The following is a 43,264-nucleotide window of genomic DNA, read 5'->3' as shown; positions in this document are numbered from 1 at the left end:
GCCTACTGGCGCTCAGCGCCTGCAGTGACGGCGATAATGAAGAAGCGGCTAGCGCTCAACAAACTCCGCCGCCCATGGAAGTGGTCGCTGCCAAGGCACAGTCCGTCGCGGCCTGGCACACCTACACCACGCGCCTGGAATCACCCCAGCGTGTTCAGCTGCGCCCGCGTGTCAGCGGTGAAGTGGAAGAAGTGCTGTTCACTGAAGGCAGTCAGGTCACTGCTGGCACACCCTTGGTACGTCTCGACAAACGTCCTTTCGAGGCCGAGGTCAAGCGTCTTGAAGCCGAGGTCGCACGTGGCCAGGCGCTGCTGACCAACGCGCGCAGTGAATCCGGTCGCGCCGCCAGCCTGGTCAAGCGCAACCTGATCTCTCGCGAAGAAGCCGACTCCCGCAGCTCCAATGCCGCTGGCCTCAGCGCCCAACTCAAGGCAGCTCAGGCTCAACTGGCCCGCGCACGCCTGGATCTTGATTACGCGCTGATTCGTGCTCCCATCGACGGCCGCCTGTCAGATGCGCGCATCACGCGCGGCAATATCGTCGAAGCTGGGCAGAGCATATTGACCACGCTGGTAGAAACTCGCCAGCTGGATGCCTATGTCGACATCAGCGAGCTGACCTGGAATCGTGACTTCGCCGACGTTGCTGCCGGTGATCATCTGCCGGTAGAACTGCAGCTGGCCGGTCAGGATGACTTCCCCTTTCGCGGTGAGCTCGACTTCATCGACAACAGCGTGGATATCGACACCGGCACCCTGCGTGTCGGGGCAACCTTCAATGCCGATAGCCCTGCGCTACGACCGGGGGCCTTTGCCCGTCTGCGCATCGCCTCACCTGAAATTCATGAGGCGGTGCTGATTCCAGAACGTGCCATCGGGACTGACCTGGATCGCGAATTCGTGCTGGTGGTGGGCGAGGACAACACCTTGACCTACCGTGGCATCACCACTGGCCCACGCTTTGGCCCACTGCGTGCGGTCATTGGGGGACTAGCGGCGGGCGATCGTGTATTGGCGAGCGGCCCTGCCAAGGCAGGCCCGGGCATGCCGATCACACCCAAGCTCGTCGAGATGCAAGATGACGGTGAGCTCAAGGCACTCGCTGAGCGTATTTCACGCCTCAAGATGAGCGAAACAAATAAAATCAGCCAGAGCAACGATCAGGACGCTGCTCCACTGGCCGAGGCTGACCGCCAAGCTGCTGGAGGCCGTACGTGAACATCTCCAGCTTTTTCATCAAGCGGCCGGTCTTTGCCGCGGTACTGTCAATTCTGATCGTGATCTCGGGAATGCTGTCGCTGTTTCAGCTGCCGATCTCCGAGTATCCCGAAGTCGTACCACCGACCGTAGTGGTGCGCGCCAACTATCCGGGTGCCAACCCGGAAGTCATCGGTAGCACCGTGGCTACGCCATTGGAGCAGGAAATTACCGGCGTCGAGAGCATGCTGTACATGGACTCCCAGGCGACCGCCGACGGCAATCTGACGTTGACCGTGACCTTCGCGCTGGGCACCGATCTCGATAAGGCACAGGTACAGGTGCAAAACCGTGTGGCACGTGCCACGCCTCGCCTGCCTCAGGAAGTTCAGCAGCTCGGCATCACCACCGAGAAGGCCTCACCCAATCTGACGATGGTGGTTCACCTGACATCGCCGGATGGTCGCTATGACCAGCTGTGGCTCTCCAACTACGCGCGTCTCAACATCAAGGACAATCTCGCCCGTCTCGATGGTGTCGGCGATGCCCGCCTGTTCGGTGCTGGCGAATACGCCATGCGCGTGTGGCTGGACCCTGACGCCGTCGCCGCTCGCGGCCTGTCTGCCGGTGACGTAATCAGCTCGCTACGCGCCCAGAACCAGCAGGTCGCCGCCGGTTCACTCGGTGCGCAGCCTTCTCCGAATGCCAACCAGTTCCAGCGTCTGCTCAATGTGCGTGGTCGTCTGGAAAGCGTCGATGAGTTCCAGGATATCGTCATCCGCGTCGATGATAATGGCCGCATCACCCGCCTCGGCGACGTGGCACGTGTCGAACTCGGGGCTGATAGCTACTCGCTGCGTGCTCAGCTCGATGGCAAGGATGCTGTCGCCTTGCCGATATTCCAGCGCCCCGGCTCCAACGCCATCGCGTTATCCGATTCCGTACGCGCCCGCATGAGTGAGCTGTCCGAGAACTTCCCCGAAGGCGTCAGCTACGACATCGTCTATGATCCGACCGTGTTCGTGCGTGGCTCCATCGAGGCGGTCATCGATACGCTGTTTGAGGCCATTCTGCTGGTCGTGATCGTGGTGATTCTGTTCCTGCAGACCTGGCGTGCCTCGATCATCCCGCTGATCGCCGTACCGGTCTCGCTGATCGGGACCTTTGCAGTCATGCAGCTGATGGGCGTGTCCATCAACACCCTGTCACTGTTCGGGTTGGTATTGGCCATCGGCATCGTGGTCGATGATGCCATCGTGGTGGTCGAGAACGTCGAGCGAAACATCGAGTTGGGCCATGCCCCCATCGAGGCGACCCAGATCGCCATGCGCGAGGTGACCGGCCCGATCATCGCCATCGCCCTGGTGTTGACGGCGGTGTTCGTGCCGACCGCCTTCATCAGCGGCCTTAGCGGCCAGTTCTACAAGCAGTTCGCACTGACCATCACCATCTCGACGATCATCTCGGCCTTCAACTCACTGACGCTGTCACCGGCACTGGCCGCCCTGTTGCTCAAGCCGCACGGCAGCAAACCTGACTGGTTGACGCGCGCCATCGATGGCCTGTTCGGGCGCTGGCTGTTTGCTCCGTTCAACCGTGCCTTCAATGCCATGTCCAACGGCTACACTGGTCTGATCAAGAAACTGCTGCGCTTCGGCCTCGTGGTTGGCCTGCTCTACGTCGTGCTGCTCGGCGCGACCGGCAAGCTGTTCGATAGCGTGCCTGGCGGCTTCATTCCGGGGCAAGACAAGCAATATCTGGTTGCCATGGCCCAATTACCGGACGCCGCCAGCCTCGACCGCACCAGTGAAGTCGTCGACGAGATGCAGAAACTGGCACTGGAAACACCAGGCGTCGCACACACTGTCGCCTTCCCGGGCCTATCGGTGAACGGCTTCGTCAACACGTCCAACTCGGGCATTGTCTTCACGCCACTGGACAGCTTCGAAGACCGCCAATCACCGGAGCTTTCAGCACAGGCCATCGCCGCCGAGCTGAACCGCAAGTTCTCGGGCATCGATGAAGCTTTCGTGGCCGTGTTCCCACCGCCGCCGATTCTGGGGCTAGGTACCACCGGTGGCTTCAAGCTGCAGCTGGAAGACCGTGGCAACAAGGGCTTCGAAGCGCTGTTTGGTGCCGTGCAGACCATTACTGCCAAAGGCAACGCCGACCCGAGCCTGAGTAGCGTCTACTCCAGCTTCCGTATCCAGGTGCCGCAGTTCGACATTGATATCGACCGCGAGCAGGCGATGATCATGGGCATCCCATTGGAACGCGCCTTCGAGACGCTGCAGGTCTACATGGGTTCGCTGTACGTGAATGATTTCAACCGCTTCGGGCGAACCTATCAGGTGCGTGCTCAGGCCGAGCCGACCGCTCGCCTCGACCCGGACGATATCCGCAATCTCAAGGTACGTAGTGAAAACGGTCGCATGATCCCGTTGGGTAGTTTCGTCAAGGTGACGCCGACCACCGGGCCGGACCGCGTGATGCACTACAACACCTATATCAGTGCGGACATCAATGGCTCACCGGCACCGGGCATCTCGACCGATCAGGCCAAGACCGCGATGGAGAAGGTGCTGGCCAGTAACCTGCCACAGGGCATCGGCTACGAATGGACAGAAGTGACCTACCAGCAGGTGTTGGCCGGCAATACCATGATCTATATCTTCCCGCTGGTGGTGCTACTGGTATTCCTGGTACTGGCGGCGCAGTACGAAAGCTGGTCTTTGCCGCTGGCAATCATCCTGATCGTGCCGATGACGTTGCTATCAGCACTCGCAGGCGTCTGGCTGACGGGGGGCGACAACAATATCTTCACGCGGATCGGATTGATTGTGCTGGTAGCATTGGCCTGCAAGAACGCCATCCTGCTGGTCGAGTTCGCCCGTGAGCAGCAGCATGAAGGTCAGAGTCGCCTGGATGCCGTACTGACAGCATGTCGTCTGCGCCTACGCCCCATCCTGATGACCTCGGTCGCCTTTACCGCCGGTGTGATTCCGCTGGTACTCGCCTCTGGCGCAGGCAGTGAAATGCGTCAAGCAATGGGTGTGGCGGTATTCTCCGGCATGATCGGCGTCACTTTCTTCGGACTGTTGTTGACGCCACTGTTCTATGTCGGCATCCGAAAGATGGTCGAGAAGCGTACAGAGAGTCAGGGCAATATTGACGATGAAGTCACGACCGACACCAAGGTGATGACTAAGTAGCAGATCATTGCCTTCAGACGCGGGCGTCATCGGAGCAACAGGTGCTCTGACATTGACTCCCCACTGGCAACACTGCCATGCCAGTCACGGGATATTTCTCGTGACTGGCACTCGGCATAATGCCAATCATTCTTTCCCCAACACTCGGGAGCAGGTGCCATGTACGCCGATGCCTTCAACGATCTGGCCCTTGAGGCTGAACTTGAGAACTTCGCTCATCGCTGGTTCTCCCTGCTCAATCGCCTGGCGCCCTCCGTGGAACTGGCTGAACTACTCAGTGATGACGCCTGCATTCAGCTGCTGGACGAATCACTGTCCAGCAGCGACTTCCTGGCCAACTGGGAACAGCGTCGTGGCGACCTGCTGGTCAACAGTCACGGCCTGGGATGGGTGCGAGCGCAGCGCGATAGTCTGAACTGCGCGACGCTACGCATGGGCGGTGAGCATCGTGCCGTACTGCGTGATGGCAGCCTGTTGCACACGCACTTCGATGCCGAATGGGTGCTCGACCTGAGCTGGGGCGAACCACGCATTCAACGTATCCAGTTGCTGGATGTGCGCACGATATAGGTCATCTGTCGCTGATGACTCGCCATGTTCGACGCTAGACGAAAAATGCCCTGTCACGATGAAGTGACAGGGCATTTTTTGTTGAGAGTGCTCGCATCAAGGCACTCACATTGAAGACATGCGTGCGGTCGCTATTCGTAAAGCCCCGCCAGCATTGCGGGCGTATCGACGTCACGATGAATGCCGGCATCACAGACAGCCACCTCATGCAGGCAGTCACGGTGACAGGCAATCACCTCTCGCGCCCCATCTCCACATTCAAGCATGGCCAGTTCAGGCCAGAAGCGCCGCCCGAACACTACCGGATGGCCAGGAGCACCCTCAAATACCGGTCGCACGATGCACTCTTCACTCGCGTGAGCCCGCAATGTCTGTACCGTCGTTACCGCCACCGCCGGCATATCCGCCAGCCATACCGTTGCCGATTGTATATGCTCCAGTGAGTCATTTTCTGCCAACTGCCGAAAGGCATCTCCCAAACTTGCGCCCAATCCCAGTGCAGCATGTGGCGCACGCCAGATGCTCGACCCATGAGTACGGGCAAAGCGCTCTCCCAACAATGCCTTCACATCATCGTCTTCGCGCAGTACCAATCGCCACGGCATCTCGAGAGACATGACGCGCGCCAGCGTCGCCGCGAGCAGGCTCGTATCGCTTGAGTCCGAGCCACGCGGCAAGCGCGCGAGGCGCTTGTCACTGCCGAAACGCCGGCTCTGACCGGCCGCCATCACTAGAATCAGCGCTGTCGCCTGAGTCTCTCGTGCATCACTCACAGCGCGTGACGCTCACGGCCACGGCGTATGCGCACGATATCGGCCATCACCGCCAGCGCGATCTCGGCCGGTGTCTTGCTCCCCAGGTTAAGTCCGATTGGCATCACGATACGACCGATCTCTTCATCGCTGAGTCCGCCACTGCGCGACAGGCGTCCCGCACGTGCCTGCGAGGTACGCTGCGAGCCCATCACGCCAATGTAGAAGGCTGGCTGGCGTACCGCCTCGATCATCGCCAGATCATCGATACGCGGATCATGCGTCAATGCCACCACTGCTGTCGCGGCATGGCAGCCCCCCGCCGCAATGAAGCGCGAGGGTAGCTCGCGGCGCAGAGTGACACCGGCAATCGGCGTGTTGCGTGCATCCCAGCTCGCCAGCATTTCCTCACGCGGCTCGCAGATGATGACCTCGAAACCGAGGCTGACGGCAAAGGCGGCACAGGCTTCCGCCACTGGCGACAGACCCGCCAGCAAGAGACGCGCCACCGGCCCGACGCGTAGCTGATAGCCCGTCGTCTTGCCATCACTGTCGGTCTGACGCTCTACCCGCTCACCCAGCCCGCTATCCTCTTCCAGCACGCGTCGCGACGCTTCACCCAGCGTGATATGGCGCAGGCGCGGCGAGCGACCTTCAAGTGCTGCACGCAGCGCTTTGAGATGCATGATGTCTTCGTCACATGACGTGAAGCGCTCGATCAGCACCTCCAGTAGCCCACCACACGGCAGCTCGATACCCGCCCCCTGATGACCACCCTCGCCATAGCGGATGACTTGCGCTGCCGTGGTGAATTCACCGGCCATGAGACGCACCAGAAAGTCGTCCTCGACACAGCCACCGGACAACGAACCACGGTGTAGACCGTCACTTCGCGCCACGAGCCAAGCCCCCGGCTCACGTGGCGAAGAACCAAACGTCGAGAGTACCGTGCACAACCAGACTGGCTCATCGAAAGCGCCTGAAACAGGCTTTTCCAACCAGTCAATCGCCTGACAGATCACTTCAAGATCAAGATGTTGCATCGGGAATCTCTCATATCAGAAGAATACCCCGTCTCAAAAGACAGAAAACCCGCCAGCCCAAGTGTCTCGGAGTGGCGGGCTATGCCATTGTGGGCATCAGACGCGATTAGATCTCAGTAAGCGCCGCCTTCAACTTGGCAGGCCGCATCGGAAGATCACGCAGACGTACGCCAACCGCATGCTGGATGGCATTGGCGAGTGCCGGTGCCACCACGGTGGTGCCCGGCTCACCGAGACCGACCGGCATCTCGGTGCTGTCGATGAATTCAAGATCCATCTTCGGCACCTGGTGCATGCGCAACGGCTGGTAGGCACCCAGATTCTGGGCCACGGGGCCGCCATCACGATATTCGGTGCCTTCATGCAACGCCATCGAAACGCCCCACAACAGCGAGCCTTCCAGCTGTGCCATGGCGCCATCAGGATGCGCCAGCGTACCGGCATCGACGACACTGGTCAGCTTCTCGATCTTGACCTCGCCAGTGGCGCGATCGACCTTGACCCGTGCCACGCAAGCGACCCAGGTCGGCATGCTGCGTTCCTGACCGAAGCTCAGCGCCACGCCCATGCCGGTATCTTCCGGTAGGCTGTCACGCTCGCTCCAGCCTGATTTTTCCATCACGCGCTTGAGAACAGTGCGCAGACGCTCGGCACCGCCCGTGCTGACCGGCGACTTGCCTGCGTTGCGGCCTTCGGCGTCCAGCAGCGAGAGGCGGAATTCAGCGGGATCCTGCTTGGCCGCCAGTGCCAGCTCATCGATGTGCTGCTCGACCGCCCATAGCGTCCAGCCTGGTGCGACGGAGCGCAGATACCCCGGCACGAAGGCCTCATGAGCGGTCTTGTTCTGCTGCGCCCAGACACGCTGGGTGCCCACGTTGTACCAGTGATCCGCGCCACTGATGGAGAAGGAATCCAGCTTGCCACCGCCTTCCACGGCTTCGGCGAGGAAGCTCGGCATCAACGCGGCAGTCGGCCAGCCTGCCGCAGCAGCGTGCTCGGAGGCCACGACACGGCCATCGGCATCCAGACCGGAACGCACACGCTGCACTGAGGGCGAGCGCACGCAATCGAAACGGCTATCGTCCGGGCGCGTGAAGATCATCTTGACCGGACGCCCCAGCGCCTTGGCCGCCAGTGCCGCCGGCACGGCGTAGTCACCGTGGAGACGACGACCGAAGCCACCGCCCAGATACAGCTGGTGGTGAGTGATCTTGCCATCCTCGACTTCCAGCGCCTTGGCGACGAGGGGAATCAGCAATGACTGCTGCTGGTTGCCGCAGTGGACATGCCACTGCCCCTCCTCCTCATAGGCCAGTGCATTGGCCGGCTCCAGAGTGAAGTGCAGGACGCTTGAGGTGGTGAAGGTGGACTCCACCGTGGTCGCCGCACCTTCGATCAGCGCGGAAGGGTCACCCTGATCCACCATCAGCGAGCCATTGTCACGACTCGGGGTGCTGACCAGTCGCTGGCCTTCTGCCTGGATTGCTGCCTCATCGATGTGATAGCTGTCGCCCTTGCTCCATTCCACCTTGAGCAGGTCGGTGGCACGCATGGCCGCCGAGAAGTTGTCGGCGATGACCGCCAACCACCCCTGACACATGCCGGACGGATCCTTGAGCTCGATGGTCTGGCGGTAGCCGATGACCTTGCTGGCCTCGCTGTCATCCACGGCCGTGACCTTGCAGCCGAAGCGACTCGGCGGCAGCACCGGGCGCGCATGCAGCGTCTTGCCGACACGGGCTTCCACCTCGGCAGGCAGGGTGTAATCGATGCCGTAGACCGCCTGACCATTGGTCTTGGGCGGCACATCCAGCGCATTGCCCTTGGTGCCGAGCACGCGGCGCTCGGAGGCCGGCTTGAGCTCGATGGCCGCAAGCTCATCTTCCGTGAAGCTGCGCTCAAGGCCCGCGGCGACGATCTCGCCATAGCCCAGCGACTGCTCACCGCTGATGACGCGTCCCTGACGCGCCTTGCAGCTCTCGACGGACACGCCCATCTGTCTGGCGCCCGCTTCGATCAACGCGATACGCCCGGCAGCCCCCGCCTGCGACAGCGGCTGGTAGCTGTGATTCACCGACCAGCTGCCGCCGGTGATCATGTAGCCCCACTTGGGATCGCTGTCGACGTAGACGATCTCGACGGAGGCCAGATCGGCCTCGAGTTCCTCGATCACCAGACGCGCCAGGCTGGTGGCGACGTGCTGGCCCATCTCGGCCTTGGTGATATGGATGGTGATGGTGCCGTCAGTGCCGATGGCATACCACATGGTCGGCTCGAAGGCGCCGTCGGAAAGCGTCTCGCTTGCCGACGCCTTGTTGCTGGTCGCGGCGGCCAACGATGCGCCTGACACACCAAAGGCAAGCATGGCAGACCCCGCCACGCTACCGATCAGAAAACCACGGCGAGAAATGCCGCTCTTTTCGTCAGTGTTGGCACGCTGCTGGGCTGCCAGATGATCTTCAAACCTTGCCATGAGAAGACTCCTCGGTGGCGGTGCGAGCGACAGAAACACCAGCACCTGGATCAAAACTGCCGACACCGGCAGTCGCGGCGCTGGCTTCAGTCTGCTGACCACTCATCTGAGCAGTCGCCTCTGCCTGCTGGCCCACCATGTCAGCTGCACGCTTCACGGCACGATGAATGCGTACGTAAGCCATGCAGCGGCAGAGGTTACCGGCCATGGCGGCAGTGATCTGCTCGTCAGTCGGGTTCGGGGTGTGCTTGAGGAAATTGGCCGCCTGCATGATCTGGCCCGATTGGCAGTAACCGCACTGCGGCACCTGCTCTTCGACCCAGGCCTGTTGCAGCGGGTGATCATCATTCTCGGCCAGCCCCTCGATGGTGACGATGTCACCGCCTTCGGCCGCCAGCACTGGCAATACACAGGTACGTGCTGCCGTGCCGTTCAGGTGGACGGTACAGGCGCCACACTGGGCGATGCCGCAACCGAACTTGGTACCGGTCAGGCCGAGATGCTCGCGCAGCACCCACAGCAAAGGGGTTTGCGGATCGACCTCGAGACTGACGGACTTGCCGTTCAGAGTGAAGTTGGCCAAGGGGCTTCTCCTCAGGAGCATGAAACAAAAACGTGAAATCAGGCAGCCACATCGTCCGCGCGACTTTTCGCAGTCAGAGATGTACCCGGGCAGACATGGGAAGCAAAACGGTCATATCTCGATCATGGCATCAGCGAGCATGCAGGCATCAAAGCGCGTATCGAGACTATCGAGCTGCTGAGCATCCGGTGTCAGGAAACCGACAACGCACAGCATGTCCATTCATTCAGGCAACACCTTCGGCAGCAGGATTCTACAGACCCTCGACTGCCGGTAGGGATGCGTGACAGGCAACAGTGTGGTGCCTGCCGAGCAGAATACTCAACGCAAGACGCCACCTCGCTGTTCCGCGAGATGGCGTCTTGCGTCTCAGGCCTCACAGTATAGCGGCTGAGGCGAACGAACATGTAGAAGTCGTACAAGAAACTGCGTAAAAAAACACGGTAAATCGAGGCAATATCCCGCTTACCGTCGAGACTGTCAGTAGGTCAGACACCTCGTCCAGCCGTTTCTGGCCCCAGAATCAAGCGCTAGAAGTTCTGTCCAGCCAATAGTGCATGAAAGCCAGCAGCCAATGCGTCATCACCACGCTGTCTGGCTCGACACTCAACGAGGCTTCTCCCTCGCGTACGCGGTGTTCACCGATACGCTCACGGCGCAGCTGCATCAGATCACGTGAGTAGCCGGGACTGAATTCAGGATGCCCCTGCACGCCCAGACAACTGCCGACTTCCAGCAGGTAATAGGCACAGAAGCTGCTGTCGGCGAGTACCTGGGCGCCTCGGGCAGCTCTGCCACCTGATCCTGATGGCTGACGACCAGATCCAGACCCGGCTGCGGCGGCTGCATCCACGGGCGCTGCTCACGTACGCGATTGAACGACAAGCCAACCCCCCAGCCACGCGCATGCTGCTCCACGCGGCCGCCCAGCGCCTTGGCAATCAGCTGGTGTCCAAAGCAGATCCCCACCAGTGGTCTCTGCGCCGCATGCACCTGCCGTACGAATCCACATAATCCCTCAACCCAGTCGAGGCCATCATTGACCCCGAACTGCGACCCGGTGGTCAGCCAGCCATCACAGGCGGCAACATCATCCGGCAACTCACCCTCCAGACAACGCCACACACTGAGGCGAATCGACGGATCCACTCGCTTGAGCAGCGTCTCGAACATGGCTGGATAGTTGCCGTGACGCTCGATCAATACCGGGTTCACGTCATCGCATTGCAACAAGCCAATATGCATCGACACCTCCATGACAGATATTCAGACAACGGTCTGGAACGCGCATTACAAGCGCCCTTCCACCGCGGCGACGAAGATACGCTGATAATCAGCTGCGCCATAAGGAATCGGATTGGTGCCACCGGACGGGTCTTCAGCGGCCATGCGCGCCACGCGTTCTGCCTGAGCGGTATCGATGTTCAGCGCACTCAAGGTATGCGGAATACCCAGCGATTCACGCAGGTCCAGCACCCAGTCGATGAGCGTCGAGGTACCCGGCTGAGCAAGGCCTAGATAACGCGTCAGACGCACCGACTGCTCTCCGATCGCCGAGGCATTGGCGCGCAAGACGTAGGGCATCAGGATGGCATTGAGCATGCCGTGATGCGCGTCATACAACGCACCCAGCGGATGGGCCAGCGCATGCATGCCGCCCAACCCACGCTGGAAGGCAGTCGCGCCCATCATCGAGGCCGTCAACATCTGCTGGCGTGCTTCAAGATCCTGACCATCAGCGACGGCGCGCGGCAGGAAGTCACGCACCAGACGAATGCCTTCCGCGGCAATGCCTTCAGCCATCGGATGATAGAGCGGAGAACACCAGGCTTCGAGGTTGTGCGAGAGCGCATCCATGCCAGTGGCCGCCGTCACGCTCGCGGGCAAACCCACGGTTAGTGCCGGGTCCAGAATCACGCTCTGCGGCACCATGCCGGGATGGAAGATGATGCGCTTGACCTCGGCCTCGCTGTCGGTGATGACGGAGGCGCGCCCAACTTCAGACCCCGTGCCCGCCGTCGTGGGCACCGCCACCACCGGCACGATGCCGGCAGGGTCTGCGTTGCGCCAGTTGTCACCGACATCTTCCAGCGCCCACAGCGACAGGTCCTTGCGCTGATTGGCCATCAGCGCGACGGCCTTGGCGGCGTCCAACGCAGAGCCGCCCCCGAAGGCGATCACACCATCATGGTCACCGGCGCGAAAGGCATCACACCCGTCGCTTACGTTGGCGCCGTTCGGGTTGGCCTTGATGCCAGAGAAGCACGCCACGCGCAGTCCAGCGGCGCGACAGCTCGTCAGTGCAGCCTCCACCATCGGTAACGCGGCAAGCCCGGGATCAGTGATCAACAGCGGCGCCTTCATGCCCAATGACTGACAGGCCTCAGCCAGCTCATCGATACGACCGACGCCGGTACGGATGGCCGCGGGATAATTCCATTGAGTGGTGTAATGATCCATGTTCAGGCTCTCGTATTGTTGTAGATGCTGCGTCCAGAGTGCTGGATCAGGCGTGTTTCAGGTGGAAGGATTTCGGGCGCGTGAGGACGTCATAACCCAGGCGTGACAGCGAGCATCCCCGCCCGGAATCCTTGACGCCGGTCCAGGCAAGCTCCGGATCCAGATAGTCGCAGCGATTGGTAAACACGGTGCCGGCATCAAGTTGCTCGGCGATACGCTGCCCTGCCTCGAGATCGCGCGTGAAGACCGCAGCGGTCAGCCCGAAGTTACTGTCATTCATCAGGCGTATGGCTTCCTCGTCGGAGTCCACTGCCATGATGCCGACCACAGGCCCGAAGCTTTCCTCGCGCATCACGGCCATGTCGTGAGTGACGTCCACCAGCACCTGAGGTGCCAGATAGGCACTGCCGGGGCGTGACAGGGGATAGTCGGCGGGGTCTATCAGCGCACGCGCGCCCTGTGCGACAGCGTCTTCAATCTGCCCGCGCACGAAATCTGCACCGCTGGCACGCGACAGCGGCCCAAGCGTGGTGGCGGGATCGGTGGGGTCTCCCAGCCGCAGCTGACGGACCCAAGCCACCGCTCGCTCGACGAAGGCGGCGTGGATGTCGCGCGCGACATAAATACGCTCGATGCCACAGCAGCTCTGGCCGGAGTTGAACATCGCGCCATCCATCACGCCGTCTACGGCAGCGTCGATATCCACATCGGCGCGAATATAGGCGGGGTCCTTGCCGCCCAGCTCCAGTCCAGTCGGGATGAAGCGACCCGCCGCAGAGCGCTCCACCATTGCCCCGCCCGCCACCGAGCCGGTAAAAGACACATAGTCGATACGCTTGTCAGCGATCAGCGCCTCGGTATCGGCATGTGACAGGTGAAGATGCTGGAAGACGCCAGCGGGCAGACCGGCAGCATCGCAGGCTTGCTGAATGCGCTCGGCACATAGCGGAGTCTGAGCCGAGTGCTTGAGCAGCACGCAGTTACCGGCCATCAGTGCAGGCACGATGGCATTCACTGCCGTCATGTAAGGGAAATTCCACGGCGCGATGATCAACGCGGTACCCAGCGGTTCACGCGTGATATAGCGGGTAAAGCCGGGCTTGTCGGCAAGCGTCAGTGGCGCAAGCGCCGACTCAGCCAACGCGATCATGGTGCGGGCACGCTCCTCGAAGCCGCCAATCTCGCCAGCGGCCTGGCTGATCGGGCGGCCCATCTGCCAGGTCAGCTCGCTGGCCAGCTCATCACGACGCGCCACGAATGCCTCGACCATCTTCAAGCACAGCGCCGCACGCTCATTCAACGGCGTGGCCTTCCAGGCCACCTGCGCCTCACGACTCTGCATCACGGCCTCCTCAATACTGGCCGGACTCGCCAACTCACGGCTGACGTAGACACTGCCGTCTACCGGCGAAAGGGTCTGCTGAAGACTCATGGCCACTCTCTCTGTTGATCACTGAAGGGGAAACACCGCATACCAGAACTGCTTACCGAAAATGACTATTGAATGAGACAGACCGCTAGATGATCTCGAAGTACCGGTCCATCTCCCAGTCGGTGATGTGCTTGCGGAACTCGCGCTCTTCCCATTCACGGGTGGCGGCGAAGTGCTCAACGAACGCATCGCCGAACATCTCACGCGCCGCATCAGAGGCCTTGAAGCGCTGGGCGGCGTCCCACAGGGTGCGCGGCAGTGCAGCACTTTCCGGATGATCTATCTCGTAGGCGTTGCCGGTGACTTCGCCCTCAAGCTCAAGCTTGTAGCGGATGCCATAGAGACCCGCCGCGACGGCGGCGGCCAATGCCAGATAAGGGTTGGCATCGGCACTACCAAGGCGATATTCGACCCGCTGACTCTTGTCGCCGCCGGGAATCACGCGCAGCGCACAGGTGCGGTTCTCAACACCCCAGGTAGCTTCAGTCGGCGCCCAGAAGCCCGGAATCAAGCGGGTATAGCTGTTGATGGTGGGTGCAAACATGGCCAGAAACTCAGGCATCAGCTTCTGCTGACCGGCCACGAAGTGACGCTGAACGGCGCTCATGCTATGCGGGGCATCGGCCTCGAAGAAGGCGGAGGTATCGTCATCCAGATTGCGCAGCGATAGATGAATATGGCCGCTCTGGCCCGGGTAATCCGGCGACCACTTGGCCATGAAGGTAGCCATCAGCCCGCGTCGCTGCGCCCAGACTTTGGTGAAGGTCTTGAACAGTGCGCCCTTGTCGCCGGCACTACGCGCATCGTCCACGCCAATGGCAGCTTCCAGCACACCAGGCCCCGTCTCGGTATGCAGCCCTTCGATGGGGAAATCCATTGCCTCGGACAGCTCCATCAGCTCGTGATACAGCTCGCTGTGCACGCTAGAGCGCAGCATCGAATAGCCCATCATGTCGGGTGTCAGCGGCTTGAGATTGCGATACCCCTTCTCGCGCACGGATTCTGGCGTTTCCTTGAAGACGAAGAACTCATATTCCAGTGCCCCGAAGGCCTTGTAGCCCATCTCCTCGCCAGCAGTCAGTACGCGATCAAGCAGGCGTCGTGGACAGATTTCGGCGGCCTTGCCCTCAAATTCCGACAGAAACAACAGCATGTCGCCTTCACACGGCACATCACGGCAGGTATGCGGCAGAATGCGCAACGGTGCATCAGGATAGCCGGTGTGCCAACCGGTGAACTTGGTGTTGTCGTAGAGCTCATCCTTGCTATCCCAGCCCAACACGACATCGCAGAAGGCAAAGCCGTCTTCGAGAGAGGACAGGAACTTGTCCTTGTGCATGTACTTGCCAAGCATTACACCGTCGATGTCGAACATGCCGACCTTGACGTGACTCAGACCACGTTGCTCGACGATACGCCGTGCATCCTTGATGCTCTTTACGTCGCGTGCCTTGAGGGTTTTGGTCTTGTGTTTACCGGGTGCCTGCTGCATCGCATTCATGAGTCATCTTCCTGAAGGTATTGATATTGTTGTTGATATGTCATCGCGCCTGTCCGTCGGCACGATTCACCGTCAGCCCAGCTCGCGCTCGGCGCGGGCAATGGCCTCAAACTCTTCTTCGGGTGCCTGTGCGACCAGATGATGACGGCTGTAAAGGCCGAACCAGGCAATCATCGCGAGGTAAAACACACCAGACCACAGTGCCGCTTCCAGGCTGACCACAAAGGTCGAAAGGAAGGCGACAATGGCGAGTACAAAGGCGATACCGGAGGTCAGCGTACCGCCCGGCGTGCGATAAGGGCGTTCGAGGTCAGGCTCGCGGCGGCGCAGCAGAATGTGGGAGAGCGTCATCAAGGCGTAGGAAAGCGTGGCACCGAAGACCGCCATGGTGATCATCAGGTCACCCTCGCCGGTCAGCGACAGCAAGAAGCCGATGATGCCGGGCACGATGAGTGCCATGAACGGCACCTTGCGCGAATTGGTCACCGAGAGACTGCGCGGCAGATAGCCGGCGCGTGACAACGCGAAGACCTGCCGTGAGTAGCCGTAGATGATCGAGAAGAATGAGGCGATGAGGCCAGCCAGACCGACCAGGTTGACGAAGCCAGCCGCCCAGGAAGACTCACCGTAAACGGCCTGCAGCGCGCCCACCAACGGTGCCGCGTGGTCTTTCATGGCCTCGGCGCCGGCAGCACCGGGGGCCAGCAGCAATACACAGGCGGCGAAGATAAGCAGGATGACCATCGCGGTGATGATGCCACGCGGCATGTCACGCGCCGGGTCATCTGCCTCTTCGGCGGCCAGCGGCACGCCTTCCACGGCCAGAAACAGCCACATGGCGAATGGCAGCGCGCTCCAGATCCCCAGGTAGCCTTCCGGCAGGAAGGTCGAGGCACCCGCAGCATCGCTGCTGACGGCAATATCGAATAGACGATCCGCGGAGAAGTGTGGAATCAGGCCGACGATGAAGACGATGATCGCCACCACGGCCAGCGCCGTGATGCACATCATGATCTTGAGCGCCTCACCGGCTCCCCACAGATGGATACCGACGAAGATGGCGTAGAAGGCGGCGTAGACCCAGGGCCCATCCAGCCCGACCAGTTCATTGACATAACCACCGATGAAGACGGCAATGGCAGCGGGCGCAATCGCATATTCCAACAGGATGGCCGCGCCGGTCAGATAACCGCCCCACGGACCCATGGCGCGCCGCGCGAAGCTGTACCCCCCGCCTGCCGAGGGCATCGAGGAGGACATTTCCGCCAGCGACAGCACCATGCAGGTGTACATCAAGCCCATCAGGCAGGTGGCGATCAACATGCCGCCAAACCCGCCAGCCGCCAGTCCGAAATTCCATCCGGCATAGTCGCCGGAAATCACATAGGACACGCCAAGCTCGCCAACAATACCCAGCCAGCCACGCCCTTCTTCAACTTGCGTCGTTCGAGATAGTCATTGCCGACACTGTCGTACTCGACAGCGGCAGTCCCCGTCTTGGCACTCGCCATTGCTGGCCTCCGGTGATCATCTTGTTGTTATTGGATCATCCTGTCGGCGCATCATTGTCTGCATGTCGCCTCGCGTGGCTGATGAGATCAGCCATTACGAATATGCGCAGGGAATCCAGATGGCGCCAGCATGCATCACGGATACGGCAGCCATCAGTATAGGTAAAACCGATAGTGAGCCATGTCGGTGCAATATCTGCCCTCAATGAGCCATCGGCACTGTTGATGCACCTGCAAGCGATGGCGAGCGAATGACGATGTGTTCCATCAGCCAAGGTAGCTCGCGCGCGATCAGCGCCAGGTAGTCACGGCGTAGCACCTCACGCGCTTCTTCAGCGAGTTGCCGCGGCAGATCCCCCAGCTCGTCTCGCCGTGCCACCAGACTGAGATGGCGCTGCATGATGCCGGGCACTGTGGCGACAGTCGGTAATGGCAGCACCGTGAGCCCAAGATGCCGGATGCCTGCCTGATGCAGACACAAGGGAGTGGTAATGGTCCAGCCAGCACCATCGGCGACCATGCGCAGCACCGCAAAGGTGTTATCCAGCGCGAGTCGCTGTGGGAGCTCGCAACCCACCAGCCGTAGATAGCGCTCGATGGCCTGACCGATCAGCGCCTGCGGGGTATAGCGGACGAAATCCAACTGGCGGGCCAGCGTGGCAAGACTGTCGATCTGCGTGTGTGAATCCCAGTGCGGAGGTAACACCAGCACGAAGGGTTCACAGAGAATGTCGTGGCGTTCGAGGCTGTCGTAATCTTCAAGGCGGTCATCAGAGATGATGATGTCGACGTGACGTGTCAGCAGCGAATGGCCATGCATGTGAGACAGGCCAGTGGTGAGGGTGTAGTCAGCAGTGTGACGACGGATGGCTTGCAGCATCGGCTTGCCGACGGCACTTGCCAGCGAATCGACCAGTGCGAGGCGTACCTGATGCAGGCGATTGAAGCTGCCACTGGCCAACTCACTGTGAGTACGGCGCGCCTCCTCTAGCAAGGTGTGCGCTCGATCGAGAAAGAAGCGCCCTGCAGCGGTAGGCTCCAACGGACGCCGATTACGCACGAATAGCAAGGCACCGACGCCTTCTTCCAGCGTCGCCAGCGCCTGACTGACGGAGGACTGCTTGATACCAAGGTACTCCGCTGCTGCCGTTTGACTGCCGCGCTCGAGCGTCTCGACAAAGATTTCCATGCTGCGCAGATCGAATCCAAAACGGCCCGCCATTATCTATCTCCTGTGCAGCGCAGCGAAAGCTCGGCCCGCTATCAGCCCAGCTTTGACCGGACATCAATCAGGTCTCAAAGACACCATAACGGCAGATCAGGTCCGAAAGCCCTAAAGCTTTTAGATATGAGCACCCCTTAATATGCCTTTCAGGCTGCCGTAACGCGTAACAGGTCACAAGCCGACTTCCGAGGTATATCGCTTTTTGATACCGCACGGTTGCGGTGATGCGCATACTTGCACCCAAAGCGACAAGAACAATCAAAACAATAGCAACGACAAGCAGGGAATGGGCATGCAACTGAACTGGAAGGCGGCGATTGCGCTAGCGGCGCTGATACTGGCCATCAATACCGGCGCACGGCAGGCACTCGGATTTCTTTTACCGCCGATGGCGACGACGCTGGAATGGGGCATGGGCAGCCTGTCGCTGGCGCTGGCAGTGCAGAATCTTGTCTTCGGATTGACTGCCCCACTGGCCAGCAGGCTATCTGATCGCTTTGGCACGCTGAGTGTCTTTCTGGTCGGCAGCCTATGCTACACAGCTGGCATGGGGATGACGGCGCTATGGCCGACAACGCTAAGCTGGATGCTCGGGGCCGGGGTGTTGGCAGGCATCGGCATCGGGGCCACCACCTTCCCGCTGGTGCTGGCGGCGGTCTCACGCGTCGTGCCACCGGCACATCGAGGCTGGGACTCGGCATCGCCTCGGCGGGTGGCTCGATGGGTCAGCTGATCTATTCATTGATCACGCCGCTGCTGGTATTGATCGACTGGCAAACCGCGCTACTGGCATTGGCAGCCAGCTGTCTGTTGCTGATTCCGCTGGCATTGCCGCTGCTACGACGCCCTGCTGTCGAGAATGACATACCCGAGGAGGTACCGACGATCACGTGCCCGCTATGGCAAGATCGCCGCTTTCTGGCCTTGGCGGGCGGCTTCTTTGTCTGCGGGGTGCATGTCGCCTTCATCGCCACTCACTTGCCCAATTTCGTGGTCGCCTGTGGCCTGCCACTGAACGTGGCGGGCAACACGCTGGCCATCATCGGGGCACTCAATATCGCCGGCACCATCGCTTTTGGGGCGTGGGGCGGTCGCCGCCATCCGCCGCAACTGCTGATGCTGATCTATCTGTGCCGCGCAGCCCTGGTGATGGCGATGGTGGTGCTACCGCCGACCAGCACCCTGCTGTACACATTCGGGGCGATCATGGGCATGTTGTGGCTGTCCACCGTACCGCTGACCAACCAGGCCGTCGGCCTCTACTTTGGCCAGAAGCGTCAGGCCTTCGTGTTCGGCATGGTGCTGGCTGCGCATCAGGTCGGTGCCTTCCTCGGCGCCTGGGGTGGCGGCGTGGTCTATCAGATGACCGGTAGCTACGATCTGCTGTGGATCACCAGTGCCGTGTTCGGTGTGCTGGCCGCACTCGTCCACTGGCCGGTGCGCCGTGAGCCCAAGCGTGCCTCGCAGCCACAGCTGGCCTGAACAAAGTGGATCAGTCACTCAGGCGCTGAAACGACACAGGCCCTGCCGGTTTCCCGACAGGACCTGTTCTTGTGGCATGTACCTGTTGCGGCTTGTCTATCTAATGCTCACTTGCCGATGGCCCGCTTGCCTACTGCTGGAAGGCGTAGACATTGCCGACCTTGAGCAGACGCGTCAGCTCGTCCAGTGCGGTGAGCGTTTCCTCTGCAAGCTTTGGGTCTGCCAGGTCGGCCGGTGTCAGATGGTCACGGTAATGACGCTTCACCCACTCCCCCAGCTCACCATGCAGACCGTCATTCATGATAACGCGGCCTGACAGCGCGGTGCGTTCAGCCTCACTCAGCACCACTCGCAGACGCAGGCAAGCAGGGCCACCGCCGTTGCGCATGCTCTGCTTGACGTCCTTGACCAGCACTTCGCCGATTGGGTTGGGGCCGGCCAGAATCGCGTTCTGTAGCGCGTTCCACACCGCCTCGTTCTCCTGGCATTCTCCCGGCACCACCAGCGTCATGCTGCCATCGTCGTTGGACAATAGCTGAGAATTGAACAAATAGGATGACACGGCATCTTCAAGGCTGACGGCTTCCAACGGCACACGAATCGGGATCAGTGGCGTGGACAGCTTGGCGCGAATCTCGTCGAGCACCGCTTCTTCATCGCGGAAGGCCAGCTCGTGATAGAACAATACCGGCCCATTGCCCACCGCGATGACATCGTTGTGGAAGACACCGGCATCGATGGCCTCCGGATGTTGCTGAGCGAATACGACCTGATCAGCACTCAAGCCATGCTGACGTGCCACCGCCTGGCTAGCTTCCAACGTCTGACGGGCCGGATACCGCTGTGGCTCAACGCCATCGCCACCGAAGGCCTGACGGCCATAGACGTAGAGATGTACGCCCGGCCCGCCATGCCCATCGCACAGCCGCGTGTGATTGGCCGCGCCTTCATCGGAGAACGCCGGCGTGGCAGGCAGTGCCGGATGATGCGCGAAGTACGTCTCGTCACGGAAGATGGACGTGAGGATGCGCCCCGTCGTCGCGGGCTCCAGATAACGGTGAAAGCTCGACTGCAGGTTGGCTGGCGTGAAGTGCACGCGGGCATCCGACGTGTCTCGCGAAGGCGTGACGGTGGCGGCATTCGCCGTCCACATGCTGGAAGCGGAGCACACCGCGCGCAACAGCTGTGGCGCCTGCTCACTGGCGGCCTTGAGCACCTCGGCATTGCTACCACTGAAGCCCAGCTCACGCAGTGCACCGATATCCGGCCGTTGCTGCGGCAGCAGAACCCCCTGTGCATAACCCAAGTCCGCCAGCGACTTCATCTTGTCGAGGCCCTGCAACGCGGCTTCACGCGGATTGGAGGCCAGGCCGCCGTGGCGCATCGAAGCAACATTACCGTGGGCGAGCCCGGCATAGTTATGCGTCGGGCCGACCAGGCCGTCGAAATTGACCTCGCGATGGTCCGTAATGCCGGAGGGTGAACTGGACATGAGCAACTCCTGACACGACGCAACAGCGTCATGCTGAAAATAGGGGAAACAGGGTGCGGCGCACTTCATTCGATCGACATGCGCCGCCCGCGAGCCAGACGCTACAGTCGAATGCCTGCCGGTAGCGTCGCCGGTAGCACCAGGCTGTCAGCCTCCATCGAGGCCACTGGATAGCTGACGTAATCGGCTGCGTAATAGGCGCTGGGACGGTGGTTGCCACTGTCACCGATGCCACCGAAGGGCGCATCGCCGGAGGCGCCGGTAGTCTGACGATTCCAGTTGACGATGCCAGCACGAATACGCAGCAGGAAGTCATCCCAGTCGGCGCGCTCCCCCCCGATCAGACCCGCCGACAGGCCGTAACGTGTGTCATTGGCCAACGCGATGGCATCATCCCAGTCAGCATAACGGTGAATCTTGAGCAGCGGACCAAAGAACTCCTCATCCTCAAGCGTGAGGCCGGTGACATCGATCAGCGCCGGACTGAGTAGACTGGTGCCTTCCTCGACGCGTTGCATGCGCACGATGACGTTGCCACCCAGCGCCTCGAGATCATCCTGCGCCTTGAGCAGGCCATCAGCGGCCGCCACGCTGGCCAGACCGCTATAGAAAGGTGCATCTTCATCAAACTGGCCCGCCACACGTAGCTCGCGCAGTGCACTCGCCAATGCCTCGATCAGGCGATCACCCACCTCGCCCTGCGGCACCATCAGGCGGCGTGCACAGGTGCAGCGCTGGCCACCGGAAGCAAACGCCGACTGCACAATGGCCAGCACGGCTGCTGTCTGGTCTGGCACATCACGCACCACCAGCGGATTGTTGCCGCCCAGCTCCAGCGCCAGCAGTTTGCCGACCTGTCCGGCGAACTGACGGTGCAGCAACTTGCCGACCTTGGCGCTACCAGTGAACAACAGGCCATCGATACCTTCGGACTGGGACAGTGCCTGACCCACTTCTGCCGCACCTTGCACCAGATTGATCACACCCGCCGGCAAGCCCGCGTCTGCCCAGCATTGCAGGGTCAGATCAGCGGTCGCCGGTGTCAGCTCGGACGGTTTGAACACACAGGTATTGCCCGCCAGCAGTGCTGGCACCATGTGTCCGTTGGGCAGGTGGCCCGGGAAGTTGTAGGGACCAAACACCGCCATCACGCCATGCGGACGATGGCGCAGCACCGCTTGAGTACCCGCGACATCTTTTGAACGCTCACCGGTACGCTCGTGATAGGCCTTCACCGAGATGGCAATCTTGCCGATCATCGCGCCAACTTCGGTGCGCGCCTCCCACAGCGGCTTGCCCGTCTCGCTGGCAATACTCGTCGCCAGGGCTTCACGGTGTTGCTCCAACTGATCACGGAAGCGCTCTACCACGACCAATCGTGCCTCAAAGCTCTGCATTGCCCACGCCGGAAACGCCTGCCGCGCTGCAGCGACGGCATGCTCGACCTGAGCAGTACTCGCCGCGCCAGCTTCCCATAGCGGTGCGTGAGAGACGGGATCGGTCTTGGCAAAGTGTGCCGCTTCACCGTTCAACCATTCACCGCCGATATAGAGCTGTTGACGCACCTTGAGCGTGGCGGAAGTCGGAGTCGTATCGGTCATGGCATGCCTCATGGAGATGGCGCGCCGCAGTCGCGACGCAAACGAAAAGGAATGGAACAGTTGGCGTACTGCCCCGTGATGATGGGGACGAAAATCACCGTGATAGTCACAAGATGCGAAGGCACGCCTTATTAGCCTGCCAGCACGCGCAGCGAATCGCCTGCGCTGACCCCTAGTCGCTCGGCCTCATCACGATAGAGACACACGACAGACTCGCCCTCGTCCGGCCCTTCGCTGACCTGAGTAACAGCATGGCTAATCCAGCTAGCCCGGAAGTCGGCCATTGAGAGAGTGGAGGCCATGATGGAGGGTCGGTCAGTGACGGGAGCATTGCCCTCAATCAGCTCGACGCGGGCCAGCTGACTATCGCGCACGGCACGTACGTCATCGATATAGGCCTCCACTGTCGGGCCACCATCAAAGATGTCGACGTAGCCTTCCCAGCGCAGCCCTTCCTTCTTGAGCATCGCCACTGCCGGTCGAGTGTGCTCGTGTACCTGACCAATAGCGGCACGTGCTGATTCGGACAAGAACGGCGTGTAAATCGGGAACTTGGGCATCAGCTCGCCGATGAAGCTCTTCTGACCCATACCAGTGAGACGGTCGGCCTCATCGAAGTCCATCGGGAAGAAGTGGCTGCCCAGACACTCCCAGAACGGGCTACGCCCTTCGGGAGTGAAGACACCGCGCATCTCGGCCAGTACCTTGTCCGGAAATGCCTCACGGAATTGCGCCATGAACAACCAGCGCACCTTGGAGAGCAGTGCACCGTTGCGGTCACGTCGCCAGTCTTCACGCAGAAACAGTGAGCAGACCTCGGCGTCACCCGTGTGGTCTGAGCACAGGGTCAGGGTGTCCAGGGTGCGATGTAGATTCAGCTGCACCGAAGAGTGTGCCAATGACCCCAATCGATAGTGATAGAACGGCGCATCGGTACCGACACAGGCTTCAACAGCACAACACCCGGCGATACTGCCGTCGCTATCATCTTCCAGTACGAAGAAATAAAGTCGGTCTTCGCTCTGCTCGCGCGACTCGAAAGCAGCCAGCGTGCGTTCTATCTTGGCGATCAGAAACTCATGGTTATCAGGCAGAGAGGTAAAACCGACGCCAGTCTCGCGCGCCAGTACCTTCAGCCCTTCGATATCATGACGGGCAATCGGACGAATACGCATCAAAGCTCTCCTTCGTCGACAGCCGGCAGCGGCATCGGCACTGCCAATACGGCACGCCCTTCTTCCACACCCAGTACTTCGGCTTGCTCCGGGGTCAGCATCAACTGACCCGTCGGCGTCAGTGCATAACGCGCCAACACGCAGCGGAAGCCACCCAGGCGCTGGTTGGCGACCATCGCCGGCACGGCGTCTGGCAGACTTTCAGCGGGACGAATGCGTACCGGATGCCAGCCACAGTTGGCAAAGGTGTGCAGACGCTCACGCTCGGCCAGCAACAAGGGGCCAGCATCAAAGATGTCGACATGGCGTGAGCGCGAGAAGCCCTCAGCCAGCATTTCCTGCATGGCATATTCGTGACGCTGGTTCTCACGCCCGATAGCGGCGCGCGCCTGAGGCGTGAGCAGCGGCAGGTATAGCGGGAACGGCGGCATGACTTCAGCGATGAAACTCTTGGAGCGCACGCCTGCCATCTGATTGATTTCATTGAAATCGCGATCAAAGAAGTGCTGGCCGACGCTGTCCCAGAATGGACTGACCACGTGCTCATCACGCACTTCCAGATAGCCCGGGAACGCGACCGCCAACTCATTGGCGAAACGCTCGGGATACTGAGCAATGAACATCAAGCGCGCACGCCGCAGCAGGCTATCGGCATCTGTCTCGCGATAGCGGGTATCCAACGACAAGGCGCACAGCAGCGTGGCCTCCGAGACTTCATGGGACAGCGCCAGCGTCTGCACTTCATGGCGGACATTGAGCTGCTGAGACGCGTGGATCAGCGTCTCCTGCCGATAGGTATAATAGGCTTCCCGCGCGCCAGCCTCGGCACGCAGGGAGGCAGTCCCTACCACTTCTTGCGTTTCAAGATCTTCCAACACGAAACAGTAGATTTCGTCGCCGGGGAAATCGATCTCGGCACGCAGGCTACGTTGGGAGCGCGTAATGCGCTCCTCAAGGCGATCGCGGTGTGGCGGCAGATTCGTCAGGCGTGGCGTAGCCGTCGCCGCGAGCCGCTCGAGAGCGAGCAGATCGCGGCTTTCGGCAGGACGCACCACCAGCATCGGCGCGCTGCTCATGGCACTGCTCATGCGGACGCAGAGGCGGCGACGAAGCTCGCCACGGCACGATCAAGCTTGTCGAGGCCACTCTGGATCTCGGCTTCGCTGATCACCAGCGACGGTGCCAGACGCAATACGTCAGGCCCGGCCACCAGTACCATCAGGCCTTCTTCCATCGCCAGATTGAGGATGTCCTTGGCGCGACCAGCATAGCCAGGCGCCATCTCGGCACCGATCAAAAGACCCATGCCACGCACTTCCTGGAAGACGCCGTGACGCTGGCCAATGCCTTCCAGGCCATTGCGCAACAATTGGTGACGATAAGCGACGCCTTCAAGGACTTCCGGCGTATCGATGGTTTCCAATGCCGCAAGACCAACGGCACAGGCTAGCGGGTTACCGCCATAGGTCGAGCCATGCGTCCCGATAGCCATCGCCGGCGCGATACGATCGGTAGTGAGCATGACCCCCAGCGGGAAGCCGCCACCGATGCCTTTGGCGGTGGTCAGGATGTCCGGCACCACGCCAAAGTGCTCATAAGCATAGAGATGCCCGGTACGACCGGCACCGCTCTGCACTTCGTCGAAAATCAACAGAGCATTGTGCTGATCACACAGAGCACGCAGTCCTTCGAGGAAGGATTGTTCGCCCGGGATGATGCCACCTTCACCCTGCAGCGGCTCGACGATGATCGCGCAGGTGTCATCGCCCATCAGCTCGCGCACGGAATCGAGATTGTTGAATTCGGCGTGCAGGATGCCGCCCGGGATCGGACCGAAGCCCTGAGAGTACTTGGGCTGTCCGCCGACGCTAACGGTGAAGAAGGTGCGGCCATGGAAGGACTGACGGAAGGAGATGATCTTGTCCTTCTTCTCGCCATGTTCGTTGTAGGCGAAGCGGCGGGCCAGCTTGAGGGCGGCTTCGTTGGCTTCTCCACCGGAGGAGCAGAAGTAGACCTTGTCGGCAAAGGTACGCTCGGTCAGCGCCTTGGCTAGCGCCAGCGCTGGCTCATTGGTATAGACGTTGGACAGGTGCCAGACCTTGTCGGCCTGATCCTTGAGCGCCTTGACCAGCGCCGGATGGCAGTGGCCCAGAGAGGTGACGGCGATGCCACCCGCAAAATCGATGTACTCGCGACCTTCCTGATCCCACAGACGGCTCCCCTCACCGCGCACCGGAATGGCAGCCTGGGGTGCGTAGTTAGGCACCATGGCATGGTCGAAATCGGCACGGGTCAGCTGGGTCATCATCTCTTCCTCATCGCAGGGTCGGACCGAGGCGCTGGTGACACACAGCGATCCCTCGGGCTATGACTATCGAGTATAGGGAGACAACGTGACAATGACTTTCAGGGAAAGGACGACGACTTATGTCAGGTGACGGCTTTTACCTGCAAGACGGCCAATCAGCCGTGCTGAATGAGACGTTCGTCGCGGGGACTGCGACCGAAATGGTTACGGAAGGCAGTGGAGAAATGGGCTGCGCTGGAGAAGCCTGTCGCCAGCGCGATCTCACCGATAGGCTGATCACTCTCACGCAATAGCTGGCGCGAGCGGGCAAGACGCAGATCGAGATAATAGCGACTGGGCACGGATTGTAGGTGCTTCTTGAACAGCCGCTCCAGTTGACGCCGTGAGATACCGAGATGCTCGCCGATCTCGTGCGTGGTCAACGGCTCCTCAATATTGGCCTCCATCAGGGTGACAGCCTCCACCAGAGGCTGCGGCGCGTGCGCAAAGCGGTTTTTGAGCGGCACATGCTGAGGCTCGTCCGCCAGCCGAATACGCTCACAGACAAAGTGCTCAGAGACCTTCTCGGCCAGCTTGCGGCCATGCTGCTGCGCGATCATCGTCATCATCATGTCCATTGCGGCAGTACCACCACCACAGCTCAAGCGGTCTCGATCCAGCTCATAAAGCTGATGGGACACTCGTACCTGAGGGAAGTCACGCCGAAACGACTCAGACCGCTGCCAATGCACGGTAACGCGATAACCGTCGAGCAAACCGGCGCGTGCCAGCTCTCTTGTACCGGTAGAGATACCACCCAATATCACGCCACGCTCGGCCAGGCGCTTCAGCCATGTCAACAAGGCGGGATCAGAAGCCATGCCAAGCTGACTGCTCTCACCAGCCGGCTGACCGCCGCACACGAATAGGGCATCCAGATGACGGGCATCACTGGCCACCAGGCTATCCGGCGCCAATGAGAGCCCCGCGGCCGAGGCAACACCTCGTCCGTCGAGCGCGAAGGTAACGGCACGATAGAGGGTCTGCCCCGCGAGCTGATTGGCCACCTGAAGAGGCTCCAGCGCGCAAGCTTGAGACAGTAATGAGAAACCGGGCAGCAGAACGAAGCCAATCTGGCGTTGCTGCGCCCTGGGAGAAACCAGTGCATCCACAGGCATGGGAATCAGACAGTGTCCGTCAGAGGCTGTTATAGGAAAGATGCCATATTGTGCCATGCCTTACGCACTCTGCGCGTCGCCTGTACATCAAAATCCTCGATGCCGTAACGAAAACGCCACCCCGAAGGGTGGCGTTTCATCCAGCGAATCTCACGTCACATGACGCCTGTTCGCTATCGCTATATGTCCATCACCTTTATCGCTATGCGGCTTACATCTGCACCACATCGAATTCGACATCGGTGGCGACATCGGCATCGTAGTCGACATCGTCACGCGTGAAGCCGAACAACTTGAGGAATTGCTGCTTGTAGCTCGCGTAATCGGTGATGTCGAACAGGTTGTCGCTGGTGACCTTCGGCCACAGCTCCTGACAAGCCTGCTGGACGTCGTCCTTCAGCTCCCAGTCGTCGAGACGCAGACGGCCGGATTCATCGGTCGCGATCTCTCCTTCGCCGTAGAAGCGCTCGGCGTAGAAGCGGTTGAGCTGTTCGATGGTGCCTTCGTGCAGGCCCTTCTCCTTCATGATCTTGTAGACCATGGAGATGTAGAGCGGCATGACCGGAATCGCGGCGCTCGCCTGGGTAACGACAGACTTGAGCACGGCCACGTGGGCACGACCGCCACGGGCGGACAGCGTGTCGTGAATGCTGCCAGCGGCGCGGTCAAGATCTTCCTTGGCACGACCCAGTGCACCGTGCCAGTAGATCGGCCAGGTGATCTCGGTACCGATGTAACTGAAGGCCACGGAGCGAGCGCCTTCGGCCAGCACGCCAGCCTCGTCGAGTGCCTGCATCCACAGCTCCCAATCCTGACCGCCCATCACGGTGACGGTATCGTCGATTTCCTGCTCGGTGGCCGGCTCGACTTCCGCTTCGATGATGACGTCCTTGTTGGTGTCGATGGCCGTGGCGCGGTAGGTCTCGCCAATCGGCTTGAGCACGGAGCGCTTGAGTTCACCGCTGTCCGGCATCTTGCGCACTGGCGAGGCCAGCGAGTAGATGACCAGGTCAACTTCGCCCATGTTGGCCTTGATAAGCTCGATGGCCTTGGCACGTGTCTCATGGGAGAAGGCATCACCATTGATGGCCTGGCTATAGAGGCCTTCTTCCTTGGCGAACTTGTCGAAGGCGGCAGAGTTGTACCAGCCAGCGGTGCCAGCCTTCTTCTCGGTGCCCGGCTTTTCGAAGAAGACACCCAGGGTGTCAGCGCCGTAACCAAACGCTGCCGTGATGCGTGCCGCGAGGCCATAACCACTGGAAGCACCGATCACCAGTACCTTCTTCGGACCGCCGTCGCGCTTGTCACCGACGGTCTTGCGGGTGATGGCGATCTGTTCGGCAACGTTCTGCTCGCAGCCCTTGGGATGAGTGGTGGTGCAGATGAAGCCGCGAACCTTGGGTTTGATGATCACGTAAAAACCTCGTTTGCTGTTGGCCCGGCGTGTACCCGCCGATGCTGATGCCCGCTGCGCGGTGGTGGCAACTCAGCGCTGCCTGCCCACATCGAAGCGTATCGTGAGTCTGGCGTTCGAATCAGGTAAAGCAGGCATCGACGCCAGCTTCTGAGCGCTATTCTAGCGATTGTCGGCCACGCTGTCCGCCCCGGACACCGTATCTGTCTCGGTTCGGGGGGGCAACTGGAGCCATGCAGGGCCACTGCCGTATCATGACGCCCTTCTCTTCATATTCGTCTGACGTCCATTCGTGCCCCTGCATGCTGGACCCCGACTTCAGGATGTCCCGCCATGAACGATCATCTCGCGCCCGATGTCGCCGCTCTGCTCGAACGTCGCCAGGATATCTGGCTGGCGCTGTCACCGCTCTGGCTGGAGAGAGACCCACGTGAAGCCGATTATCAGCACATGGCAGAAGTCGTCGAAGAACAGGGCATCGGCTTTCGTGAACTCGAGCAACTGTACCGATTGGAAATGGCGCCGGTGCTGGTACGTGAGCAAGTTGGCATGACGCCAAACTTCAAGGGCTTCGATGACAGCCGCCTACTCTCACGCCTCCTGCAGCACACTCATCGTCTGAGTCGTGGCCGCCGCCTGTTCTGGCTGCTGTTCTCGGGACTGGCCACCATGCCTAGCCGTCATCGTTACGGCAACCTGCTTGAAATCCTCTATCTGCGTGGCAATACGCCAGAATAACTGTTGTTGAAGCAAACTCCGCAGTGATATGCCGGCTACTGCTTTTTGACGCTCTTACATACAACAGCCGAAACGCACAGCGCCCCGTGGCCTTTATGGCCACGAGGCGCTGTGCGTTTCGCCATATTCGTCACTGAAAATAGCAACGACCTACTTCAAGGACGCTTGTGCAACGGGGCTCTGAGCACACCATCTTCTCGGCGCTTCTGCCAATCGGTCAAACTTGATAGCCCTCGGCTGTCACTGATCCGCTCACCGCCTTCAAGTTGCTTGCTCATCCATAGTGCACTGCCATTGAAGCTGTAGATCGGCAGTAAATCTGTCCGCTCGCTGGCCGGCAAGATAGAGCTATTCAGATTATCGAGTACATCTGGATTGCGTGTATTCGCCGCCTGATAGGTCACGACCATATGAAACTGGTTGAGGCGCAATGCCTTGACGTAATGCAGTCGGAGCGACTGCTCGGGCACACCCAATTGACGCAGCGTCAGGTATTTCGCCATCGCAAAGTCATCGCAATCACCGGCACCAGCTCCCAGAAACTCCTGCGGCGTAGCCAGTAATCCTCCTTGCCCCACACGCTGATGTCATCGGTGAAGCGCAGGCGATTGAAGAAATCATTGACCTCTCTCAACTGACGCCTCACCGGCACACTCTCAAGACGCGTCAGCAACTGCTGCCACTGCTGCACGCGGGTCCAGCCACCAGAGCCATAGACCTCAATGAAGCGTCGAGCATCGAGCGCCTGCGCTAGACCCACTCCTACCAAAAGAGGCAGCAGCAACCCGGCCACCAGCCTCTTCCACCAGCGGCGATGAGTCATGACGAGGCATCCTATGCTACTCAGCTAGACTTTCTTTTCATGACATCAACAGCAGGTGCCACATATCCCTGATAGCCATCTGCGCCCACAGACATGACTCGCGCCTGATCCTCTGCAGACTCCACACGCGTGACAATGACCTTGGACTCAACCTGATGCGCCGTCATGCATAGACTTTGCAGTAGCTCGGTATCGACATCTTCACGCTTGAAGAATGCCTGATCGATCTTGACGTAATCCGGACGTAGTGCAGACAGATAACTCAGCTCCTTCAGCTCACGCGCAAAGCGATCGATACCACCACGTGCACCTAAACGACGTGCTCGCCGGAACAGCGTCATGACGCGCTCTTGATGTCTCAGCGCAATACTCTCAGCCACTTCAATATCGAGACGCTGACAGATGTTTGGATGCACGTTCAGCCAGTTGATCAGCCCCGCAAAACTCGCTTCGTCATCAAAGGTTTCTCGCGTCAGATTGAGTGCTAGACGTGGCACCTGAATCTTGTCGATGTTCATCGCCAGCCATTCCAATGCTCTCAGATCAAAGCGCGCCCCAATACGGAAGTGACGGATAACCGGCAGGAAATCACCAGCCCGATGTAGTTCGTCTCCTTCACGTAGGCGTGCAAACAACTCTCTGTGCAACTCACTGCCATCATTGAGCAATACAGCTGCGCCACGAAATCCAAGCCATTGTTATCACCCAAGGCCTTTTCGATGACTTTACGCCACTCGCCACGTGGACGAGCCTGGCCACCTTCCGGTGCCAACCCTACTTCACTGCCCTGCTCGATAGTCTGCAGTAGCGTGGCATCGGCAATCGTGAACATCTGAGTCCGCTGCATGCCCGGCTCACGGCGAACCGCGCCGATTGCACAACTGATATACGGAATCTCAGCCAATGGGTTGGCGTCCATTAGGCTATCAATGTTGTCAGCCAATTCACCCAGGAAGGCTAGCAGAGTCACTTCATCCACTTCCGGCAACAGCAGCCCAAAATCATAGTTGCCCAAACGGGCCGCTACTATTGGCTCACCCTCGAGCTCACGCTGCTCAAGCGTTTGGGCAATCGCACGAATCAAGGCATCACGTCCTTTATAACCTTGTTCGCGATAGACCTCTTCAAGATACCCAGCGCGAAGCAATACAAAGCTTCCCCCCAGCGGCTCGCTTAACCATTCATCGACGGCACGGTTAAGATAGCCACGATTGCCGAGTCCAGACACAGTATCCTGCTCTGCCTGACGCTGAAGACGCGCCAGCTGAGCGGCTTGCGCCTCAAACTGGGTCTGCAGTCGCTGCCCAAGTCGATTGACCGCTGAGGTAATCCCCTTGAGCTCCTCGACACTTGTTTCTTCCAGCGGTGCATCGAAGCGCTGGGTTTCCATCTCATTGAGACGACCGGATAAACGATCAAGTGGGCGCAGCAAACGTCTCATCACCAATGAGGCGATCAGCAGACAAAGCAGTCCACCCACCAACAGCCACAACCCGAGACGCTTGGCTAGTGCCCAGAGTTGATCGTGCCCTTGAGCAGGCTCTCCCGTCAGACTGATTGTTCCCAGCGATGCCCAACCACCAGGCAGCTCCCGGCTCACCGTTTCTACCGAGATGGGAATCAGCTCACGAAACCATGCAGGCGCGTGACTCTCACGCTCAATATCGAAAGAAATGGGCGCTGGTATCGCAACACTTTCCAGTCGAACATCTCTGACATACCCACCGTCTACCGTGGCACGAATCAATGTTTCTGCGCTGGCTGCATCGCCAAGCTCCACATGTGGCACCAACGCGAGACTCAAGCTCTGGGCAAGGTTCGAGAGTTCGACTCGCTGTCGTTCGGCCAGTGAATCACGGGTGTTGTTGACCTGAATGAAGAAGATACCGAAGGAAAATACCAACAGTAGCAACAACATCAAGGTAAACAGGCGGCGCGAAAGACTCATCTGATTTCCTCATCAGCCGTCAGCATGGCCACGGTGCCACTGAGGGTAGTGACACCGTGGGTCACTCAGCCCTGTTGTTGGACTGGTACGGAAACACTCATTGAATCCAGCAATGCGCCTGTCGCAGACAACAGACGATAGTTGGCTGTTTCTAGATCAAATCGGGCGCGAATCAAATTCTGTTGCGAAGTGAAGAGCTCACTCTCGCTGTCCAGAAGATCCAACAGTGTGCGACGACCGATATCGAATTGCTTGCGATAGCTCTCACGCGTATCCGTCGCTGCACGTACGTAGCTTTCGAGATAATCGATCTGACGTTTGAGGTTCTCGCGGGCATTCCAGGCCAGACGAATTTCATCACGCACGTCACGTACGACACGATCATTATCGTGTTCGACGGTTTCCAGTGCGGCCTGACGACCTCGTATTTCGGACTGATCACGCCCACCACGATAGAGGTTGTAACGCATGACCAGTTCAACACTCCAGTCATCATCGCTGCTATCATCCTGATCATAATTATCCGTCAGCGAACGGTTACCTTCGAGACTGAACTCTGGGTAATAATCACCCTTTTCAGCGTTCACTTCGTGACGCGCGGCATCGATAGACACGCGCGCGGAGGCCAGTAGCGGATTACGCTGATTGGCTTGCACGTAGGCACTGTCAACATCAGCGCTGATCAGGCTGGTATCGATAGTTGGCAGACGCAACTCGGACGGCTGCTCACCGACCAGACGCAAATAAGCAGAACGAGAATCTTCTAGATTGTTCTGTGCCGATAGCACGCTGGCTTCAGCATTCGCCAGACGGCCATCAACCTGACGCACATCACTGCGCGCCCCAAGACCAGAATCAGCACGACGCCCTATATCATTGGAAATGCGCAAGTGGGCATCAAGATTGGCTTGTGCATACTTGAGGATTAGCTCGTCGCGCATCACCTGCAGATAGGCACCCGAAGTATCCAATGCAACATCATTGGCTTCTGCGGCCACCTAAAGGCGCTGATAGTCGGCTTCAGTTTCTGCCTGACGAATCCGCTCCAGCGTAGTATCGCCATCCCATAGCAGTTGGCGAATGGTGACATCAAGGCGGTGATAGTCATGCCAATTATCATCGTCTTCTACATTGTCGCTTTCTGAATCAAACCTGCCATAGCCGAGACGTCCAGTCAGATCAACCGTCGGACGATAGGCACCGCGCTGAGTTTCAGCTTCTTCAAGACGCTGAATATGACGTGAGACTTGAAGACGTGTACGCGGGTTTTCCATTACTGCTTTCGATACAGATTCTTCCAGTGTCAATGCCGACGCATGAACGCTAACGCTAATCCCTGCTATAACGCTGAGCGCCAAGAGTGATTTTTTCATTATGAATTATCCTTGAGTACATCTTGCCCTTGATCAACGTTCACGCAAGGCACCTTGCCTGGCGCGCAAAATTGGTTTCATCAGATATTGCAGTACTGTTTGCTCACCAGTGATGACATCTACACTCGACTGCATGCCCGGGATAATCGTCAGAGGGTCTGCATCGGTTCCAAGGTGGTTAAGCTCCGTCAACACCTTGACTTCATAAAAGCTATTACCCTCTTCATCCTGCACGGTATCAGCACTTATCTGCTCAACCTTACCCTCAAGCCCACCGTAAATAGTGAAATCATAGGCCGATAGCTTGACGACTGCAGGCTGCCCAACCCTCAGGAAACCAATATCTTTAGGGACCACCCGAACTTGAACCAGCAACTGATCTTCGATAGGAACGATTTCCATCAAATCTTCGCCAGGTTCAATGACTCCGCCAATAGTATTGATATTCAAGGTTTTAATGGCGCCCTGAACCGGAGATGTCACTAAAGTACGATCAAGACGGTCCTGAAGACTGGTACGCCCTTCACGCAAACGCCCAAGATCTGCCTGAGTTTTGGCAAGTTCATCCGCCGCGCGCGAACGAAATTCCTGTGCAACCCCGACACGATTGGAAATCGATTCATCCAGTTCGGACTGCTTGCCAGGTACCGCAAGGCGTGCTGATTCCAAGTCTCCACGCAGGTCATTCACTTCACGCTGAATCTTGAGCAGATCGACTTGAGAGACAATCCCTTCACGTACCAATGGCGCTGTCATGCCAAGTTCACGGCGTGACAATTGATAACTACGATCAAGACTATTGATGCGGGATTTCAATTCTCTCAGCTCCTGCTCTTTCTGCAGAATCTGCTCTCGTGCACCATTCAAGCCACTATTCAATTGATTGAGATGCGTGCGATACGCTGTCATGGCACGAGAAACAAGCGCTGGGCTACGCGCTTTGAAATCATCATCGAAGGGTAATGCCGCACTATTAACTGTTACCTGACTCTTCCAGTCAGCAGCCGATGCCTCGACCTCGATAGAAGAAAGCTCAGTATCGTATTGCATGATGGTGGCTTGCAGACCATCCAGTGTCGAGACTCGTTCACGCAAATCAGAGCCTGCACTCGTATCATCGATACGCAGCAGCGGCTCTCCCGGCGAGACGATCTGACCTTCCTTGACGTATATCTCACGCACGATGCCACCCTCAAGGTTTTGCACAACCTGAAGGTGTGTTGATGGCACTACCTTACCGGAGCCACGTGTCACGACCTCCAGGCTGGCCTGACTTGACCAGATGATAAATGCGACGATAAACGCCAACACCATCCAGATCAGGATGCGTGACTTCCACGGGGTGGCAAGCAAGACAGCCGAACTGACATCATCCAGATGGTGAAGGTCGCGCTGTTCAATCGATGCCTTATCAGCCACGTTTCACCTCCTGTGGACGTCCAGCGACACGCCCTTCGTTCAGTGCATTGAGCACCTTGTCCTTGGGTCCATCAGCAACGATGCGTCCGCCTTCCATCACGATTACGCGATCTACCACTTCAAGCATGCTGCTCTTGTGCGTCACTAGTACCACCGTCTGACTGCGTGGCAGTGATTTGAGCATGCGCCGCAGACGATGCTCGGCACGGTTATCCATATGGGAACCCGGCTCATCCAGTAGCAGCAACGGCGGACGCATCAACAGCGCACGTGCCAGCAATACTGTTTGACGCTGTCCACTGGAGAGCATGCGCCCACCCTCACCGACCTGACGGTCCAGACCTTCAGGGTGATGGCGGGTGAACTCGGTAACACCTGCAGCATCAGCTGCGAGATCAATTTGGATCTCACTGGAATGCGGCTGCCCTAGCGTGATGTTGTCGCGAATAGAGCCAAAGAACAGCGCGCTATCCTGTCCCGCATGCCCAATATGGCGGCGCACATCAGCAGGATGCAGCTGATTGAGATCCAGCCCATCGACTCTCACACTTCCCGCTGTAGCGCGATACAGGCCACAGATCAGCCGCTGCAAAGTACTCTTGCCTGCACCGATTCGACCGATGATTGCCACTCGCTCTCCAGGCTCAATAGTCAGCGAGATATCCGTGACAGCCGGGGGAGTATTGGGTGCATAGGCAAAACCGACACGATCAAACTCGATGCGCATCTGTAGCTGCTCGCGATGCACATAGCGTCGATCTTCCGCCTCTTCCGGTAATGACATGATCTGCTCAAGTGCACTCATGGCACTGCGCGTCTGACCAATGCGGGTAATCAGCAATGCTAGCTGCCCCAGCGGCTGTAGAGCACGCCCTGACAACATGACCGCGGCAATCAGCCCGCCGACAGATAAGCGTGCATCGGCAATCAGGTAGACCCCGAAAACAACCAGGGCAACCGTGGTCGCCTGAGTCAACGTCATGCTTAATGAACTAACCGATGTTGTCAGATTGCGACTTTTCACACCCCAATGGGCAATCTGCCCGACTGCACGCTCATAACGTCGCTGGGTTTCTCCCTGAGCATTGGCTAGCTTGAGGCTCTCAAGACCAGACACTGCTTCTACGAGGCGAGCATTACGCTCTGTCGCCAGCCGTGAGCCCTTCTCGATACTGCTTCGCAAAGGTTTCTGTATCGCCAAGCTATAGATCAGCAAGATAGTCAAAGCCGCCAACGGCACCAGTACCAGCGGGCCCGCCACGATCCAGATAACCAGCAGGAAAAGCAGTGCAAAGGGAAGGTCAACTAGAGTGGACAGCGTTGCGGAAGTGAAAAACTCTCGAATAGAGTCAAATTCTTGCAGGTGCTTGACGTAACCACCCACCGATCCGGGGCGCGATTCCATACGTAAATTCATGGTCTTGGCAAACAGCTTGGAAGTCAGCAACACCTCGGACTTCTTGCCGGCGGTATCCATGAAATAGGCACGCGTCTGCCGCATCACGAAATCGAATACCATGATGATCGCCATGCCCGTCGCCATGACCCACAAGGTGTTGAACGCCAGATTGGGCACCACCTTGTCATAGGCATTCATCACGAACAGTGGCGATGCAATGGCAAACATATTGATCAGAACAGAGGCAAGGATCACATCGCGATAGATCGGAGCCGACAGTTTTAGAGTCGACCAGAACCAGTGCCCATCGCTTTGCTTGAGTGTCTCAGGCGCACGCTCATCGAAGCGATGTTCTTGCTTCATATAGACGACGCGACCATCGTGACGCGAAGCCAGTGTTTCGATGTCCACTAGCTCGTCGCCTTCAGCCTCCGGCTGGTGGATACGCGCTTTACCAGCGTCGACGTCAACCTCAAGCAATACAACGGCGCGCCCCTCATTCAGCATCAAGATACACGGCATCAACATATCGCTGATGGCCGTGATCTTTTGACTGACCAGCTTGGCGCTAAGGTTAGCTCGCGCTGCGGCACGATCGATAAGCGCCAAGGGCAAACGCCCTTCCTCCATCGGTAGGCCATCGACAAGCACAGCGGCAGACCTTGGATTCCCGTGGTAACGCGCCATGAAGACCAACGCGTTCAAAAGGGGATCTCCCTCCTTTTCTCCAACGGGGTCTGGTCTCAGTGGCGTGGGCTGATCACTCAACCTGTCCTCCTTAGTGGGGCACTTCGTAGGCAGCTATACGGTAAAGTCTAATGCAGGAAAGGGAGATAGCCTAAGCCATCTCCCCTAGTTCCTCATATTTAGCCGTCAATACTGGTCTTGAGGCTGTTGCTATCAAGCAACGACTGGATGATCTGAGTATCAGTATCTCCACCAGAAGTCAGGTCCACATCACTCAAGTTGATTTCCTGAGTCACATTATCCCCATCCGTACCATCAGCACTGATCGAGATATTGGTACCACCAGCGCCGTCTGACTCGAAGTGCAGGAAGCTGGAAAGGCTATTGGCATCCTCGTCTTCCTGGAGAAGGTCAGACAGATCCAGTACATCGCCCCCAGCAACACTGAAATCAGTGATGGTGTCAGTCGCGGTACCGCCCAAGCTATTGGCATCATCCCCATTCATCCACATGAAGATATCGGCACCATCGCCACCGGTCAGAATATCATTGTCCGTTCCGCCGATGAGGGTGTCATTACCGGCACCACCCTGAAGGTTGTCATTACCAGAACCACCCTCCAAACGATCATCCCCAGAACCGCCAACCAACGTGTCATTCCCAGCAAGCCCACGAAGGGTGTCATTACCGGACAGACCAACAATCTGATCAGAAATACCAGTTCCAGAGAGCGAGTCAGACCCAGTGGTACCGATCAAGACATCCTGTTGATCCAAATCAATGAGGAAGTAGGAACTCTCACTATCCCCATCACCATCCGCTACCGTGAAATCAAAGCGTTCTTGTTCCGTCTGTGTAAGACCTGCCGGGGCGGCGTAATTGAAACTGCCATCCTGGAAGCTGAATTCGAGACTCCCACCCAGGTCGGTTGCTACGGTCAGTTGCAGAGTGCTTGCATCAAAGCTCCAATCCCCAGCTGCTGCCTGTACCTCACCAGATTCAGGATCAAACGAGTAAGTCACACCATCCACGACCAGTTCAGAAAGATAACCACCGTCGGCAAGACCAATTTCGCCATCCAGTACCGAGGAGCCAGCAACACCACCCTGCACACTCTGCGTCACTGTATTAGCAATGTATTCATCAATCTGCGCGAATCCATCGAAGACCACACCACCAATGTTTTCGCCAGTCACCCCGTCATAAGCGATAGGATCCAGGTTATCCGTGCTGGCAGTGCCAAGGCCAATTGCATAAGACTTGACGCCATTTTCCGACAGGAAACTCGTCCAGATAGCCTCTTCAGCCCCTCCTATCCCTGTATCAGGATTATTTATAGAAAGAGCAGAATTACTAAAAGCATTAGTTAGTGTATTGGTATTCCCATCAGAGCCATAAGGCGTGCCATCCGAGACGAAGTAAGACACGTACTGACCATTCGTCAGCGCGCCTGGCTGATTGAAGTTATCCATCATTTGCGCCAAGGCTGCATCATAGTTAGTGACGCCGCCTTGCCTATTACGCAGCGTCTCAAGCGCTGACAATGCTTCGTCTGCCGTCGCCCAACCTTCCAGGCGCACTGCTGTGGTCGAGAAGGCCACCAAATTGACTCTTACTTCACCGTATTGATCATATGCCTCTATCAATGTCTTCAGTGAGTCAATAGCACTGTCCAGTCGCGTCTCACCTGTCGTGGTATCGATCGTGGCCATTGATCCAGAGATATCAAGTACCAAGGATAGGTTGGTATCCACGAAAGCAAGGCTATAACTCGTCGGATCTACTGCCAGAGGTGCATCATCTTCGATGCCGATGGTCAGCGTAGCGGTCGAGCTAGCACCTTCGGCATCCGTCGCAAGCACGCCGAAGTCCAGCGACAGAACATCCTCACCATTTTCTGAGTGATCAACCGCCTGACTCAGCGTGAAGGTGTAGGCACCACTATCATCGATAGTCACCGTCGCGACTTCATTGCCATCGGAATCGGTTGCCGTCAGTAACTGAGTGCCATTACCGCTCCAGGTCACGGCACTGCCGCCAGAAATAATCGTCGTGGCCGGCTCTGTCAACACCAGTGACACGCTGTCACTGTCGACATCCGTGACTGTGACCGTGCCAGTGACTGTCGTGGAATCTGTAGTATCGGTAAAGCCATCAGCCGCAGCACTATCCGCGATGCCACCCAGTAGCCCTTCCTCGCTGACTCGTCCCGAAGCATCGGTAACGACAGGTGCGTCATTCGTTCCCACGATGGTGATGACGACATCCTGGGTATCGGTAGCACCGTCTGTATCCGTGACGGTGACGGTGTAGGTCAGAGTCAGCGATTCACCTGCCGAGAGATAATCGAAGCTGTCGTCCACCGAGCTGCCATCAAATGTCCAGTTGAGCGTCCCTTCGTCACTACCGCCCGCAATGATCGAACCAGCATCCACACCCAGCAGGGAGAGCAGATCGTCATTGCTGAGAGCATCGGTATTACCCACGCTGGAAACACTGGTCACACTCGGCGTCACGGTATTACTGAGATCCACATCGGAGACAGTCAAGGTACCGCTGGCAGTCAGTGCTGAATTGGTTTCCGTCAGACTGGCAGATGCGCTATCGCCACTGCTGACGGTAATGTCAGGAGCATCGTTGCGGCCGTTGATGGTGATGGTCAGCGTGGTGCTGGAGGTATCACCGTCAGCATCCGTGATCACGTAGGTATAGACGTCCGTGACCGACTCGCCCAACGCCAGGAACTGCACGTCGTCGAATGCGGACTGATAGCTGTAGGAACCATCCGCTTCAAGGGTCAGTTCACCATATTCACCCGTCACCACGGCTGCCGAGCCAACACTCACCGCAGCGGTATCTGTGCCGGAACTGACAGAGGTCACGCTCACGGCATCAGCACCCAGGGTGTCCGCCGTCGCAGATGAGCCGTCCACCACGTTGCCGGTAACGGCAGCACTGCGATTCTCGTTCATGCTGCGGGTATCGGCGTTGGCCGTCGGCGCGGTATCCAGGACAGTGACATCCAGGCTATCGGCACTGCTCTGACCGGCAAGGTCAGTCACCACGACCGCGAAGCTGTCGATGACGTCGCCTTCGGAATGATCCGCCGCAGTACCATCCTCAACGTAGCTGTAGGAGACGGTCCCAGTCTCGGCATTGTAGCCACTGACCGTCAGCGTGCCTTCATCATTGGAAATCACCACCGGTGTGGTGCTTGCCTCGGTGATATCGATACCCGCGATGGTCACGGCGGCAATGCCTGCCGCAGCGGCGACCGCGAAGGAATCCGTCACGGCCGTCCCTGTTGCCTCAGTCACTTTCTTGTCTTCAAGCGTGATGACCGGCACAGCATCATCAGTACCCGTGATGACAATATCCACGGTCGTCGTGGAACCATCACTGAGCTGCACGACGTACTGCTCAGTAATGGTGTCGTCTGATGTCAGGCCCTGCACAGCGGCGGTATCGTTATCCAGCGTATAGGTCCAGTTGCCATCCGCATCGACTGCGAAGGAACCGTAGATACTGCTGTCATCGGTAGCAGCCGTGAACGTCGGCGCATCATTATCGATATCAGTCGCTGTCAGAGTACCGCTGGCTTCCGTCACACCATCTTCGACAACAGCACCATCATCGGCACTGATGACGGAGGAATCATCAATCGCCTGGACATCCTGGAAGCTGAGGATGGCTTCATCCTCAAGATCGCCGTCGGTGATGACATAAGTCGTATCAGGTACCGGACCGTTGTAGTTCTCACCCGGCGTGAAGGTAAAGCTACCGTCAGAGTTGATCACCAAGGTGCCAACTTCATCCAGGTCGGCAACATCGCCAGCATCATAAGTCCTGCCGTCAATAGTAAAGCTGACAACCGTCAGGTCATCACCATCAACATCGGTATCATTGGACAGGACATTGCCACTGACTGGCGTGTCTTCCTCGACAAGGAACGCGCCATCGTCATAGGCGACCGGCTTGTCGTTCGTCCCCTGCACATTGATCGTGATGACAGCAGTATCACTGTCACCATCCGCATCGGTGATGGTGTACTCGAACTCTTCCTTGGCAACTTCGCCAGTGTCCAATGCCTGAGCCTTCTCGTCATCCAAGGCATAACTGAATGAGCCATCGCTCTCGATAGTCAGACTGCCGTAGGCACCATCAACCGTGACACTGCCGTTATTGTCCGCCAGGGAAATCCCATCAAGCTGAGTGATGGTTACGCCATCGGCACCAAGCTCATCCTGACCACCGCCCAACACGCTGGATATCACGTTGGTATTCAGGATCGCCCCACCGTCCGCCGCCGTATCACCCTCGGTAATGGTGTAGGTGTCGTCGTAGGCCGTTGGTGCTGTATCCAGAATCGTGACATCGAAACTATCCGTCGCCGTCGCACCGGTAACATCCGTCACCACGACCGTGAAGCTGTCGATCACGCTGTCATCACCGGCAGAGTGATCTGCCGCCGTACCGTCTTCCACATAACTGTAAGAGACAGTGCCGGTATCGGCGTCGTAGCCAGTGATGGTCAGGGTACCTTCACCACTGACAATATTGACCGGCGTAGTGCTGGCATTGGTGATGTCCTGGCCATCCACCGTCACCGTGTCGATGCCTGTATCAGCATCGACAGTGAAGGTATCCGTGATGGTCGTGCCACTCCCCTCGATGACCGACTGATCATCCAGAGTGCTGATGGTCGGCTCACCATCGTCAGCACCGGTAATGGTGATATCGACGGTGGTGCTGGTGCCATCAGACAGCTGCACGACGTACTGCTCGGTGATGGTCTGACCTTCGGTCAGCCCCTGTACTTCAGCACTGTCATTGTCGAGCGTGTAGGTCCAGCTGCCATCGGTGTTGACGTCGAAGCTGCCGTAGACACTGCTGTCATCGGTGGCGGCGACAAAGGTCGGCGCGTCGCCGTCTACATCCGTCGCTTCCAATGTGCCGGTGGCCGTCAGTACGTTGTCTTCACTCACGGCGCCAGTATCTGCGGTGAGTACCGGCAGATCGTCAGACCCCGTGATATTGATGGTCAGCGTGGTGGTTGAAGTATCTCCATCGCTGTCTTCCAGCACATAGGTGAAGACATCTTCTGCCTGCGCACCATCAGCCAGTGACTGAGTCTTGGTGGTATCCAGGACATAGGTGTAGCTACCGTCGCTGTTGAGCGTCAGCGTGCCGTAGTCGCCCGTAACGGTGGCGCTGCCTCCGTCCGCAATCCCTTTATCGTCCAGCTTGCATACCATGAATGGCGTATCGGCGCCCAGCGTATCGGCGGTGTCATTGGCGCCGTCGATCACATTGCCCGTCAGCTCACCAGATGCATCTTCATCAATGGTGCGCTCATCCGGATTGGCCGTCGGCGCAGTATCCAGAATCTTGACGTCGAGACTATCCGTGGCCGTCGCACCGGTAATATCCGTCACCACCACCGTGAAGCTGTCGACCACGCTGTCATCGCCAGCAGAGTGATCTGCCGCAGTACCGTCTTCTACATAGCTGTAAGAGACAGTGCCCGTGTCAGCGTCGTAGCCGGTCACGGTCAGGGTACCTTCACCACTGACGATCACGACCGGAGTAGTACTTGAACCGGTGATGTCCTGACCATCCACCGTCACTGCAGCGATACCCGTATCGGCCTCGACAGTAAAGGTGTCAGTAATGGTCGCACCCGTCGCTTCGGTCACTTCCTTGTCTTCCAGCGTGACAGCCGGAGCAGCGTCGTCAGCACCGGTAATGACGATATCGACCGTGGTGCTGGTGCCATCAGACAGCTGCACGACGTACTGCTCGGTGACAGTCTGACCTGCGGTCAGCCCCTGCACTTCGGCAGTGTCATTGTCGAGCGTGTAGGACCAGCTGCCGTCCGCGTTGACGTCGAAGCTGCCGTAGACACTGCTGTCATCAGTCTCGGCGATGAAGGTCGGTGCAACACCGTCCACGTCAGTGGCTTCCAGCGTACCGCTGGCACTCAGAACGTTGTCTTCGCTCACAGCGCCAGTATCTGCGGTGAGTATCGGCAGATCGTCAGATCCCGTGATGTTGATGGTCAGTGTGGTGCTGGAGCTATCACCATCGGCATCGGTCAGGGTGTAGCTGAAGACGTCTTCCGCCTGCGCACCATCAGCCAGCGACTGAGGTCGGATTGGTGGTGTCGAGCACATAGCTGTAGCTGCCATCACTGTTGAGTGTCAGCGTGCCGTAGCTGCCGGTAACGACTGCCGCGGCATCGGCCGTGACGGTGCTGCCATCGACGGCAGTGACCGTGGTGGCGTCAGCCC

Annotated in this window: 31 protein-coding genes and 2 pseudogenes; 5 read left to right on the top strand and 28 right to left on the bottom strand. The window is 58.7% G+C overall.

Translation table 11 applies throughout. The features are described from left to right. The 3 genes from BF12_RS0106800 to BF12_RS0106790 form a co-directional block, all read left to right on the top strand. Nucleotides 1-1,217: efflux RND transporter periplasmic adaptor subunit (locus tag BF12_RS0106800; RefSeq protein WP_024951626.1), on the top strand; the 1,217-nt coding region annotated here is incomplete at its 5' end. Next, entirely contained in the window at nt 1,214-4,408 is a 3,195-nt protein-coding gene (locus tag BF12_RS0106795; protein ID WP_024951625.1) for an efflux RND transporter permease subunit, read from the top strand. The genes BF12_RS0106800 and BF12_RS0106795, both read left to right, overlap by 4 nt. A 159-nt stretch (nt 4,409-4,567) precedes the next feature. Then, nucleotides 4,568-4,978: a hypothetical protein gene (locus tag BF12_RS0106790; protein ID WP_024951624.1), complete on the top strand. Its 411-nt coding sequence runs from the start codon at nt 4,568-4,570 to the stop codon at nt 4,976-4,978. Between the two features lie 131 nt (nt 4,979-5,109). Here the strand turns inward: BF12_RS0106790 and BF12_RS0106785 are convergent, their stop codons facing one another. The 11 genes and pseudogenes from BF12_RS0106785 to BF12_RS0106735 form a co-directional block, all read right to left on the bottom strand. Next, a complete protein-coding gene (locus tag BF12_RS0106785; protein WP_024951623.1) occupies nt 5,110-5,751 on the bottom strand; it encodes a nucleotidyltransferase family protein in 642 nt (213 codons plus the stop codon). Next, nucleotides 5,748-6,773: an XdhC family protein gene (locus tag BF12_RS0106780; RefSeq protein ID WP_024951622.1), complete on the bottom strand. Its 1,026-nt coding sequence runs from the start codon at nt 6,771-6,773 to the stop codon at nt 5,748-5,750. The genes BF12_RS0106785 and BF12_RS0106780 overlap by 4 nt, the downstream gene beginning before the upstream one ends. Before the next feature lie 106 nt (nt 6,774-6,879). Continuing rightward, on the bottom strand, nt 6,880-9,246 hold the full coding sequence (locus tag BF12_RS0106775) for a xanthine dehydrogenase family protein molybdopterin-binding subunit (RefSeq protein ID WP_024951621.1): 2,367 nt from the start codon (nt 9,244-9,246) through the stop codon (nt 6,880-6,882). Then, on the bottom strand, nt 9,233-9,829 hold the full coding sequence (locus BF12_RS19050; protein WP_024951620.1) for a (2Fe-2S)-binding protein: 597 nt from the start codon (nt 9,827-9,829) through the stop codon (nt 9,233-9,235). Before BF12_RS19050 ends, BF12_RS0106775 begins: the two co-directional genes overlap by 14 nt. A gap of 523 nt (nt 9,830-10,352) precedes the next feature. Further along, nucleotides 10,353-10,496, bottom strand: coding sequence for a hypothetical protein (locus BF12_RS22725; protein WP_248623633.1), 144 nt, complete (start codon nt 10,494-10,496; stop codon nt 10,353-10,355). Then, complete coding sequence (locus BF12_RS19045) at nt 10,496-11,074, bottom strand: glutamine amidotransferase-related protein (protein ID WP_248623632.1); 579 nt, start codon at nt 11,072-11,074, stop codon at nt 10,496-10,498. The genes BF12_RS22725 and BF12_RS19045 overlap by 1 nt, the downstream gene beginning before the upstream one ends. A gap of 45 nt (nt 11,075-11,119) precedes the next feature. Further along, complete coding sequence (locus BF12_RS0106755) at nt 11,120-12,289, bottom strand: iron-containing alcohol dehydrogenase (protein WP_024951619.1); 1,170 nt, start codon at nt 12,287-12,289, stop codon at nt 11,120-11,122. A 46-nt stretch (nt 12,290-12,335) separates the two neighbouring features. Then, the gene (locus BF12_RS0106750) at nt 12,336-13,721 is read right to left on the bottom strand and encodes an aldehyde dehydrogenase family protein (protein ID WP_024951618.1); all 1,386 of its coding nucleotides are present in this window, start codon (nt 13,719-13,721) and stop codon (nt 12,336-12,338) included. Between the two features lie 85 nt (nt 13,722-13,806). Then, entirely contained in the window at nt 13,807-15,222 is a 1,416-nt protein-coding gene (locus tag BF12_RS0106745; protein ID WP_024951617.1) for a glutamine synthetase family protein, read from the bottom strand. A 72-nt stretch (nt 15,223-15,294) separates the two neighbouring features. Beyond that, a pseudogene (gene eat, locus BF12_RS19040) lies at nt 15,295-16,733 on the bottom strand (ethanolamine permease). A 202-nt stretch (nt 16,734-16,935) separates the two neighbouring features. Then, nucleotides 16,936-17,955, bottom strand: coding sequence for a LysR family transcriptional regulator (locus BF12_RS0106735; RefSeq protein ID WP_024951616.1), 1,020 nt, complete (start codon nt 17,953-17,955; stop codon nt 16,936-16,938). Nucleotides 17,956-18,244: 289 nt separating this feature from the next. On the opposite strand from BF12_RS0106735, the pseudogene BF12_RS21095 reads away from it, so the two are divergent. Beyond that, nucleotides 18,245-19,440: pseudogene (locus BF12_RS21095) on the top strand (MFS transporter). Nucleotides 19,441-19,570: 130 nt separating this feature from the next. Here the strand turns inward: BF12_RS21095 and astB are convergent. The 7 genes from astB to fabV all read right to left on the bottom strand — a co-directional run bounded on the left by astB (nt 19,571) and on the right by fabV (nt 28,587). Then, nucleotides 19,571-20,932 (bottom strand): N-succinylarginine dihydrolase, encoded by a 1,362-nt coding sequence (astB, locus tag BF12_RS0106725; RefSeq protein ID WP_024951615.1) that lies wholly within the window; start codon nt 20,930-20,932, stop codon nt 19,571-19,573. 101 nt (nt 20,933-21,033) lie between these two features. Continuing rightward, a complete protein-coding gene (astD, locus tag BF12_RS0106720; RefSeq protein WP_024951614.1) occupies nt 21,034-22,533 on the bottom strand; it encodes a succinylglutamate-semialdehyde dehydrogenase in 1,500 nt (499 codons plus the stop codon). A gap of 131 nt (nt 22,534-22,664) precedes the next feature. Then, nucleotides 22,665-23,708 (bottom strand): arginine N-succinyltransferase, encoded by a 1,044-nt coding sequence (gene astA / locus BF12_RS0106715; RefSeq protein WP_024951613.1) that lies wholly within the window; start codon nt 23,706-23,708, stop codon nt 22,665-22,667. Beyond that, nucleotides 23,708-24,769: an arginine N-succinyltransferase gene (locus BF12_RS0106710; RefSeq protein WP_024951612.1), complete on the bottom strand. Its 1,062-nt coding sequence runs from the start codon at nt 24,767-24,769 to the stop codon at nt 23,708-23,710. The genes astA and BF12_RS0106710 overlap by 1 nt, the downstream gene beginning before the upstream one ends. Before the next feature lie 23 nt (nt 24,770-24,792). Further along, nucleotides 24,793-26,013: an aspartate aminotransferase family protein gene (locus BF12_RS0106705; protein WP_422615154.1), complete on the bottom strand. Its 1,221-nt coding sequence runs from the start codon at nt 26,011-26,013 to the stop codon at nt 24,793-24,795. Between the two features lie 158 nt (nt 26,014-26,171). Further along, nucleotides 26,172-27,173: a GlxA family transcriptional regulator gene (locus tag BF12_RS0106700; protein WP_024951610.1), complete on the bottom strand. Its 1,002-nt coding sequence runs from the start codon at nt 27,171-27,173 to the stop codon at nt 26,172-26,174. A 211-nt stretch (nt 27,174-27,384) separates the two neighbouring features. Beyond that, nucleotides 27,385-28,587 (bottom strand): enoyl-ACP reductase FabV, encoded by a 1,203-nt coding sequence (fabV, locus tag BF12_RS0106695; RefSeq protein ID WP_024951609.1) that lies wholly within the window; start codon nt 28,585-28,587, stop codon nt 27,385-27,387. A gap of 333 nt (nt 28,588-28,920) precedes the next feature. Between fabV and BF12_RS0106690 the strand changes: the two genes are divergently transcribed. Next, a complete protein-coding gene (locus BF12_RS0106690) occupies nt 28,921-29,325 on the top strand; it encodes a DUF7079 family protein (protein ID WP_024951608.1) in 405 nt (134 codons plus the stop codon). 155 nt (nt 29,326-29,480) lie between these two features. Here the strand turns inward: BF12_RS0106690 and BF12_RS22325 are convergent, their stop codons facing one another. From BF12_RS22325 to BF12_RS23550, 10 genes are all read right to left on the bottom strand, one after another. Further along, nucleotides 29,481-29,828: a hypothetical protein gene (locus BF12_RS22325; protein WP_211242404.1), complete on the bottom strand. Its 348-nt coding sequence runs from the start codon at nt 29,826-29,828 to the stop codon at nt 29,481-29,483. After that, the gene (locus tag BF12_RS22320) at nt 29,813-30,148 is read right to left on the bottom strand and encodes a hypothetical protein (RefSeq protein WP_211242403.1); all 336 of its coding nucleotides are present in this window, start codon (nt 30,146-30,148) and stop codon (nt 29,813-29,815) included. The genes BF12_RS22325 and BF12_RS22320 overlap by 16 nt, the downstream gene beginning before the upstream one ends. A 20-nt stretch (nt 30,149-30,168) precedes the next feature. Further along, nucleotides 30,169-30,783 carry an EAL domain-containing protein gene (locus BF12_RS0106680; protein WP_169734510.1) on the bottom strand — a complete coding sequence of 205 codons (615 nt, stop codon included), beginning with the start codon at nt 30,781-30,783 and terminating at the stop codon, nt 30,169-30,171. After that, nucleotides 30,687-32,096, bottom strand: a complete 1,410-nt coding sequence (locus BF12_RS0106675) for a LapD/MoxY N-terminal periplasmic domain-containing protein (protein WP_024951606.1) — start codon at nt 32,094-32,096, stop codon at nt 30,687-30,689. The genes BF12_RS0106680 and BF12_RS0106675 overlap by 97 nt, the downstream gene beginning before the upstream one ends. Before the next feature lie 65 nt (nt 32,097-32,161). After that, nucleotides 32,162-33,094, bottom strand: coding sequence for a TolC family outer membrane protein (locus tag BF12_RS0106670; protein WP_024951605.1), 933 nt, complete (start codon nt 33,092-33,094; stop codon nt 32,162-32,164). Next, nucleotides 33,095-33,469, bottom strand: coding sequence for a TolC family protein (locus BF12_RS23745; RefSeq protein WP_084488009.1), 375 nt, complete (start codon nt 33,467-33,469; stop codon nt 33,095-33,097). 33 nt (nt 33,470-33,502) lie between these two features. Beyond that, the gene (locus tag BF12_RS0106660; RefSeq protein ID WP_024951603.1) at nt 33,503-34,888 is read right to left on the bottom strand and encodes an HlyD family type I secretion periplasmic adaptor subunit; all 1,386 of its coding nucleotides are present in this window, start codon (nt 34,886-34,888) and stop codon (nt 33,503-33,505) included. Then, nucleotides 34,881-37,055 (bottom strand): type I secretion system permease/ATPase, encoded by a 2,175-nt coding sequence (locus BF12_RS0106655; protein ID WP_246116609.1) that lies wholly within the window; start codon nt 37,053-37,055, stop codon nt 34,881-34,883. The genes BF12_RS0106660 and BF12_RS0106655 overlap by 8 nt, the downstream gene beginning before the upstream one ends. Before the next feature lie 98 nt (nt 37,056-37,153). Next, the gene (locus BF12_RS0106650; protein WP_084488008.1) at nt 37,154-43,162 is read right to left on the bottom strand and encodes a VCBS domain-containing protein; all 6,009 of its coding nucleotides are present in this window, start codon (nt 43,160-43,162) and stop codon (nt 37,154-37,156) included. Beyond that, nucleotides 43,107-43,264, bottom strand: a 158-nt coding sequence (locus BF12_RS23550) for a VCBS domain-containing protein (RefSeq protein ID WP_169734508.1), incomplete at its 5' end; no start/stop codon positions are given. The genes BF12_RS23550 and BF12_RS0106650, both read right to left, overlap by 56 nt.

Source organism: Cobetia crustatorum (assembly GCF_000591415.1).
Taxonomy (GTDB): domain Bacteria; phylum Pseudomonadota; class Gammaproteobacteria; order Pseudomonadales; family Halomonadaceae; genus Cobetia; species Cobetia crustatorum.
Note: the sequence above shows the minus strand (reverse complement) of the source record. Positions and strands in the feature narration are given on the sequence as shown.

Bases quoted from the DNA above. Each gene is read 5' to 3' on its own strand.
- BF12_RS0106790 (WP_024951624.1), top strand. From the start codon at position 4,568: ATGTACGCCGATGCCTTCAACGATCTGGCCCTTGAGGCTGAACTTGAG.
- BF12_RS0106780 (WP_024951622.1), bottom strand. From the start codon at position 6,773: ATGCAACATCTTGATCTTGAAGTGATCTGTCAGGCGATTGACTGGTTG.
- BF12_RS0106775 (WP_024951621.1), bottom strand. From the start codon at position 9,246: ATGGCAAGGTTTGAAGATCATCTGGCAGCCCAGCAGCGTGCCAACACT.
- BF12_RS22725 (WP_248623633.1), bottom strand. From the start codon at position 10,496: ATGCAGCTGCGCCGTGAGCGTATCGGTGAACACCGCGTACGCGAGGGA.
- BF12_RS19045 (WP_248623632.1), bottom strand. From the start codon at position 11,074: ATGCATATTGGCTTGTTGCAATGCGATGACGTGAACCCGGTATTGATC.
- BF12_RS0106755 (WP_024951619.1), bottom strand. From the start codon at position 12,289: ATGGATCATTACACCACTCAATGGAATTATCCCGCGGCCATCCGTACC.
- BF12_RS0106750 (WP_024951618.1), bottom strand. From the start codon at position 13,721: ATGAGTCTTCAGCAGACCCTTTCGCCGGTAGACGGCAGTGTCTACGTC.
- BF12_RS0106745 (WP_024951617.1), bottom strand. From the start codon at position 15,222: ATGAATGCGATGCAGCAGGCACCCGGTAAACACAAGACCAAAACCCTC.
- BF12_RS0106735 (WP_024951616.1), bottom strand. From the start codon at position 17,955: ATGGCGGGCCGTTTTGGATTCGATCTGCGCAGCATGGAAATCTTTGTC.
- astB (WP_024951615.1), bottom strand. From the start codon at position 20,932: ATGTCCAGTTCACCCTCCGGCATTACGGACCATCGCGAGGTCAATTTC.
- astD (WP_024951614.1), bottom strand. From the start codon at position 22,533: ATGACCGATACGACTCCGACTTCCGCCACGCTCAAGGTGCGTCAACAG.
- astA (WP_024951613.1), bottom strand. From the start codon at position 23,708: ATGCGTATTCGTCCGATTGCCCGTCATGATATCGAAGGGCTGAAGGTA.
- BF12_RS0106710 (WP_024951612.1), bottom strand. From the start codon at position 24,769: ATGCTGGTGGTGCGTCCTGCCGAAAGCCGCGATCTGCTCGCTCTCGAG.
- BF12_RS0106705 (WP_422615154.1), bottom strand. From the start codon at position 26,013: ATGACCCAGCTGACCCGTGCCGATTTCGACCATGCCATGGTGCCTAAC.
- BF12_RS0106700 (WP_024951610.1), bottom strand. From the start codon at position 27,173: ATGCCTGTGGATGCACTGGTTTCTCCCAGGGCGCAGCAACGCCAGATT.
- BF12_RS0106690 (WP_024951608.1), top strand. From the start codon at position 28,921: ATGAACGATCATCTCGCGCCCGATGTCGCCGCTCTGCTCGAACGTCGC.
- BF12_RS22325 (WP_211242404.1), bottom strand. From the start codon at position 29,828: ATGGCGAAATACCTGACGCTGCGTCAATTGGGTGTGCCCGAGCAGTCG.
- BF12_RS22320 (WP_211242403.1), bottom strand. From the start codon at position 30,148: ATGACTCATCGCCGCTGGTGGAAGAGGCTGGTGGCCGGGTTGCTGCTG.
- BF12_RS0106675 (WP_024951606.1), bottom strand. From the start codon at position 32,096: ATGAGTCTTTCGCGCCGCCTGTTTACCTTGATGTTGTTGCTACTGTTG.
- BF12_RS23745 (WP_084488009.1), bottom strand. From the start codon at position 33,469: ATGAAAAAATCACTCTTGGCGCTCAGCGTTATAGCAGGGATTAGCGTT.
- BF12_RS0106650 (WP_084488008.1), bottom strand. From the start codon at position 43,162: ATGGCAGCTACAGCTATGTGCTCGACACCACCAATCCGACCTCAGTCG.